This is a genomic window from Streptosporangium pseudovulgare (assembly GCF_014648055.1).
Classification (GTDB): Bacteria; Actinomycetota; Actinomycetes; order Streptosporangiales; family Streptosporangiaceae; genus Streptosporangium; species Streptosporangium pseudovulgare.
In genome coordinates this window covers 1-55,900 of sequence record NZ_BMQJ01000021.1, presented here as the reverse complement: position 1 = coordinate 55,900, position 55,900 = coordinate 1, and the positions used below count along the sequence as shown (strand labels likewise).

Here is a 55,900-nt window from a genome sequence, read left to right as displayed (position 1 = left end):
ATGGCGAGAACGTGTGTCATGCGGACCGCCTCATCACGTGGAACCTTCTGGTGATCTCGTAGCCCGCCTTGGTGTAGAGGTGGCCGGCCGGGCTGGTCTCGCCGGTCCACAGGAACCAGGACGAATGCAGCCCTTCGGCGCGCATCCTGGTCATGGTGAGATGGAGGAGGATCTTGCCGAGGCCGGTGCCGCGCAGGCCGGGGTCGACGCCGAAGGGGCCGAAGCGCTCGGGGATGCCGCGATAGGCCGCGTACAGGGCGAAGCCAACTATGTGATCTTTTTTCGCTATAACGATGCGTTCGGGATCGCGGTGCCGCCGGATGGCTTCGCCCCAGTCGGGGTTGAAGGCGTCGGCCGCGAAACGGATCAGCTCAGGCAGCTCGCCGACGGCGGGGCTGCGGAAGACGTACCCCTCGCGCTCGCGCTCGCCGATCAGCTCGTGCACCTCGGGCAGGGCTTGGTAGCCGACGAGAGTGCGGTCCATGGCGACCGGCGAGTAGAGCGTCTGGAAGCCGAGCTCGCCCAGCAGCCGGTATCCGCCGGGATAGAGTTCGGCGTCCGCGCCCGGCAGCACGTAGTTGGGGGTGTACGACGAGAAGTCCACCTTCGTGCGGCCGAGGCCCTCCAGGAACGCCACCGCCTCGCCCACCAGCCGCCGGCCCAGGCCGCCGCCGCGGTGCTCGGGGACGACGAAGAAAAACGGGATCCAGCCGACGTCCGGCTCCAGGTCGGTGCCGGGCGCCAGGGGGATCAGGCGGCGGACGGCGTACGCGCAGCCCACCACGTCGTCCCCGTCCACGGCCACGCGCAGGCCCTCGGGGTCGAAGTTGGGGTCGAGCAGCACGCAGTCCCTGAACCAGGCTGACGTCGTCGGGTCGGCGGACATGCTGCGGTTCCAGGCGTTGACCAGCGAGGTCTCATCACCGGACCGGAAAGGGCGGACTGTGACCATGGGGGAGCGGTCCTTTCACCTTTCGGCACTTCTCTCCCAGCTTTCCCACCGTCAACCGGTCAGGTCAAGAAGATTCGGAAGAAATTTTCCGATGAACCGGACACCTAGAAAATTGTTTTCTCCTGCGGTATCCATGGATGGTCGCCCTGCCCGAGGTGCGCCCGATCGCCCATCGCACCACGCCGCGGTTTCCCGCGCCGCCCGACGCCGCACCTGTCCCGCCGCCGGACCTGTCGGCTTCTCTGACCCCTCGGGAGCAGCAGGCGCCGGCGGGGATCGGCATGTTCCGGCGCAAGGCCCGCGCTGAGGCCGAGCAGCGTGCACGACAGGCCGCCGAGGCCGACATGCGGAACTGGTGGACGCAGGCCGATGCCGAGCGCGACCGGTACCGGTGGGAGCTCAACCGTCAAGCCGTGGCCCCTGGCCCCGCCGCAGCGCGGGCGGTCGTGCTGCGCACCGATCGCGTCGACGCGTACGGCCGGACCCAGCTCGGCTGCATGCTCGCCGGACGCTTCGAGCGGCGCTCCTTCGACCGCAAAGTGCGTGGAGGCGGCACGAACCATCGACGAACGACACGGCGCGGCACTAAGACGCCGTCTCATCTCGTGGCGGAGAGCGGGTACGTGCTCTTCACCCGCGCCGGGGCGAAGGCCGAGGCCGCCTCCCGCGTGACGTCGCGGATGGCATGTACGACCTGGTCCCGGTCACCTCCTCCGAGGCCGCACGCGCCGCCGAAACCGTAACGAGACAATAACGACTCGATTCTTTGCGGCCCCCATGATGGCCCTGCGGAAAATTAAGCCATTTATCTAAATTTCTACCTTTTGCATTCCCAGAGAAACCCTCCTGTTCCCCCTCGGCGTGCGCTCCGATTGACTCGTCGTCCGGAGGTGTGGGCCGCAAAGACAATCGTTCGACTCGGAGCGTCGGGAACCGCCGGAACCCGCACGTCCCGGCGGGGGACGTGCGGGCCGGATGGGCCTTGACCCCCGCCGGGGCCGGCCCCGGCGGGGTTCAGGCCGTCGTCAGTATTCGACCTTGACGGTGGCTCCGGTGAAGGACTGCGCCGCGTGGAGGCTGATGTAGACGTAGCCGGCGGGCGGGTTGGTGATGGTCAGGGTCTCGGCGTTGCCCGGGTTGGCCGACCGGGCGGTGTGGTTCGTGGTGGTGGCCCAGGAGGCGGGGCTGTAGTAGAGGTCGGCGTTCCCGGTGCCCCCGGAGGTGGTGATGGTCAGCTTCGGGGTGCCCGCGGGGACGTTGAGGTAGAAGTAGGCGTAGTTCCCCGAGGTCGCCGACACGTTGCCGCGCTGGCAGTTCCTGCCCAGTTCGTCGGTCCGGGAGGCGGTGCACTCGGGGGTGCCGGTTCCGCCGGTGGACACCGTGACCTGCTGCGTGCTCGTCCCGGTGGCGCCCGCGTTGTCGGTGACGGTGAGCTTCACCGGGTAGGTGCCGGAGGCGGCGTAGGTGTGCGAGGGGTTGGCCACGGTCGACGTCGCCCCGTCGCCGAACTCCCAGCGGCGGGAGGCGATCGTCCCGTCGGGGTCTGCGGAGGTGTCGGTGAAGGTCGCGGCGAGACCGGTGGCGGTGAAGGTGAAGCTCGCGCTCGGCGTCTGGTTGCCGCTCCCGCCGCCCGCGCAGGCGCCGGACGCGCAGGCCGCCAGCCACGTCTGCCAGTCGCTGTCGTAGCGGCTGCCGATCGTGCCGGTCAGGAAGGTGCGGGCGGCGTTCCAGTTGCCGGTGCGGTAGTGGCCGAGGACGGTGGCGACGTCGGCGGGGTGCCTTTCGAACATGTACCGCACGGCGAGGTAGCCCCAGCGGTAGATGCGGGTGGTGTCGTGGGAGTAGGTGGTGTTCCACAGCGTGCTGAGCGCGTAGGTGCGCCTGGCCGCCTCGGTGATCGCGGCGTCGTAGACGACCCCGCGGTAGGAGTAGGAGACGTACTCGGCGAAGCCCTCGATCCACCAGATGGTCGGCGTGGTGACGCCGGCGTCGAAGTCGCCGTACATGTCGAACCGGCCGTCGAGGTAGTGGGTGTACTCGTGGTTGAGGTTCCAGATCTCGAAGGCCGGCCGTACCCATTCGGCCTCGTAGGCGATGAACCTCGGCTGGTTGCCGGAGGCGGACGGGTCGCCCTCCAGGTACATGCCGCCGTTGTTGGTGTCGATGCCGAACATCGCGCCGGCGTAGGTCTGGTAGTCGGTGCTGGAGTCGAAGACGCAGACCTCGATGGTGGTGTTGTTGTCGCCGGTGACCGGGCGGTTGCCGTCCTTGACGAGGTTGTGGAAGTAGGCGTCCTGACTGGTGAGGCTGCGGCAGCTGTCGGCGAGCTGGGCCGGCGTCATGTCCTGGGCACGGATCTTGATGCTGGGGCTGCAGGTGTGGTTGACGGTCAGGACGTTGGCGGCCAGGGTCTGCTGCAGGTTGCAGGTGCCGTAGGAGGAGCAGTTGGCCTTGTCGTAGGAGTCGGTCATCTCGGCCACGCCGACCCAGAGCGGGGCGGTGGGCCCGGTGATCCGGCTGCGGGAGAGCAGGTCCCTGGCCATCGGCCGGACCTTGGTCTGCAGGGCGGTGTGCTGCAGGAAGCGGCCGAGCTCGCGGCCGGCGTTGGAGGTCAGGTAGCCGCGGCCGGTGCCGAGCAGCGAGAGGTTCTTCGTCGCGAAGGCGTTGAGGGTGTCGATGACGCTCGGGTCGGCCTGGACCGCGGTGACGAACGCCGGGACCTGGTGGCCGCGGAAGAGCACCGTGTAGACGTTGTTGACCGCGTTGAGCATCCACCAGTGGGCGTCGTAGGAGCCGTCGTAGCCGTTGAGCAGGCGCTTGACGACTCCGAGGTAGCGGTCGTTCTGCTGGGCGCTGTCGATCAGGGTGACCGCCTCGGCGAGGACCTCGCCGTTGGCGTCGCCGACCGTGAAGGCCCTGGAGTTGCCGAAGAAGCCGTCGAGGCCGGCGCGGATCGCGGTCTGCAGGGCGGGCCCGTAGGCGCCCACGGTGGCGGAGTCGTACCACTGCACGTAGTAGCCGGCGCGCAGGTACAGCACGAGCTGGGCGGTGCCGGTGCTGTTGTCACCGGGGTAGTTGACGGCGTTGTCGCGCAGCGCGTACGCGACGCCGGCCATCTGCGACTCACGGAAGGCGGAGTAGGCGTCACCGCCGGTCAGGTTGAACAGCGTGTTGACGCAGTCGGTGGTCGAGGACTTGATCTGCTGGACGAGGGCGCTGCCGGACCTGCCGGTGAAGTCGCTCACGTTGCACGCCGCCGCGGCGGCCGTCGTCTTCGCCGACTTCGCCGAGGGGCGGGGATGCTCCGACGTGCGGGCGGGCTTGTCGACGGTGCGCCGCAGCGCGTCGTCCGACGCGGGCAGCGGGGGGCGCGCCTCGACCTTCAGCGGGGACGCGTGCGCGTGCCGGGCGTCGCCGGCCGCGTCCGCGCCGACGGGCGGGGGCTTGTCGGCGGTGCGGGCGGGTGCGGGGGCGGCGGCCACCGGGGCGGGGACGGCGGCGGTCGCGGGGGACGCCGCCAGCGGCTGGAGGACGATTCCCAGGGCGAACACGGGTGTGAGGAGCGACCGCAGACGCTTCCCGAGTTCACCGAGGGGCGGTTTGATCGACAACTGAACCTCCGGGGGGTGTTCACGACGGCGCGCGAGATCGGTCCGGTCAGCCGGGTCAGGGGGGTGGGGGCCGGCGGCCCACGGGGTCAGGGGGGTCGCCGGTCGTTCGGGGTCTCCGCCCCCGAAAGGGCCGGGGGAGCACGTCTCCCGCGGTCTCACGGCCGGGTGCGGGCCGTCGCCGTGGGGCGGCGCAGGCTCCCCGCTATGGGTTTCGCGACCCGGCGCCTTCGCCGGTTCGTGCGCTTACGTCGCAGTTTGCTCGGGAAGTTCATGCGATGGTCATCAGCCGTCACATAATTCTTGGCTATGGAGCTCGACATCAGGCATCTCCGCACGATCTGTGCGATAGCGGAGATGGGGAGCGTCACCCGCGCCGCCGCCAGGCTGGGCCTGTCCCAGCCGGCCATGACCAACCAGCTGCGCCGGGTCGAGGAGATCGTCGGCGGGACGCTGTTCGTGCGCAGCCACTCCGGGGTGCAGCCGACCCCGCTGGGACGGCAGGTCATCGCCCGCGCCCGCATCGTCCTGACGGAGGTGGACGCGCTCTTCGGCGACCTGCGCGTCCCCACCGCGGTGGAGACCCTCCGGCTGGGCTGCGTGCACCTGGCCTGCGTGGGGAGCATCGTCGACCGGGTCGGTGAGAGGCTGCGCGGGCACGAGATCTCGCTGCGCATCGAACCCTCGGCGACGCTGCTGGCCACGGCGCTCACGCAGGGGCAGCTCGACGTGGCCCTGCTGGGCATCGTCGAGGGGTTCGACATCACGCTGACGGCGCCGGTCGCCAGCCGTACCCTCGTCCCCCGGTATCCGATATTCGTCGCCCTGGCGGAGGGCCACCGGCTGGCCGGGCGGGAGGAGGTCCGGCTCGCCGACCTGCGGGACGAGCACTGGATCAGCCCGCCCGGCGCCGACGACGGCTCGCTCGCCGCGCTGCGCGCCGCCTGCCGCGCGGCCGGGTTCGAGCCCGACGTGCGCTACGACGCCCCGAGCGGCGCGGGCCGGCCGCTGGTGGCGGCGGGCCTCGGGGTCCGCCTGGTCGATCCCACCTGGCCCGCCGCGCCCGGTACGGTCGTCCGCCCGCTCGCCGGCCAGCCGCAGACCGCCAAGCTGACCGTGGCCTGGCGCCGGGACCGGCTGGGCACCGAGCAGGCGGCGGAGCTCTACCGCGGCCTCGCCGCCGCGTACACCGACCACCTGGACGACAATCCGCTGTTCCGGCGCTGGTGGGACGCCCATCCCGAGGTGCATCCGCTCATCTGACGGCCGGGGCGGGGCCGCCGGGCCGGGACCCGGGAAACCGCAGGACAGAAGCCGGGAAAGCCACCGGACCGGGACCTGGAAAGCCACCGGACCGGGACCCGGAAAGGCGACGGGCCGGGACCGGGAAAGCCACCGGGCCGGGACCGGGAAAACGGGGGAATGCCGGGCCAGGAGAATTACGGATTGGTAACGTACTATTGCCGGTAATATTTCACATTACTATGTTACGTGTCACTCTCGCTCTCCCCCCCAACCACTGCGGAGTGACACATGTCCGTGAAGACCACGGCGGTCCCCTGCCTCCTCGCGCTGGCGGTGCTGTCCGCCACGGCGGCCTGCGGCGGCGGGACACCCGCCGCCGAGCGGTCCGGAAACCGCTCCCAGGCCCCGGCCGGTGAGGCCGCCAGGGGCGGGACGCTCACGATCCTGTCCAACCAGGACTTCTCCCACCTCGACCCGACCCGCAACTGGACGATGCCGGAGATGGACTTCGGCCTGCGCTACCTCTACCGCTCCCTCGTCACCTACAAGTCGGAGCCGGGGCCGGCCAGCCTGCAGATCGTCCCGGACCTCGCCACCACCGTCGGCGAGATGTCCGACGGCGGCAGGACCTGGACCTTCACCCTCAAGGACGGCCTCAAGTACGAGGACGGCTCGCCCGTCGTGGCCGCCGACGTCAAGTACAACGTGGAGCGGTCCTTCGCCCCCGAACTGCCCGGCGGCCCCAACTACGCCCGCCTGGTCCTGACCGGCGGCGAGAAGTACCGGGGCCCCTACCGGGACGGTTCGCTGAAGTCGATCGAGACGCCCGACGAGAAGACGATCGTCTTCCACCTCGACCGCCCCGTCGCCGAGTTCCCGTACTACGCCACCCTGCCGACCTTCGCGCCGGTGCCCCGGGCCAGGGACACCAAGGCCCAGTACGACAACCGCGTCTTCTCCTCCGGACCGTACAAGATCGACACCTATGACCGGGGCAAGCAGCTCGTGCTCAGCCGGAACGAGCACTGGGACCCCGCCACCGACCCGGTCCGCAAGGCGCTGCCGGACAGGGTCGTCGTCAAGCAGGGCCTGCGGCAGAGCGTGATCGTGGACCGGCTCATCGCCGACCAGGGCGAGGACCGGACCGCGGTCACCTACGCCGACGTCAACGGCGAGAGCTTCGCCAAGATCCTCACCAACCCCAAGGTCAGGGCGCGCTTCCACAACGAGATCCGGGGCTGCACCGACACCCTGGCCATGAACACCGCCAGGGCGCCCTTCGACAACCCGAAGTTCCGCCTGGCCCTGCAGTACGCGATCGACAAGGAGGCGTACCAGACCGTCAAGGGCGGCCCGGCCTCCGGCACGGTCGCCACCGCCTACCTGCCGCCGTCGCTGTCCGGAGGCGTCCCGCAGGACACCCTGAAGATCCCGCCGACCGGCGACGTGGCGAAGGCCAAGGCGCTGATCGCCGAGTCCGGCGTGACGACGCCGGTGAAGGTCACGATGTACGCCTCCACCGGCGACAAGGGAGCCGCCACCGCGATCCAGGAGTCGCTCAGGCGCGTCGGCGTCGAGACCGAGATCAGCACCTTCGACCCGTCGGTCTACTACGACACCATCGGCGACACCGCCAGGTTCGACGGGCTGGCCCTGTACGGCTGGTGCCAGGACTACCCGTCCGGGTCCTCCTTCATCCCGATGCTCTTCGACGGCCGCACCATCACCGACAAGGGCAACAGCGGCAACGTGTCGCTGTTCCGGGACAAGGAGACCATGGACCGGATCGACGGGATCCGCGCCATGACCGACCTGAAGGCGGCCGACCGCGCCTGGGTGGACCTGGACGCCGAGATCATGAAGAAGACCCCGATGGTCCCCCTGCTCTGGCTCCGCAAGCCGCTGCTCACCGGCTCCAAGGTCGGCGGCGCGTTCGGCCACCTGATCTGGTCCGGCCAGTTCGACTACGCCGCCCTCGGGGTCGGGAAGTGACCACCGCCGCACCGCGGGAGGCCGCGGCGGGTATCGCGGCCCCGGCCGTCCGGGGCCGCTCCCCCGGGCGGATCGCCTACGAGCGGCTCCGCCGCGACCCGGCCGCGCTCCTCGGCCTCGCCATCGTGACGGTCTTCGTCGTGACGGCGCTGGCCGCCCCGCTGCTGACCGGGCTCAACGGCTGGCGGCCCGAGACCTTCGACAAGACCGCGATCGACCAGGCGCTCGGCGGGGTGCCGAAGGGCGACTTCGGCGGGATCGGCGCCGAGCACTGGCTCGGCGTCGAGCCGGGCAACGGCCGCGACGTCTTCAGCCGCATCGTGTACGGCGCGCGGGTGTCGCTGCTGATCGCGGTCGCCGCCACGGCCGTCACCGTGCTCGCCGGCACCGCGGTCGGCCTGGTCGCCGGGTACCTCGGCGGCAGAGTCGACACCGTGCTCAGCCGGATCATGGACCTGGTGATGTCGTTCCCGAGCCTGATCTTCATGCTGGCCCTGCTGTCCATCGCGCCGGGCACCGACCGCGTGCTGCTGCTCGTGCTGATCATGAGCATGTTCAGCTGGCCGTACGTCGGGCGCATCGTGCGCGGGCAGACGCTGAGCGTCCGGCACCGGGAGTTCGTGGACGCCGCGCGGGTCAACGGGGCGATGGGGCCGCACATCCTGCTGCGGGAGATCCTGCCCAACATCGCCGCGCCGATCCTCGTCTACACGACGCTGGCGATCCCGGCCAACATCGGCACCGAGGCCGCGCTGTCCTTCCTCGGCGTCGGCGTGCGGCCCCCCACCCCCTCGTGGGGCCAGATGATCGACAACGGGCTGCTCTGGTACCAGGTCGCGCCGGCGTACTTCATGATCCCCTGCGTCTGCCTGTTCCTGACCGTGCTGGCCTTCACCCTGCTGGGCGACGCGCTGCGCGACGCCCTCGACCCGAAGGGAGGCGGCCGATGACCCGCTACCTGCTGCGGCGGCTCGCCGCGGTGGCGGGCGTGCTGCTCGTCATCTGCGCGGTGACCTTCGCCGTCTTCTACGTGCTCCCCTCGGACCCGGCCGCCCACGCCTGCGGCAAGACCTGCACTCCGGAGCAGGTGACGCTGGTGCGCGCGCAGATGGGCCTGGACCGGCCGGTGTACGAGCAGTTCGGCGGCTACGTGACCGGCATCTTCACCGGCCGCGTGCTGGGCGACGGCCCGACCGCGCTGGAGTGCTCGGTCCCCTGCTTCGGCTACTCCTACCAGAACGCGCTGCCCGTCTGGGACCTGCTGACCGACCGCCTGCCGGTGAGCGTCTCGCTGGCCCTCGGCGCGGCCGCGCTCTGGCTGGCCGGCGGCCTGGCCGTCGGGCTGGTCGCGGCCCTGCGCCGGGGGACCGCTCTCGACCGCTCGCTCATGGCGGCCACGCTGGCCTCCGCCTCGGCGCCGGTCTACTTCACCGCGATGATGCTGCTGCTCATCCTGGTCCAGCGGCTCGAATGGCTCCCCTACCCCGACTACCGGCCGATCTCCGAGGGCCCGGCCGCCTGGGCGGGCAACCTGCTGCTGCCCTGGATGACGCTCGCCAGCCTGTACGCCGCCATGTACGCCCGGCTCACCCGGGCCTCGATGATCGAGACGATGGCGGAGCCGTACATCAGGACGGCGCGAGCCAAGGGCCTGTACGAGCGGACCGTCGTCACCAAGCACGGCCTGCGCTCGGCGCTCACCCCCATCGTGACGATCTTCGGCATGGACCTGGGCGGGCTGCTGGCCGGGGCCGTCATCACCGAGCACGTCTTCGGCCTGCCCGGCGTCGGCCAGCTCACCTACGACGCGATCTTCAAGGCCGACCAGCCCGTCGTGCTCGGCGTCACCCTGCTGGCGGCGTTCTTCATCACCCTGGCGAACCTCGGCGTGGACCTCGTCTACGCGGTGATCGACCCCCGTGTGAGGTACGCGTGATCCTGCGAGTGAGAGACCTGCGGGTCGCCTTCCCCGCCGGGACCGCGGTGGACGGGATCGGCTTCGACCTGGACCGGGGCCGCACGCTCGGCGTCGTCGGCGAGTCCGGCTCCGGCAAGTCGGTGTCGTCGCTGGCGATCATGGGCCTGCACCGCGAGGCGGCCGTCTCCGGCTCGATCGTCTTCGACGGCGAGGAGCTGGTGGGCGCGCCCGCCTCCCGCCTCCGCGAGCTGCGCGGCCGCCGGATAGCGATGATCTTCCAGGATCCGCTGTCGTCGCTGCACCCCTTCTACACCGTCGGCGAGCAGATCGCCGAGGCGTACCGGCTGCACCTGCGCGTCTCACGCCGGGTGGCGCGGGAACGCGCGGTGGAGATGCTGGCCGAGGTGGGCATCCCCGAGCCGAGGCGGCGCGCGGGCGAGCACCCCCACCGCTTCTCCGGGGGCATGCGGCAGCGCGTGATGATCGCGATGGCCCTGTCCTGCGAGCCGGACCTGCTCATCGCCGACGAGCCGACGACCGCCCTTGACGTGACCGTGCAGGCGCAGATCCTCGAACTGATCAGGAGGATCCAGCGGGACCGCGGCATCGCCGTCATGATGATCACCCATGATCTGGGCGTCGTGGCGCGGGTCGCCGACGAGGTCCTGGTGATGTACGGCGGCCGTACCGTCGAGCACGCCCCGGTGCGGGAGATCTTCAGGGCTCCCCGTCACCCCTACACGCAGGGCCTGCTCGCCTCCGCCCCTCGCCTGCCGGCCGGGGGCGCGGGGGACTCGCCGGATCCGGCGGCCGGGAGCGTGGCGGCCGGGGGCTCACCGGATCCGGTGGCCGGGGGCGTGGCGGGCCCGGTCGTCAAGGGGCGGCTGCGGGCCATCCCCGGCAGCCCGCCGTCGCTGCTCGCGCCGCCGCCCGGCTGCCGGTTCCATCCCCGCTGCGCCCGCTACGCCGCGGCCCCCGACGACGCCTGCGTCACCGAGGCGCCCGAGCTCCGCGAGCTCCGCGAGCTCTGCGTACTCGGCGAGGTCGGCGAGGTCCATGCGGGCCGCGCGCTCCGCCTGGTCGGCGCGGAAGGCCCCCCGGCCGGGCCGGTCCACCGTACGGCCTGCCACCTGGCCGAGACCCGCGGAGGTTCACGATGACCGGGGCGTCGCCCGCCCGGCCGGCCGGCGAGCCGGGCACCGCACCTGACGCGGCGCCGGACGCCGGGCCCCGGCCCGCGCCGCTGCTGTCCGTTCGGGACCTGCGGATGACCTTCGGGAAGCGGAACGGGGTCAGGGCGGTGGACGGCGTCACCTTCGACGTGTGGCCGGGAGAGACCCTCGGCCTGGTCGGTGAGTCCGGCTGCGGCAAGTCCACCACCGGCCGGATGATCGTCCGGCTGATGGAGCCCACCGGCGGCACCGTCGTCTTCGCCGGCCGCGACATCACCCGGCTCGGCCCGCGCGACATGCGCCCGTTCCGCCGCGACATCCAGATGATCTTCCAGGACCCGTTCGCGTCGCTGAACCCCCGCCAGACCGTCGAGCGGATCGTCTCCGGCCCGACGCGGCTGCTGGACCGGCGCGGCGTGATCGAGCTTCTGGAGACGGTCGGCCTGGGCGCCGAGCACGCCGACCGCTACCCGCACGAGTTCTCCGGCGGCCAGGCCCAGCGCATCGGCATCGCCCGCGCGCTGGCGTCGCGGCCCAGGCTGATCGTCTGCGACGAGCCGGTCTCGGCGCTGGACGTGTCGATCCAGGCACAGATCGTCAACCTGCTCGCCGACCTCCAGCGGGAGCTGGACCTGGCGTACCTGTTCATCGCCCACGACCTGTCGGTGGTGCGGCACGTGTGCGACCGGGTCGCGGTGATGTATCTCGGCCGCGTCGTGGAGATCGGCTCCCGCGACGCCGTCTACAACGCCCCGGCCCACCCCTACACCCGCGCCCTGCTGTCGGCCGTACCGGTTCCCGACCCCGAGGTGGAACTCGTCCGCGAGCGGATCGTCCTGCCGGGCGACCCGCCCAGCCCGGCCGCTCCGCCTCCGGGGTGCTCCTTCAACCCGCGCTGCGCCATGGCCCGGGACGTCTGCCGGACCGAGGCCCCTCCGCTCATGGCCCACGGACCGGGAGAGAGGAAGGTGGCCTGCCACTTCGCCGGCTGACGGCGTCGCTCGCCTCCGTGCGCCCGGCGGGTCCGCCGGACGCACGGAATGCGCGGGAGCGCGCGACCGCGGTCGCGCGCTCCCGCCGGCCCGGCGACCCAGCCGGTCACCCCAGCCCGGTCACCCGGGCAGGTCTCCCGGGCAGGTCAGTAGACGACCGGCACGTCCACGGAGACGGACGTCGGGCCGGGCAGGGGCGTGCCGCCTCCGCCTCCGGGGCCCGCGGGGCCGGGGGTGATCGTCACCGTGGCGCGGACCGTGGACCCGGAGCCCACGGTCGCAGTGACGCCCTCGACGGTGAAGACGTTGTTCCAGATGCTCAGGGCCCGGCGTCCGGAGCCGAGGAGGGGGCCGCCGACGATCGCGCCGGAGACCTCCGCGCCGACGTCACGGGGGTTGACCGGCGGCTCGGAGATGCCAATGGCGCCGACGATCCCGTACACGCGTACCCGGTCGCCGGTGACGTCCGCGCACGCCTTGACGTTCAGGCCCTGGATCGGTCCCGAGGTGCTGCACGTGGTCGTCGTCGTGAGGGTCGCGGCCGACGCGGGGGCGGCCGTGGCGAGCCCCCCGGCCACGACCGTCCCCACCGCCAGGAACGCGAGACCACGCTTGGCGATCTGGTTCATCGAATTCCTCCAATGGAACGGGGCCCGGCCCCGTGCCGAGCGCCCGTAAGGAGAAGATGTCACATGTGAAATTGCACATAAAGATCTTCACGCCGAAGAGCAGGAAAACCGCCTGGAACGGTCCCGCGACGCCGTGATGACGCGTCCTCGCACAACAGAACGGCGGCGCGGCGGAACGGCGGCCGCGACCGCGTGACGGGCGAGACGGACGGGCGAGACGGACGGGCGAGGCGGACGGGCGCGTCACGTCGGCCCGCAGGACACGGCCGGTCGTGGAGGGCACCGCGGGGTTCGCGGTTTGGATCTCGCGCCGGCAGGAAGGGGCCTTTCGACCGGATCCGCGACCGGAGGGAGACACGGGATGTTCGAGGGGTTCGCCGAGGAACGGGTCGACACCGGTGAGGCGGAGCTGTTCGTCCGGCACGGCGGCTCCGGGCCGCCGCTGCTGCTCCTGCACGGCCACCCCCGCACCCACGCGACCTGGCACCGGGTCGCGCCGCTGCTCGCGGACGGCTTCACCGTGGTCTGCCCGGACCTGCGCGGCTACGGCCGCTCGTCGAAACCGCCGACCACCCCCGATCACGAGCCCTACTCCAAGCGGGCGATGGCCCGCGACTGCGTGGCGCTGATGCGCGCGCTCGGCCACGAGCGGTTCGCCGTCGCCGGCCACGACCGGGGCGCCTACGTGGCGCAGCGGGTGGCGATGGACCACCCGGACGCCGCCACCCGCCTCGTCGTGATGGACGCGGTGCCGATCGGCGAGGCGCTCGACCGGGCCGACGCCCGGTTCGCCGCCGCGTGGTGGCACTGGTTCTTCCTCGGGCAGACCGACAAGCCCGCCGAGCGGGTGATCAGCGCCGACCCCGACGCCTGGTACCGGGCGACGCCGGAGCAGATGGGCGCCGAGGCGTACGAGGACTACCGGCGGGCGATCCACGATCCGGCCACCGTCCACGCGATGTGCGAGGACTACCGCGCGGGGCTCGGCGTCGACCGGGCCGCCGACGACGCCGACCGCCGGGCGGGCCGCAGGATCACCTGCCCGGTCCTGTTCCTGTGGTCCGAGCGGGACGACATGGAGGACCTCTACGGCGACCCGTCGGCGATCTGGCGCGGCTGGGCCGATGACGTCCGCGGCGCCTCGATCGACTCGGGCCACCACATGGCCGAGGAGGCCCCGGCCGAGCTGGCCGCCGAGCTGCGCCGCTTCCTCGGCACGCGGCCGGTCTGAGGTCCGCACCGGGCGGGTCATCGGTCCGGAGGTCTCACCGTCCCGGGTCCGGCCACCGGGCGGGGGCGTCCCGCCCGCGTCACCGGCCGGCGGGGACGCTCCGGACGGGTGCCCGCCCCGGGCCGGTGGCGCCCGTGCCCGGAGGGATCGCCGTCAGGCCGCAAGCACCTCGCGCAGCCGGGCGGCGAACGCCTCGGCCTCGGCGCCGAAGCCCCCGTGGTCGCCGGGGAACACCTCGGGCCGCCCGTCCAGCCGCTCGGCCAGGGCGAGGGCCGCCCGGTGCGGCGGCTCGCCCTCCGACGTCTCCCCCACCGCCGTCACCACCCGAACCCCGGACGCCCGGAGCGCGTCGAGGTCGGGGGTGTGGCCGGAGAACGGCGGGACCTCGTAGCCGATGAAGAACTCCATGTTCGCCGCCGTGCGGGCCATGATCTCGGCGGTCTCGGGGTCCGGCTCCCCCTGCGGCGCGGGGGCGGCGTCGCCGTGTCCCGGCCCGGCCGCACCCTCCCCGTCCGCGCCGGGAGCCGCCTGCGCGCCGCCGTCCCCGCGCCCTGCGTCCCCGTGCCCTGCGTCCTCGTGCCCTGCGTCCCCGTGCCCGGCGTCTTCGCCGTGGTCGTCGCCGCCGCCCATGCCCATCCCCGCGGCGAAGACCCCCATCGCCTGCCCGGCGCCTCCCTCGCGGAAGGCGTCCGCCACGTCCCGGGCGACGGCGCGCCAGTGGTCGCGGTCGGGCAGCAGCTCGAAGACGGGCGGCTCGTGGGCGACCATCGCGCGGACCCGCCCGGGGTGGCGGGCGGCCAGCTCCAGGCCGATCACCGCGCCGGAGCTGTTGCCGAAGACGCAGGCCGGCTCGTCCTCGGTGACGCCCACGGCCGTCAGCAGGCGGTGGGCGTCGTCGGCGTGGACGGCGATGCTCTGCGGCTCCGGCGGCCCGTCGAGGGGGCTGCGCGAGTTGCCGCGCCGGTCGTAGGTGACCACCGTGTACCGGTCGGCGAGCCGGTCGGCCAGGCCCGCGTATCCGGCGGCGTCATAGATACCGCCGCAGATCAGCAGCAGGACGGGGCCGGAGCCGCGGACCTCGTAGTAGAGGTTCGCACCCGGCACCGGCAGAATGCCCGTCTTCACGTTCTTCATGTCGTCGCTCCAAGGTCATGTGTCGCGGTCCCGCCCGGTCCGGCCGGTACACCCGTGAGTCGGAGCCGGAGCCGCTCTCTTGACACGCCCGCCGGAGGAAATCCGGAGAATTTTCCGATCCTCCGTACGGGCCCGGGGGGACGGCGGGTCAGTCGCGGCCCTGCCAGGTCGTCACGCACGCCTCGTTGCCCTCGGCGTCGGCCAGGACCCAGAAGGCGGGCGCCCGGGAGTCGGACACCAGCACTCCCCCGGCGGCCAGCGCGGCCCGGATGCGGTGCGGCGCCTCGTCGTGGGGGACGGAGACGTCGAAGTGGATCCGGTTGCGCTGGGGTCGCGGGGCGTCCATCTGCTGGAACCAGATCGCCGGGCCCTGGCCCACCGGATCGACGAGCGGGTCCTCGGGGCCGGTCGCGCCGGCCTCGTCGGTGTAGCCCATGACGGCCTTCCAGAACGGGCGGACCGCGGCGATGTCGAGCGCGTCGATGGCGATCTCGAGGATCTGGTCCGATCGGGCTTCCCTGCCGGCGGCCTCCTGGCCGGTGGCGTCGCCCGGCAGGGACTCCCGGTCGGCGACCTCCGGGCCTGTGCGCAGGCCCAGCTCGCCCACGGCGGCGGAGATCCGGTGGGCGAGCTCGATCTCCCGCGGTGTCACCCCGGCCGTCGCGAGCGACTGGAGCGTGAGGACCACCCTGTCGCCGCGCACGTCCATCCAGAGGCTCCCGTCGGCCCGGTCACCGGCCGCGGCGGCGGCCCGGGCGGCGACGTCGGTCCCGCGCGCCAGCGACGGCACGGGCACCGACGTGCGGAGCGCGCCGAGGATGTAGCGCCAGCCGGCGCCGCCGACGGCGTCGGAGATCTCCCGGCGGCTCGGCTTCCCGGGGCGGCCGGAGGGGTCATCGGCTCCGGAGGGATCACTGAGGGGGTTCTCGGTCATCCCGCCATGATCGCACCTACCCGCGCCCACCGGCCGCCGACAGGCGCAGCGCCTCGGCGGCGACGGCGTGGCGCAGGTCGCGGATGCCCGCGCGGCCCCGCAGCGGGTGGACGTTGTTGGTCAGCAGGACGGCCGTCAGCGCCCGGCCGGGGTCCACCACCACCGACGTGCCGGTGAAGCCGGAGTGGCCGTAGGCGTCGGTGAGCGGGCCGACGATGGCGGGGTCGCCGATGCGCACCCCGAGCCCGTGGCGGAAGGCCGCGCCGCGCACTCCCTGGTCGCGGGTCATCTCGGCGACCGACTCCGGCCGCAGGATCGGGGCGCCGCCGGTGCGCAGGGCCTCGGCGAACCGCAGCACGTCGTCGGCGGTGGCGAAGATCCCGGCGTGCCCGGCGACGCCGCCCAGGTCGTAGGCGGTCTCGTCGTGGACCTCGCCGCGCACGCACCCGGATCCGGGCCGCTCGGGCTGGTCCTCGGTGGCGGCGATCCGGTGGCGCAGTTCCGCCGCGGGCCGGTAGCCGGTGTCGGCCAGGCCGAGCGGACCGGTGACCCGGGCACGCAGCAACTCGTCCAGGGGCGCTCCCCCGGCGATCTCCGCCACCCGGCCCGCGGTGATCATTCCTACGTCGGAGTAGACGTAGCCGCCGCCGAGCGGGCCCGCGGGCGGCGTGGCCAGGACGTGCGCGAGATGCGCAAGGTGCGCAGCGCGGGAGCCGTCGCCGGTGCCGGCGGCCTCGTGGCCGGGGGCGCGGCTGGGCGGCAGTCCTGCGGTGTGGGTGAGCAGGTGGCGCATGGTGACGCCGGCGCGCGCGCCGGGCAGCCGGGCGGCGACCGGCTCGTCCAGGCCGAGCAGGCCGTCCTCGGCGAGCGACAGGATGACGGCCGTGGTGAAGAGCTTGCTGACGGACGCCAGGTCGAAGATCGAGTCGCGGCGGGCGGGCGGCCGGTCGTCGATGAGCTTCCCGGAGACGTCGGCGTAGCGGACCAGTTCCCCGGCCGCCGCGGCGGCGACCACGTCACCGCCGACGGCGATCACGGCGACCGCCGCCGAGCAGGCGTCCGGTACGGCCGCCGCCAGGATGCCGCCGAGCCGGTCAGGCATGCCGCACGTCCTCGGTGGCCCGTTCCCCCACCGCCGCGCCGTCCGCCCGGGCGTCCTCCAGCCGGTCACCGTGCGCGGCGAGCAGGTCCCGGGCCGCGCCGGCGCCGATCCCGTGCTCGACCACCAGCACCGCGACCTTGACGTTCCACTCCGCCTCCTCCAGCGCGGCGCGGGCCGCGGTGAGGTCGGCGCCGGTGAGGCCGGAGACCATGCGGGTGGCCCGGCCCTCCAGCTTGGAGTTCATCGCCGACACCTCGATCATGGTGTTCCCGTAGGTGCGGCCCAGTTTGACCATGGTGATGGTGGACACCATGTTCAGGACCAGCTTCTGCGCGGTCCCGGCCTTGAGACGGGTCGAGCCGGTCACCACCTCCGGGCCGACGACGACCTCGATCGGGTGCGCGGCGGCCGCGGACAGGGGTGTGGCGGAGTTGCACGACAGGCCGACGGTCAGCGCGCCGCGGCGTTCCGCCTCGCCGAGCGCGCCGATGACGAACGGCGCCCGGCCGCTGGCGGAGACGCCCATCACCGAGTCGAGCGGGCCCACCTCCAGGCGGGTGATGGCGGCGACGCCGGCGGCGTCGTCGTCCTCGGCGCCCTCGACCGAACGGGTCAGCGCGGGCTCGCCCCCGGCGATGACGCCCTGCACCACCTCGGGGTCGGTGCCGAAGGTCGGCGGGCACTCGGAGGCGTCCAGCACGGCCAGCCGGCCGGAGGTTCCCGCGCCCACGTAGATCAGACGTCCGCCCCGCCGCATCCGGTCGGCGACGGCGTCGATGGCGGCCGAGATCGCCGGTATGGCGGTGGCCACGGCGGCGGGCACCGTGGCGTCGGCCGCGTTCATCAGCCTGGCCACCTGCTCGGTCGAGAGCCTGTCGATCTGGCCGTAGCGCGGATCGCTCTGCTCGGTGGACAGGTCGGCGAGTGGATCAATCATGACGCCCCATGTCGCTAATTTTCACCAGAGTCTTCTATTCTGCAAATTATCTTCTATGAATGGAGCGATGTCACTCGTGCGGACCGGAATCGAACGAGTTGTTCACGACCCCGGCCTCCTCGGCGGCGGGCGGATCGGCCTCGTCACCAACCCCACCGGGGTGCTGCCCGACCTCACCCCGGGTGTGACCGCCCTGCTGTCGGCGGGCGTGCCGGTGACCGCGCTGTTCAGCCCGGAGCACGGGGTGCGCGGCGCCGCCCAGGACGGTCACGGCGAGGCGGCGGGCACCGACCCGGCCACCGGCCTGCCGGTCCTCGACACCTACGGCGCCGACGGCGCCGCCCTGGACGGGCTGGTGGAGGCGGCGAAGATCGACACCCTCGTCTTCGACATCGCCGACATCGGGACGCGGTTCTACACCTACGTCTGGACGATGTACGACCTCATGGCCTCCGCCGCCCGGCTCGGGGTGCGCTTCGCCGTACTGGACCGGCCCAACCCGCTCGGCGGGACCGTCGCGGAGGGGCCGCTCCTCGACCCCGCCTTCGCCAGCTTCGTGGGGCGCGCGGCGATCCCGCTGCGGCACGGGCTGACCGCGGGCGAGCTGGCACGGCACGTCAACCGTTCCATCGGCGCGGACCTGCTGGTCGTCGCGGCCGAAGGGTGGCGGCGCGACATGCCGCACGCGGCCACCGGCCTGCCCTGGGTGATGCCCTCGGCGAACATGCCGACCCCGGACACCGCGCTGGTCTATCCCGGCACCGGTCTGTTCGAGGGCACGAACCTGTCGGAGGGCCGCGGCACGACCCGCCCCTTCGAACTGGTCGGCGCGCCCTACCTCGACGAGCGGTTCGCCGCCGGGCTGAACGCCCTGGACCTGCCGGGGGTACGGTTCCGCGACGCGTGGTTCACCCCGGCCTTCCGCAAGCACGCGGGTGTGGCGGTGCGGGGCGCGCAGCTCCACGTGCACGACGCCGGAGCGTTCCGGCCGGTGCTGACGGGGGTCGCGATGCTGCACCTGGCGCGCTCGCTGCACCCGGAGGAGTTCGCCTGGCGGCGCGGTGACGCCGGACCGGGCGAGGAGACCGGGCAGGGCGAGGGGAACGCCGGACCGGCCGGGGAGAACGCCCGGCCGTACTTCGCCGACCTGCTGTGGGGGTCGGACTCGCTGCGCCGCGTCCTGGACGCCGGGGACGACCCGCGCGGGCTGTGCCCGCCGCCGTGCCACCCGGAGGCCTGGACGGGCGGCGACCCGCTCCTCTACCGCTGATCCCGCGGGTCCGCGGGTCACCGGCCCGCGGACCGCGGATTCCAGGGGTTCTGCGGATTCGGCGGGCCGGTGGGTCACCGGTCCCGCCGGCCCGTGACCCGCCGACCGGTGGCCCGCCGGCCCGTCGCCCTCCGCGGCCCGGACCGGCGCCCCTCGGCGTGCCGATGTGCGGGCCACCGGTGTCCGGGCAGTTGACATCCGTCCGTCACCGCAGGGAGCGGCGGTAGAGCCAGAAGACCCGCTCGGCGCGCGCGCCCGCCGCCCGGGAGTAGAACCCCAGCGGTCCCACCCAGCCGATCTGCGCGCTCTCCTGACCCGCCGCCCGCTGCTCGGCCAGGCAGCGGCGCAGCAGCACCCGGCCGACGCCCAGCCCACGCGCGGCCGGGGCGGTGCCCATCGGGCCGAACCAGGCGGGCCTGGCGCCCCAGGCGGCGAAGCCGATGATCTCCGAGCCGCGCACGGCGTAGTGGCAGCCGCCGGCGTGCTCGGCCTCCCACGCCCAGTTGTCGTTCCAGTGCTCACGGACGAAGGCGAGCAGCGCGTCGAGCTCCGCGCGGTCGCCGGGGCCGGCCGCGCGGACCTCGCGGAGCTCGACGCCCGACTCCGCCAGCCGGGCGACGTCGGCGTCGGTGGACAGGTCGGCGTCGGCGGCCAGGCCGGCGGTCATGTTCCAGGCGACGTCGTAGCGCTCATAGCCCATCCTCTCGGCGAGGGCCGCCGCCGGGGTGTAGCGCACGTCGATCCCGGGCCAGGCGTAGCAGGGCGGGTTGCCCGCGAAGCGGGCCTCGGTCGCCCCCTGCCCGCGCAGCCACTCCTCGGCCGCGGCGACCAGCGCGCGGCCCCGCCCGGCGCCCCGCGCGCCGGGGTGCACGGCCAGCAGGTCGATGTGCCCGGCCGACGGGTCGCGTCCGGAGACGGAGGCGAAGACGACGCCGGTGAGGTCGCCGGTGACCAGTGCGGTCCAGCGGCGTCCCGGCGGCGGCGCGGACAGGCTCGCCACCAGGTCCGGAGCCTCGGCCGCGTCCAGGGTGAGCGCGACCGCGGCCAGCTCGCCGAGCGCCGCCGCGTCGTCCGGGCCGGCCTCGCGGATCCCTGTTCCGGAGGCGCCGAAGTCCCCGGAGGCCCCGGAGGCCCCGGGGCTTTCGGAGATTCCGGAGACCTCCGTGACACCGCCCGGAGTCGTGGAACCGCCCCGGGCACCCGGAGCACCGGAGACATCCGCCGGGCCCCGGGCGGGCGCGCCGGACGTGCCGGGCACGGCGAATGCGCCGTCACCTCCCACGGGACTCACCATCGCGCTCACCCCCGCCCGATCGGTGTGGCGACGACGTCGCGGCGCCGAGGATGGAAGCAGGCGTGCTCCTGCGGGAACTCCTCGTCCCGGCCCAGCACCGGCGGCTCGCTCTCGCAGCGGTCGGTGCGGAACGGGCAGCGCCGGGCGAACAGGCAGCCCGCGTCGTGGTGGCTCTCGTCCAGCGCCTCGGTCGGCACCACCGGCTGCTCGCCCGGCCGCTCCAGGCCGTGCAGCACCGGGATCGCCGACAGCAGCGACTGGGTGTAGGGGTGGACGGGCGCGGAGATGATCGTGTCCACGTGCCCCCGCTCGACGACCTGCCCGCGGTAGATGACGTAGAGCTCGCCGTCGTCGCCGATGTAGCGGGCGGTCGCCACGTCGTGGGTGATGAACAGCACGCTCACGCCGAGCCGCTCGCGCAGGTCCTTCAGCAGCGCGAGGATGCCCAGCCGGAGCGAGACGTCGATCATGGATACGGCCTCGTCGGCGACGAGCATCTCCGGGTCCACGGTCAGCGCGCGAGCGATGACCACGCGCTGGCGCATGCCGCCGGACAGCTGGTGCGGGTAGCGCGGCAGCACGTAGCCCGGGTCCAGCCCGACCAGCGCCAGCAGTTCCTCGGCGCGCTCGTCGACCCACGAGCGGGGCCGTCCGGTCTGCCCGGCACGCAGCGACAGCGGCGCGTCCAGCGTCTGGTGGATGGTGCGGGTCGGGTTGAGCGCCGAGTACGGGTCCTGGTGGATCATCTGGATCCGCCGGAAGTACGGCTGGCGCTTCCGGGGCCGCAGCGACGACATCGGGGTGCCGTCGATGGTGATCTCGCCGGAGTCGTAGGTCTCCAGCCCGGCGATGATGCGGCCCAGCGTCGTCTTGCCGCAGCCGGACTCGCCGATGAACGACACCGCCCCGCCCTTGGGGATGGTGAAGTCGACGCCGCGCAGCGCCCTCACGTCGCGGCCGGCGAGCACGCCGCCGCGCTGCCTGAAGGTCTTGGTGATGTTCTGCCCGGTGATCACGGCTGTTCCCCCCGCGTTCCCTGTACCCCGGCCGGCTCCCCGGCCCCTGCGGCCCCCACAGCGCCCGCGGACTCCGGCTCGTCCGCGGTCTCCGCCGGATGCGCGGCGTCCGGTACGGCGTCCGCCCCGGCCGTGGCCGTGCCCGCCGTGGTGTCCGCACCCGTGTCCGTGCCCGCGTCCGCGGCGGCGACCGCGTGGCAGGCCGTGATCGACGGGCCCCGGACGACGATCGGCGGCTCCTCGGTCTCGCAGACGTCCATGCGCAGCGCGCAGCGCTCCCGGAAGACGCAGCCCCGCGCCGGGACGGTGCCCAGCGTCGGCGGACGGCCGGGCAGGGCCCGGGCCTCGCCGATGTCGCCCAGCAGGCGCGGGATGGCCCGCAGCAGGCCCTGGGTGTAGGGGTGGCGGGGCGCGCTCAGCACGTCCCTGGTGGGGCCCTGCTCGACGAGCCGCCCGCCGTACATGACGGCCAGCCGGTCGGCGACCTCGGCGACCACGCCGAGGTCGTGGGTGATGACGAGGGTGGTCAGGCCGCGCTCGGCGTGGACCTCGCGGACGATCCGCAGGATGTTCGCCTGCGTGATCATGTCGAGCGCGGTCGTCGGCTCGTCCAGCACCACCAGGTGGGCGTTGAGCACCAGCGCGAGCATGATGCCGACCCGCTGGCGCATGCCGCCCGACAGCTCGTGCTGGTGGGAGTCGAGGACGCGGGCGCCGTCCAGGCCCATCCGGCCCAACAGGTCCTTGGCGTCCCTGACCAGGCCGCGCAGGTCCTCGATCTCGTGCGAGCGGCCGAGGTCGAGGAGTTGCTTGCCGACGGTCTTGAGCGGGTTGAGGGAGTTCTGGGCGGCCTGGAAGACGTAGCCGATGTGCCGGCCGCGCGCCTTGCGCAGGTCCTCGCCGCTCAGCTTCACCACGTCGCCGAGGCCGTCGATCTCCACGCTGCCGGCGCTGATCCTGCCCGGCGGCTGGACCGCGTTGAGCAGCGACAGCGCCAGCGTGGACTTGCCGGAGCCGGACTCGCCGACCACGCCGGTGATGGTGCCGGCGGGCAGCTCCAGGTCGATGCCGCGGACCGCGGGCAGCTCCCCGGCGGGGGTCCGGTAGACGACGGTCAGGCCGTCGACGCGCACCCCAGGGGCCTTGGTCGCATTCGCCACGTTCGCGGTTTTCCCGGCGTTCCCAGCGTTTCCCGCGTTCCTCGCGGCGGTGTTCTCGGTGGTGGGCACCCGGTCACTCCTCACGCAGGCGGGGGTTGAAGATCTCGTCCATCGCGTCGACGACGAGCACGATGCCCAGGGTGAGCAGCAGGATCGCCAGCAGCGGCGCCATGAGGTACGGCAGCGCGGCCGGCGACGACATCGCCCCTCCCCCGAACACCGCGAGGTTGAGCATCACGCCCCAGTTGTTGGCGTCGAACGGCAGCACGCCCAGGAAGAACAGGCCGACCTGGGCGTACACCGCGCCGGTGACGGAGATGAGCATGTTCATCGCGATGAAGGGGGCCATGCTGGGCAGCAGCTCGCGGCCGATGATGTGCGTGGTGGACAGCCCGAGGCCGCGGGCGGCCTCGATGAAGCCGCGCTCGCGCAGCGACAGGGTCTGCGAGCGCACCGCCCGCGCCACGCCGCCCCAGCCGAGCAGGCCGAGCACCAGGCCCATCTCGAGGGCGCTGGTGAACTTCCACACCGTGGACAGCACCAGCAGCAGCGGCAGGCCGGGGATGGTGAGCTTCATGTCGGTGATCCGCATGAGCACGGTGTCCCAGCGGCCGCGCCGGAACCCGGCGAACAGGCCGATCGCCGCGCCGAGCACCACCGTGATGACGGCGGTGACCAGGGCGGTCAGCAGGACGTAGCGCGACCCGGTGATGAGCAGCGCGAGCACGTCGGTGCCCTCGAAGTCGGTGCCGAAGGGGTGCTCCCAGCTCGGCGGCGCGTACAGCGCGGCGGTGTCGCGGGGCAGGTGGTCGGGGTAGAACATCGGCCCGAACACGCCCATGAGTGCGAACCCGGCCACGATGACCGCGCCGAGCATGCGGCTGGGCTTGCGCCGTAGCACCCGCCAGACTCCGCGCCAGAAGTTGCGGCGCAGGGCCGCGCGTCCGGTGCCCGGACCGGCGCCGCCCGCGGCGCCGCTGGCCGCCGTGATGGTCTGCGCTGTCATGGGGCCCCCTCGCCGCTGCGCACCCGCGGGTCGATGACGGTGTAGAACAGGTCGGCCACGATGTTCGCGACGATGATCGCCCCGGTGATCAGCAGGAACGCCCCGCCCATCAGGGCGTAGTCACGGTTGGTGATGCTGTCGATGAGCATCAGCCCCAGGCCGGGGTAGTTGAAGATCCGCTCGATGAAGATCGCGCCGCCGAACAGCATGCCCAGCGACAGGGCCAGGATCGTGAACAGCGGCAGGATCGCGTTGCGGGCGATGTAGCGGAAGACGATGCCGCGCTTCATGCCGCGCAGTTCGGCGGCGAGGATGAAGTCGTCGCCGAGCACGGTGACCACGCTCGACTTCATCGCCAGGATCCAGCCGCCGTAGGAGGCCAGCGCGTAGGTCAGCACCGGCAGCGTGGCGTACTGGATCAGCGAGCCGATGTAGCCGGCGTTGAGGCCCGGCTCGTACATGATGTCGGCGGTGCCGCCCGCCGGCAGGATCGGGATCAGGGTGGTGAAGACCGCCATCAGCAGCAGCGCGAGCACGTACTGCGGGACGCCGTGCAGCAGCGACCCGGAGATCGCCAGGGCGTCGCCGAGCTTGCCGGAGCGGCGGATCGCGGCGTAGACGCCGAGGACGACGCCGACCAGGAAGCTCAGCAGCGTGCCGGCCAGCACGGGCAGGATCGTCCACTTCGCCGCGGAGAACAGCACGGTGGACACGCCCACGCCGGGGACGGTGAGCGACTGGCCGAGGTCGAGGCGGAGCAGGCCGGTCATGTAGTCCACGTACTGCTGCCACAGGCCGCCCGACGGGGCGAAGCCGTAGAGGACCTCGACGGCCCGCTGCGCGGCCTCGGGGGACATGCCCTGCTCGACCAGCTTCTCGTACTTGGCGGCCATGGGGTCGCCGGGGACGCTGCGGATGACGAAGAAGCTGACCGTGGTGACGACCAGGATCATGACGAGCCCGCGGGCCAGGTGACCCGCGAGCCGTCGGATGAGCACCGTCATGCGTTACTGCTTCTTCTTGACCATGCCGAGCTGGATCCACACGCCGGCGGGCTGGCGGAGCAGGTCACTCTCGTTCTCCGGGAAGCCGGTGAAACGGTTGGTGTTGACGAACTGGGTGTTGACGTAGTCCCAGAGCTGGACCACCGGCAGGTCCTGGTTGGCCGCCTTGGCGAGCTTGCCGACGATGGCCTTCTGCTCGTCACCGGAGACCGAGTTCAGCTTGGCGGTCAGCTCACCGGGATTGATCTTCTCGCCGTCGACCTCGATGGTCTCCGGGCCGCCCATCCAGTTGCCGTTCTTGCCGGGCTCGGCGTGCTTGACCTTGCCGCCGAGGACCGACCAGCCGTTGGAGGCACCGTAGAGGCGCTGGAAGATGTTGTACGGCGCGGGCCCGAGGGCGATCAGCCAGAACCCGACGTCGTACTTGCCGGCCGCGAGCTCCTCCAGGTAGATCGGGTAGTCGGCGACGCTCAGGACCTCGGCGTCGATGCCGGCCGCGTTGAGCTGGCTGGTGATCGCCTTGGCGCCGGAGACCCAGTCGGAGAACGGCGCCGGGACGTTGATGGTGAACTTCCACGGCTTGCCGTCGGGCAGCGTCCACTTGCCGCCCTCCTTCTTGAGGCCGGCCTCCTTGAACTCCTCCTCCGCCTTGGCCACGTCCAGCTTGTAGGGCTCCAGCTTGCCGAGCTCGTCGCCGAGCCAGTCGGCGGCGGGCTTCTGGTGGATGCCGGTGGTGGTGACGGCCGGGGTGCCGCCCTCGGGAGAGGCGATCTTGGTGATCTCGTCGCGGTTGATCAGGTAGGCCAGGCCGCGCCGCACGTGGACGTTGTCGTAGGGCTTCTTGGACTGGTTGAACGCCAGGCCCAGCGCCACCGGGGAGAAGCCCTTGACGACGCCGTTGCCGGGCGTGGCGGAGATGCGCTTCATCACGTCGGTGGGCACCGCGGTGAACGGCGCGCTGTCGAGCTTGCCGGCGATGAGGTAGTTCCAGATCTGCTCGTTGCCGGTGTAGTTGAGCAGCTTGACCTGGTCGGGGCCGACGTTCGCGGCGTTGTAGAAGTTCTTGTTCTTGACCAGCAGCGCCTCGCCGGGGTTCATCCGCTCCAGCGTGTAGGGGCCGGCGGAGACGTCCTTGGGCGGGGCGAAGGCGAGGACCTTCTCCGCCAGCGCGGTGATCTCCTCGCGGGCCTTGTCGGCGTCGGCGCCCTCGCCGCGGGCGGCCTTGAGCTTGTCCCAGAAGTCGGCGGGCAGCACGCTCTCCCAGACGTGCTTGGGCACGACCGCACTGTCCATGACGCCGCGCACGAACGTGACGCTGGGGTTCTCCATGTCCTGGGTGATCTTGACGGTCTTGTCGTCGACCACCTCGACCTCGGAGGCCGCGCCGGCCGCGCCCGGGGTGATGGCGAAGGCGGTGCTGCCCTGGGTGTAGGCGAGGGCGATGGAGAACTTGACGTCCTCGGCGGTGACCGGCTTGCCGTCGGACCACTTGTTGTTCGGCTGCAGGTGCAGGGTGATCGAGGAGTTGTCCGGCGCGATCTCCCAGCTCGCCGCGATGCCCGGGTAGAACTGGTTCGGGTCGGTCAGGTGGTTCTTCGTCCAGGCGAGCTTCATGACGTTGTAGCCGGCGAACGCGTTGCCCTTGGGGCTCCACGGGTTGAACGGGCCGTTGACGTCGAGGCCGGGCTTGTTGCCGTCGATCGTGGTGTAGAGGCCACCACCCCCGCCGGCGCCGCCCGCGGCGGACTTGTCTCCGGTGTTGCCGCTGCACGCCGTGACGGCGGCGAGGCCGAGCAGTGCCGCTACGGCCGCTAGTCGCTTCATGAACCACTCCGTTGGGGCTTACGTGGCCGGGATAGCCGGGGTTGACCGGACCCTATGGTCGCCCCGCGAGGGACGTCAATAATCTCCAGACGTTGTGAGAATCCTGTAACTTTCCTTCATCGCCGTCCGGGAGCCCCAGAGAGCCGCCCCTCTGGTACGGCACGCCCGCTCCGGCCGTACGGGACGTCCAGGGAGGCTACCCGCCAACGGGTCAGGGAGCGGCAAAGAGCCCGTCAAGTGCGTGAACGGCCCCGCGGGGCGCGGCATGATGCCCGCTCGTGACCGAGACGGAACGCAGCTCACCGGAAAGGGGCCGGCCGTGGCGCAGAAGGTGATCCTGGTCGACGACCTCGACCACTCCGAGGGCACCGACGTGGCGAGGCGGGAGTTCTCCCTGCTGAACCGGACCTTCGCCATCGACCTGTCCGACGACAACCAGCGGCGGCTGCGCGAGGCCCTCGGCCTGATCGAGAAGGTCCTGGAGAGCTCCCGGGAGGTCAGGCAGGCGTCGCGGGCGCGGCGGCCCGCCGACTCCCCCGTCCGCCTGCGCGGGCACACCACCACCGACGTCCGCGAGTGGGCCCGCGAGCAGGGCCTGGAGGTGCCGGTCCGGGGCCGCGTCCCGGAGGAGGTGCTCGACCGGTTCCTCGCCGCCCACCCCGGCGCCGTACCGGACCGGGAGGAAGCGCCGGACCGGCCGGAGCCGGAGTAGGCGGCCGGGGCGTCGGGACGGCGGGCCGGGACGGCGCGGGGCGAGGCTCCGGAGACGGCGTAGGGACCGGCGCCGGGAACCCGCGCTACGCTCCCTTGAGGGAGGTGAGCGCGCTGGTCACGGGGGTCGGCACGGGTGATGGGGGCGGCCTCGACGTGCGCGAGCTGCGCGACGTCGGGGAGTTCGAGGACGCCGTACGGCTGTTCGACGCGATCTGGCGCCCCGATCCGGGCAACCGGCCGATCACGGTGGAGCTGATGCGGGCGCTGTCGCACGCGGGCAACTACGTCGCGGGCGCCTACCAGGGCGGGCGGCTGGCAGGGGCGTCGGTGGCGTTCCTGGCCGCCCCGATCGGCCGGGCCCTGCACTCCCACGTCACCGGCGCCCTCCCCGGCCGCGGCGCCGGCCTCGCGCTGAAGCTGCACCAGCGCGCCTGGGCGCTGGAGCGGGGCCTGGACCGCGTCACCTGGACCTACGACCCGCTGGTGCGCCGCAACGCCCACTTCAACCTGGCCAAACTCGGCGCCCACGCCGAGGAGTACCTGCCGTCGTTCTACGGGGCCATGGACGACGCGATCAACGCCGGGGACGAGTCGGACCGGCTGCTCGCCGTGTGGCACCTTTCGGAGCCGCGCGTGCTGGCCGCCGCGCGGGGCGAGCCGTACGTCCCGGAGGTGCCCGCGGACGCGGTGACCGGCCTGGCCGTCCTGGAGGGCCTGCCGTCGCCGGTCCCGGCCGGGGCCTGGGCCGGGGCCCGTACCGTCCTGGTGGCGGTGCCCGAGGACGTCGAGGCGCTGCGCCGGGCCGACCCGGACGCGGCCCGGGCGTGGCGGCACGCCGTACGGGAGGTGCTGGGCGGGCTGCTGGCGGAGGGCGCCCTGGTCACCGGCTTCGACCGCCGGGCCGGATACGTCGTGGAACGGCCCGGGCCGCTGGAACGGCTCGGATCATGAGTGAGAGGAGAGGCGGCGCGGGCCGCACACCATGAAGATCACCGGAATCGAGCTGCGGCGGATCGCGATGCCGCTGGTGGCGCCGTTCCGCACCTCGTTCGGCACGGAGACCGAGCGCGACGTGCTGCTCGTGCGAGTCGTCACCCCCGACGCCGAGGGCTGGGGCGAGTGCGTGGCCATGTCGGAGCCGCTGTACTCCTCCGAGTACGTGGACGGCGCCGCCGACGCGCTGCGCCGCTTCCTGATCCCCGCCCTGCCCGCGCACGCCGACGCCGAGGCCGTCAACCGGGCGATGGAGCCGTTCAAGGGCCACCGCATGGCCAAGGCCGCCCTGGAGACCGCCGTGCTGGACGCGTCGCTCCGCGCCTCGGGGCGATCCCTCGGCTCGTTCCTCGGCGCCTCCCGCGACCGGGTGCCCTGCGGCGTGTCGGTCGGCATCATGGACTCGGTCCCGGAGCTGCTCGACACCGTGGCGGGCTACCTCGACGAGGGGTACGTCCGGGTCAAGCTGAAGATCCAGCCGGGCTGGGACGTGGAGCCGGTGCGGGCCGTGCGCGAGCGGTTCGGCCCCGACCTGCTCCTGCAGGTCGACGCCAACGCCGCCTACAGCCTCGGCGACGCCCCCCGGCTGGCCGCGCTCGACGCCTTCGGCCTGCTGCTCGTCGAGCAGCCGCTGGCCGACGACGACATGGTGCAGCACGCCCGGCTCGCCCGGCGGATCGCCACCCCGATCTGCCTGGACGAGTCGATCGAGTCGGCCCGGCACGCCGCCGCCGCCATCTCCCTGGGCGCGTGCTCGATCATCAACGTCAAGCCCGGCCGGGTGGGCGGCTATCTCGAGGCCCGCCGCATCCACGACCTGGCCCGCGCCCACGGGGTGACGCTGTGGTGCGGCGGGATGCTGGAGACCGGCGTCGGCCGCGCCGCCAACCTCGCCCTGGCCGCGCTGCCCGGCTTCACCCTGCCGGGCGACACCTCCGCCTCGCGCCGCTACTTCGCCACCGACGTCACCGCCCCGTTCGAGTTGCGCGACGGTCACCTCGACGTCCCCACCGGTCCGGGCATCGGCGTCGACCCGCTGCCCGGCGTCCTGGACGAGGTCACCGTCTCCACGGAGTGGATCCCGCTCTGACCCGGCGGGCGCCCCGGTGCCCTCCCCGGAAGCCCGGCGGACTCACCGGAGCCCGCCGGGCCCTCACTGCTTCGGCGTTCCGGTGCCCAGTTCGGGGACGAACTGGGTCATGCACCCCATGGAGTCGTCCGCCGTGCCGCAGAGGACCGGCCAGGTGAGGAACGGCCCGTACTTGAGCCGCCGGTTGACCTTGCCGGTGGGGTTGAAGGTGTTGTCCGGGCCGTACTTGCCGTGCGGGCCGAACCTGTCGGCGAAGGGCACCGCCGGGCGGGCCTCGGCCCGGTCCGGCCCGGCCGCGCTCCCCCCCTGTCCGGAGGAGGGGGCCGCCTGCGCCTGGCTCTGCCTGGACGGAGCCTGCCCGCCGCGATTCCTCGACGCCGCCATCCTCCCCGCACGGCTGCGGCCCACGGCCTCCCGCCCGGTGAACCGCCCCCGCCCGTTGCCGGCCGCATCCTCGGAGGTGGACGCGTCCTCGCCCCGCTGCGGCGCGGCGGCCTGACGCCTCGGTACGGCGTGCCGTCGCGACGCGTCCTGCCGCTCGGCCGAGGCCCTGCCCCGCCGCTCGGAATGCGTCCCGCCCTGCCGTCCGGAGGCCGCCCCGTCCTGCCGGAACGCGGCGTCGTCCCGCCGGGTGCCGGAGCCGTGCGCGCCGGGGCCCCGGGCGCTCGACCCGTGGACGCCGGGACCGTGGACGCCGGGACCGTGGACGCCGGGACCGTGGACGCCGGGGGCCCGGACGCCGGCGACCGGTTCCCCTGTCGTGGACCCGGTGGTGTCCGCCCGGCAGACGCCCCCCGGCACGGCGAGGAGGGCGGTGCCCAGGGCGGCGAGCGACAGCTTCGCCATTGTGCCCACCGAAGAACTCATGATTAGTCCTTTCTGGACATTTCATCCTATTAATGCGCCACACATCTTCTAAACCGCCGGTCACCAGATACCCGGCCACTTTCTGCGATAACGAGAAATAGTTAATCGTGGCGTTTGATTTATGGATGGAGCCGGAAATTTACCGGTGGAATCAACGGCGATACCGCGTTGTGGTCGTCGTCCTTCGACACCCAAGGCCACGCAACGCGCCGGAAGCGGCCCTCCCAAGCTCGCGACGCGCCGGAAGCGGCCCGCCCGAAACGGCGTGGGACACGGGAGGGGCGGCCCCGGCGGGCGATGCCGGGCAGCGGGAAGCGGGCCGGGGACGTCCGTGACGTCCCCGACCCGCGCGGCGGCGCGCCTCGGTCCCCGGGCGCGGCGCCGTACTCTCGGCTTTTCAGCCCCCTCGCGGGGCGCGGCTCAGTTCCCGAGCGCGGCGGGAAGCCTCTCCAGCAGGCCCTTGAGGTCGTCGGCGTGCTCCTCCTCCTGGGCGAGGAGGTCCTCGAAGACGCGCCGGGTGGTCACGTCCCGGTCGCCGAGCCACTGGACGATCTCGGTGTAGGAGGCGATGGCGACCCGCTCGGCCACCAGGTCCTCCTTGATCATTTCGACGAGGTCGAGGCTGTCGTCGTACTCGGCGTGCGAGCGCAGGGTCAGCGTCTCGGGGTTGAAGTCCGGTTCGCCGCCGAGCTGCACGATGCGCTGGGCGAGGCGGTCGGCGTGCTCCTGCTCCTCCCCCGCGTGCTCCAGGAACTCCGCGGCCACCGGCTCCGCGTAGATCCCGGTGGCGGTGTAGTAGTGCCGCTTGTATCGGAGCACGCAGACCAGCTCCGTGGCCAGCGCCTCGTTGCACACCTGGATCACCCGCGGAAGGTCGGCGCCGTAGGCGGACGTGATCGGCCCCTTGTCGATCTCCTGGCGGGCCCTGGCGCGGATCTCCTTGATGTCGGTGAGAAATTCAGCCATGTACTTCCTCTACCCATCTCGTCCCTTTCATGCCGTTTTTTGCCATTCTCCCGGCGGTCGCCGGCTCTCCCCGCGGAGCCCTCCACGCTCTCCGGACGGTGTCAGGACCGTTACCGGCGGGCCGGTTCGCCGTCCGGCTCCCCGGGTAGTCGCACCCGACCATGGGAACCGCGACGGAAGTGCCGCAGACACGGAGCATGAGCGGCGAGGAGCTGTCGGCCGACCACGCCTGGGTCACCCTGCGCAGGTACGGCCGCTGGCACCTCGTACGCGACTCCTTCGCCAGGTTCAGGTACGGCGAGGGCATGACCAACTCCCGGGCGCTGGCCTTCCAGATCTGCCTGTCGATCATCCCCGGCGCCATCGCGCTGGTGGGGCTGAGCTCGGTGGTCAACCAGGAGCACCTGGGCGAGGTGCTCGAACTCACGCTGAGCCGGATCGCGCCCGGGGCCGGGGCGGAAGCGGTCCGGGACGTGCTCTCCGAAAGCCACCGGCAGGCGGGCCACACCGGGGGCACCCTGGCACTGTGGCTCGGCCTGTGCACCGCGCTGGTCTCGCTGACCAGCGCCATGGCCCAGGTGGAGCGGGGCGCCAACCGCATCTACGGCGTGGAGCGCGACCGCCCGTTCCACCGCAAGTACGGCAGGGCCCTGCTGATGGCGCTGACCGCGGGCGCGTTCATGACCGCGGGCTTCGTGGTGATGGTGGGCGGCGGCGCGATCGGCCGGGCGCTCGCCCAGGTCTACGACTGGGGCGGGGCCGAGCTGCGGGCGTTCACGCTGGTGCGCTGGCCGGTCGGGTTCCTGCTGGCAGTGCTGTCGGCGTCGGTGCTGTTCCGCGCCGCGCCGCGGCGCAGGCAGCCGGGCCACACCTGGCTCGCGTTCGGCGCCCTGGTCGCGATCGCCCTGTGGACGGTGTTCACGCTGCTGCTGGCGCTCTACATCGAGGGCAGCGGCACCTTCGGCTCCACCTACGGCCCGCTCACCGCCGTCATGGCGCTGATGCTGTGGTCGTTCCTCAGCTCGATGGCGCTCTTCCTCGGGCTGGCCTTCGCCGCGCAGCTGGAGGCGTGCCGGGCCGGGAACGCCCGGCCGACCGAGCCGGACCCCGGACCAACGGCCGAGGAGGAGCGCGAGCCGCTGGTGGGCGCCGCCGGGACCGCCGTGGCGGACACCGTACGGCGGGTCACCGGGCTTCTGCGGGAGACCCCCGAGAGCGGGACTTCCGAGAGCGGGACTCCGGAGAACCCCGGACGGCGCGCGTCCTGAGGACGGGCCCCGGAGAGCGGGGCCCCGGGTACCCCGGACGGCGCGCGTCCCGGAGGCGGGGCCCCGGCTGAGCGGGACCTCCGGCGCCGCTCAGCCGGGCTCCGCCGGGTCGTCCCCGCGCAGGAGCGACCACACCGCCTGGGAGGTGAGCGGGGTGGTGGCGACCCCGGCGGCGATCTCGGGCACGGCCGCCGCCACCGCGTTGCCGATCGCCGCGGGCGGGCCGATCGTGCCCGCCTCCCCCACCCCCTTCATGCCGCCCGGAGTGATCGGCGAGGGTGTCTGGGTCAGGACGACCTCGATGTCCGGCACCTCCCGCGCCGTCGGCGGGAAGTAGTCGGCGGCCGGTTGCCCGTCGGCGGAGTAGGCGACCTCCTCGGTCAGCGCCATGCCGATCCCCTGGGCGATCGCGCCGCGCAGCTGGCCCTCGACGATCGCCGGGTTGACCAGCGTCCCGGAGTCGCCGACCACCCAGTACCCCTCGACCTCGACCGCGCCGGTCTCCACGTCGACGGCCACCGCCGCCGCGTGCGCCCCGTAGGCGTAGGTGTAGTCGGCGGGGTCGTGGGTGACGCGCTCCTCCAGCCCCGGCGGCACCCCCTCGGGCAGATCCCAGCCGCGCCAGGCCGACAGGGCGATCTCCCGCAGGGTCAGGCACGAGGCCGGGTCGCCCTTCACCCGGACGGCCCCGTCGGCGATTTCCAGGTCGTCGCCGGAGACCTCCAGCCGGTGGGCGGCGATGGCGACGATCCGGTCACGCAGCAGCCGGGCGGCGCGGTTCAGGGCGCCGCCGCCGACCACGAGGGAGCGGCTGGCGATGGAGCCGATCGAGGAGTACGGCGTGGCCGCGGTGTCGCCGAGCATCACCTGGACCCGGTCCAGCGGCACGCCCACGCCGTCCGCGGCGAGCTGGGCGAGCGTCGTCTCGATGCCCTGTCCCATCCCGGCCACCCCGGCGTGCACGACGAGCGAGGCGTCGGGCTCCATCCGCACGATCGCGGTCTCGAACCCGCCCGCGGCCTGGCCCGCGGCCTTGAGGCCCATGGACGGCCCCATGCCGGTGGCCTCCACGTGGCAGGAGAACCCGACGCCGCGCCTGCGCCCGTCACGCGGCGGCCCGACCCGGGCCAGCTCCCGCACCCGGCGCAGGGCGGCGGGGTAGTCGCCGCTGTCGTAGGACTGCCAGGTGCGGGTGGCGGCGGGCAGATCGTCAGGACCGATCATGTTGCGCAGCCGCAGTTCGACGGGGTCGGCCCCCAGCAGCCGCGCCGCCTCGTCCACCAGCCGCTCCCTGGTCCAGGTCGCCTCCGGCTGGCCGAAGCCCCGGTAGGAGCCGGTCGGGGTGGTGGTGGTGACGGCGGCGCGCACCCTCGCGCCGGCCCGCTCGAACCGGTAGGGGCCGGGCAGCATGATGGCCGACACGGCGAGCGGGCTGATCCCGACGTTCGACGGATGGGCGCCCAGGTCGCCGAGGATGTCGCAGTGCAGGGCGACGAACCCGCCGTCGGCGGTGAACGCCAGGCGGCCCCGGTGGACGGCGTCGCGGGCCGCCAGGGTGGCGGACAGGTGCTCGGCGCGCGTCTCCGACCACCGCACCGGGCGGCCGAGCCGCAGGGCGGCCAGGCAGACGAGCGCCTCGTCGGGGTAGAGGTGCTCCTTCGCGCCGAACCCTCCCCCGATGTCGCAGCCGATCACCCGTACCGCGTTGAGGGGCAGGCCCAGGGCCTCGGCCGCGTGGTCGCGCACGTGGTGCGGGGCCTGGGTGGCGGCCCAGATCGTGAGCGTGCCGTCGGAGAGGCCGGCCGCGATCCCGCGCGGCTCGATCGGGCTCGGCGCGGCCCGGCCCAGGCGGAATGTCATCTCCACGACGTGGTCGGCGGCGGCGATCGCCGCCTCGCAGTCGGTGTCGCCGACCTCGAAGTCGGTCACCAGGTTGGTGCCCCAGGCGGGGTACAGCAGCGGGGCGCCGTCGCGGACGGCGTTCTCCACGCCGACCACGGCGGGCAGCTCCTCGATGGCGAGGCCGATCAGGTCGGCGGCGTCCCGGGCGGCCTCCGGGGTCCGCGCCACGACGACGGCGAGCGGCTGCCCGGCGTAGCGGATCTCCTCGTCCAGCACCGGGTAGGAGGACTCGCGCTGCCCCGGCGCGACCGCCACGCACGGCAGCCGCGCGCCCGCCGCGTCGGCGGGGGTGATGACGCCGAGGACCCCCGCGGCGGAGCGGGCGGCCGCGGTGTCGCATCCGGTGAGCCGCCCGTGGGCGACGGGACTGCGCACGATCACCGCGTGCGCGGCGTCCGGCGGCCCGACGCCGCCGACGTATCTCCCGCGCCCGGTGAGCAGCCGCCCGTCCTCGCGGCGGGGGGCCCGCGCGCCGACGTAGGGGTGATGATCAGCCATGGACCCGATTCTGAGCGCCGCCCGCCCCCTCGCCAAGACCGCCGTACCGTACGGCGGCGCGGCGGCCCGCACCGTCGGCCGTCAGCCGTCCGTCAGCCGTCCGTCAGCCGGCCGGGCTGTCGGTCTGCCGGCCCACCTGCGTGGCCAGCTTCTCCAGGCTCTCGTCGAGGGAGCGGTGGACCTCCTCGGCGGACGGGGCGTGCTCCTCGTCGAAGAACGACAGGTGGATGGTCACCTCGCTCCCTCCGGCGCCGCTGTCGGCGACCTGGAGCCAGCCGCTGTAGCTGGCGTCGTCGCGGGTGCCCCACTCCAGCCGGAGCTGCTCCGGGACGGCCCGGAACAGGGCGCGGGAGTCCTGCCCGGTGTCGTCCTCGTGCACGGTCACCGCCGGCGGCTCCTCGGCGTGCACGTGCAGTTCGCGGGGCAGCCAGTCGTCGAGCCGGTCCAGGTCGCTCACCTCGTCGAACACGATCTCCGCGGTCGCGGGCATGGTGCGGGAACGCTCGTACTCACTCATCGCAATCGTCACTCCCTGTCACGGAAACGTCGAACGGCCCCTTACCCGCCCCCGGCCCGTCCATCCCTGGCCCGTTCATCCCTGGCCCGTCCATCCCGGCCCGTCCGCCCCCGGGGTCTCCGGACCCACGCCGTCCGTCCGGGACATGGCGCGCCGCGGGCGCCGGATCCCCGGGGTGGCGATCCGGGACGGATGCCGCGATCATGGTCCTTCCTGACAGCGCAGACGGCGAGGTTGACGATGACGGCGGAGCAGGCACCCCCCGGAGTGAATCCGCAGATCCCGAACGCGGCCCGGATGTACGACTACTTCCTCGGCGGGAAGGACAACTTCCAGGCCGACCGGGACCTCGCCGAGCTGGTCCTCTCGGTGCTGCCCGAGACCAGGCAGGGCGCCCGGGAGAACCGGCTGCTGATCGGCCGGGTCGTCGAGTATCTCGCCGAACGGGGGATCGACCAGTTCCTCGACCTCGGCTCGGGACTGCCGGCCCGGCAGAACGTGCACGAGGTGGCCCTGCGGTTCGCCCCGGACGCCCGGGTGGCCTACGTCGACAGCGACCCGGTGGTCTGCGCGCACGGCAACGCCCTGCTGGCCAGGAACGAAAACGTGATCATGGTGCAGGCGGACGTGACCGACCCGCGGAGCGTCCTGGAGGACCCGCGGTTACGGAAGTTCCTCGACTTCGACCGGCCGGTCGCGGTCCTGATGATGTTCTTCCTGCACCTGATCCCCGAGGACGCCGACCCGCAGGGGTTCGTCGCGGCCTACCGCGACGCCCTGCCGTCCGGCAGCCACCTGGCGATCTCGCACGTCGCCGGGGACGCCGACCCCGAGCGCACCGCCAGGGTCGCCGAGCTGTACCGGCGGTCGAACGCGGCGTTCACCCCCCGGTCGCGCGAGGAGGTCGCCGGGTTCTTCGGGGACTTCGAGCTCATCCCGCCCGGGCTGGCCGACGGCACCGGCACGGAGAGCGTGTGGCCGTTCGCCGACCCGGAGGTGCCGCCGTCCGCCTACGCCGACATGGCGGGCATGGCGTACGTGGGCGTGGGCCGCAAGCCCTGACCCGTCCCCCGGCGGACGCCGTCAGGTGTCGGTTCCGCCGGGTACGGGAATCCTCCTGTCCGGGTCGTTCGCTCTCCGGAAGAACGCCTCGGACGCCGGAGCGGGAGGAGAGGGTCGTGGAGTCCTTCGCGGACGGCGGGCTGCCTCCCGACGACGTGGTGGTGGCGGCGCTGCGGGCCGGGGACGAGGCGATGTTCGCGACGCTGCTGGACACCTGGTCACGCGGGATGCTGTGGCTGGCCCGCTCCCACGTGTCCACCAACGACTCGGCGCAGGAGGTCGTCCAGGACACCTGGCTGGCGGTCATCCGGGGCATCGACGCCTTCGAGGGCCGCTCGTCGGTCAAGACGTGGGTCTACCGGATCCTGGTCAACACGGCCAGGAAGCGCGGCGTCCGGGAGAACCGCGTGGTCCCGTGGAGCAGCGCGTTCGAGCATGAGAGCCCGACCGTCGAGCCCGCGCGTTTCCAGGACGCCGACGACCTCCTCCCGGGCTTCTGGAAGGACGCCCCGGCGGCCTGGCCCACCCCCGAGGGCGAGGTCCTGGCCACAGAGATGCGCGGCCTGATCACCAAGGCCCTGGCGGAGCTGCCTCACCGGCAGCGGGTCGTGATCACCCTTCGTGACGTCGAGGGGTGCACCTCCGAGGAGGTGTGCGAGATCCTGGAGATCTCCCCCGCCAACCAGCGGGTCCTGCTGCACCGCGCCCGGGCGGCCGTGCGCGGGCGGCTGGAGGAGTATTTCGAGACGGCGGGACGGTCGGCGTAGTGAAAACGGTTCAGGTTCGAGACGGTGAGGCGGTCGGCGCTGTGAAGCGGTTCAGCTGCGACGAGGTGGTGGAACTCGTCACCGCCTACCTGGAAGGCGAGCTCGACGAGACCACCCGGTGCCTGTTCGCCGAGCACCTGTCCGGGTGCGAGGGCTGCGCGCGCTACCTCGGCCAGATCCGCGCCACCGCGGACGCCCTGGGCGCCCTCGGCGCCTCCGGTCCCGGCGCAGGCGGGGAGCCGTCCCGCCCGCCGTCCGACGGGCTTCCGCAGAGCGCGCGGGAGCGGCTGCTCGCGGCCTTCCGCGAGCACCGGCGCTCCTGAGGGCCACTGCTCGCGGCTTTCGCGAGCACCGGCGCTCCTGAGAGCCGCCGCGCCCCCTCCCCGCCCGGGAAATTCGCCGCGCCTCCGGTGTAACGCCCGCGCCCCTGCCGGGTCTGTAGTCCCGTACCCGTCAGGCGGGAGGGGCGGCCGATGAACGGTCTGGTGACCGGGGAGACTCCGATCCGGGACGCCGCGGAGGTGGAGGACTTCGCGCGCCGCTGCTTCGGCGGCGGCCCCGGCGACCGGCTGGGGATAGAGCTGGAGTTCCTGGTCTTCGACCTCGGGAGCCCCACGCGTCAGGTCCCCCTGGACAGGGTCGCCGCCGCGCTGCCGCCGCTGCCCGGCGGGAGCCGGGTGACGTTCGAGCCGGGCGGGCAGCTGGAGCTCTCCGGGCCGGCGGGCCCGCTGCCGGAGGCCGTCGCCCGGGTGGCCGCGGACGTCGACGCGGCACGCGGGGCGCTGCGGGAGGCCGGCCTGGCGCTGGCCGGGGCGGGCCTCGACCCGGTACGGCCCGCCCGGCGGCAGCTCCGCCTGCCCCGCTACGACGCGATGGCGGCGTTCTTCGGCTCGCCGTACGGGCCGCTGATGATGTGCTCGACCGCGTCCGTCCAGGTGAACGTGGACCTGGGCGAACATCCCGGGACGCGCTGGGAGCGGGCGCACCTGCTGGGGCCGGTCCTGACGGCGGCCTTCGCCAACTCGCCGCTGCTGGAGGGCGGGCCGTGCGGGTGGATGTCGGGCCGCCAGGTGGTGTGGGAGCGTCTCGACCCGACGCGGACGGCTCCCGTCCCCCTCCGGGGGGATCCGGTGGCGGCGTGGCGGGACTACCTCCTCGACGCCCGGGTGATGCTCGTGCGCGAGGAGGACGGGGACGGCGAGCGGTGCCGCCCGGTCGGCGACGGGTCGTCCCTGCGGGACTGGCTGGCCGCGTCCCAGGCCGTCCCCGCCCGCCCGGTACCGGTCGTCCCGCCCCGCCCCGCGCCCGGGGCGCCGGGCCCGTCGTACGGCTCGCCGCCGCGCCCGCCCGCCTCCGCCGCCTCCCCGGCGCCCTCGTACGCCGGACGCGGCCTGCCAGCGCGCCCGCCCACCCCGGCGGACCTGGCCTACCACGCCACCACGGTCTTCCCCCCGGTACGGCCGCGCGGCTGGCTGGAGATCCGCTACCTCGACGCGCAGCACCCGGCGTGGTGGCCGGTGTGCGCGGCGGTGACCCACGCCCTCGTGACGGACGACCTGGCGGCCGGCGCGGCGCTGGCCGCGGCGGAGCCGTACGCGGGGAGCTGGGCGCGGGCGGCACGGCACGGGCTGGCGGACCCCGGGCTGCGCGCGGCGGCCGACGCCTGCTTCCGGGCCGCCCTCGCCGCGCTGCCCCGGCTGGGCGCGCCGCCCGCGCTGGTCCGCCGGGCGGAGGCGTTCGCCGACCGGTACGTGACGCCCGGCAGGTCCCCGGCCGCGGACCTGCTCGACCTGTTCGGCGCGACCGCCCCGGCGGCGGAGCCGGAGCGGAGCCTGGCGGCCTGGCTGGCCGGCGAGGAGGGGTGGACGTACGCGGCATGACGGCCGGCACCACGGGCGCACACGGGCGGCGCGGGCCACCGTACGGGCGGCGCGCGCGGCACGGACGGTGAGGAGGACGCGGGGTGACGAAGGGGATGAGCGGGTTGGGCAGGATGATCGTTGACGGGACCGACGCGGACCGCCTCAAGGAGCGGATCGCCGCCGAGCTGATCGCGGTGCGCGGCAGGTCGCTGGCCTACACCGACGCCGAGGACGACCTGCTGGTGCGGCAGCACTCGCCGCTGATGTCGCCGCTGGTGTGGGACCTGGCGCACGTCGGCAACTACGAGGAGCTGTGGGTGCTGCGCGAGGCCGGCGGGATCACCCCGCTGCGGCCGGAGATCGACGACCTGTACGACGCGTTCAGGCATCCGCGCCGGGACAGGCCCTCCCTGCCGATCCTGGGACCGGCCGAGGCGCGCCGCTACATCGAGGGCGTGCGCGGCCGGGTGCTGGACGTCCTGGACGGCTTCGACCCGAACGACCCCGACCCGCTGCGCCGTGGCGGCTTCGTCTTCGGCCTGGTCATCCAGCACGAGCACCAGCACGACGAGACGATGCTCGCCACCCTCCAGCTCTCCGGCGAGCCGGGCCTGGTGCGCGACGCCGAGCTGCCGCCCGGCCGCCCCGGCGGGCCGGAGGAGGTGTTCGTGCCCGCGGGCCCCTTCCTCATGGGCACCTCCACGCTGCCGTGGGCCTACGACAACGAGCGGCCCGCTCACCCGGTGGACCTGCCCGCCTACTGGATCGACCGGTTCCCCGTCGGCAACGCCGCCTACGCCGCGTTCGTCGAGGACGGCGGCTACGACGACCCGCGGTGGTGGAGCGAGGAGGGCGGGCGCTGGCTGCGCGAGAGCCGGGCCCGCGCGCCGCTGTTCTGGATCAGGGACGGCGGTGACTGGTGGCGCACCCGCTTCGGCCGGACCGAGCCGGTCCTCATGGACGAGCCGGTGCAGCACGTGTGCTGGTACGAGGCCGAGGCGTACGCCCGCTGGGCCGGCAGGAGGCTGCCCACCGAGGCCGAGTGGGAGAAGGCGTGCGGGTGGGACCCGGTGGCCGGGCGGGCGCGGGCCTACCCGTGGGGCGACGACGACCCCGGGCCCGGCAGGGCGAACCTGGGGCACCGGGCCGCGCGGCCGGCGCCGCTGGGGGCCTACCCCGCCGGGGCGAGCGCCTACGGCGCCGAGCAGATGGTCGGGGACGTGTGGGAGTGGACCGCCTCGCACTTCCTGCCCTACCCGGGTTTCCGCAGCTTCCCCTACCGGGAGTACAGCGAGGTCTTCTTCGGCTCCGGCCACCGGGTGCTGCGCGGCGGCTCCTGGGCGGCCGACCCGGCGGCGGTCCGCACCACGTTCCGCAACTGGGACCTGCCGATCCGGCGGCAGATCTTCTCCGGGTTCCGCTGCGCCCGGTCGGCGTCCGCCGAGGAGTCCTGACATGCCGGCGCATGTTCGCTGGGGAGACCCGGCCCACCGGCCCGCGGCCCGGGAGGACGCCTGATGTGCCGGCACGCCGCCTGGCTGGGCGCCCCCCGGTCCCTGGCCTCGCTGATCCACGAGCCCGAGCACGGGCTGTTGCGGCAGTCCTACGCGCCCCGCATGCAGCGCCACGGCCGGGTCAACGCCGACGGTTTCGGCATGGGCTGGTACGACGGGTCCCTTCCCGAACCGGTCCGCTACCGCCGCGCCGTCCCGATGTGGACCGACGCCAACCTGCCCGCCCTGGCCCGGGCCGCCCGCTCGGGGTGCCTGCTGGCGGCGGTGCGCACGGCCACCGTGGGCATGCCGATCGAGGAGACCGCGACCGCGCCCTTCACCGACGGCCCGTGGCTGCTCAGCCACAACGGCCGCGTCGCCCGGGACGCGCTGCGGGACCTGGCCGACGACGCGCCGAGCGCCTGCGACTCCGCGTGGGTGGCCGCGGCGGTGTTCGCCCGGCGGCGTGAGGGCCGGCCGCTCGGCGAGTCCCTCGCCGAGGTCGTCGTCCACGCCGGGGCCAAGGACCCCGGTGCCCGCCTGAACCTGCTGGCCTGTGACGGCGCCGCGCTCGCCGCGACCACCTGGGGCGACACGCTCTTCCTGCGCGCGGACCGCCCCGGCCCGGACCTTCCGTACCCGGGCTCGTCGCTCCCGGGCCCACGGCCCCAGGGCTCCCCGCACGCCGGCGGGGGCGTGCTCGTGGCGAGCGAACCGCTGGACGACCGGCCGGGCTGGCGGGCCGTACCGGACCGGCACCTCCTCCTCGTCTCCGCCGGCGGCGTGGAGCTCCAGCCGCTGTGACCGGCGCCCGGTACGGGGCCGGCCCCGTACCGGACCGGCGTACCACCACCCCGTCCACCGATCCAGGGAGGTTCCCGTGACAGTCACCCGGCAGGCCGTGGAGCTGATCGACCATCTCGACCGCGGCTACCTGCGCCAGTCCCTCGAACACGACGTCCGCGCCGGGTTGACGGCCGCGGCCAAGTGGCTGCCGCCCAAGTGGTTCTACGACGCGGCGGGCAGCGAGCTGTTCTCGCGCATCACCCGGCTGCCGGAGTACTACCCCACGCGCCGCGAGCTGGTCGTCCTGCGCGGGCACGCCGACGAGATCGCCCGGCTGAGCGGTGCCGACACCCTGGTCGAGCTGGGCTCGGGCACCAGCGAGAAGACCGTCCTGCTGCTGGACGCCATGGAGCGGGCGGGCGCGCTGCGCGCCTACACGCCGGTGGACGTCGACGCCGTCACGCTGGGCGACGCCGCGCACCGGCTCGCCGCCCGCTACCCGGGGGTGACCGTGCGGGCGGTGCGCGCCGACTTCGAGCGGCACCTGGCGCTGCTGCCCAGGGCCGGGCGGCGGATGGTGGCCTTCCTCGGCGGCACCGTCGGCAACCTCGACCCGGCGGCGCGCGAGGTATTCCTCACCGGGCTGCGCGCCACGCTGACGCCGGGCGACACCCTGCTGCTCGGGGCCGACCTGGTCAAGGACACCGGGAGGCTGGTGCGCGCCTACGACGACGCGGCCGGGGTGACGGCCGCCTTCAACCGCAACGTGCTGCACGTGCTCAACCGGGAGCTGGGGGCGGACTTCGACCCGGAGGCGTTCGCCCACGTCGCCCTCTACGACGTGCGCAACGACTGGATCGAGATGCGGCTGCGCGCGACCCGGGACATGCGGGTGCGGATCGGCGACCTGGGCCTGTCGATCCCGTTCACCGCCGGTGAGGAGACCCGCACCGAGATCAGCGCCAAGTTCCGCCCGGACGGCCTGCGCCGGGAGCTGTCCCGGGCCGGGTTCACGGTGATCCGCTTCCTGACCGACCCGGACGGGGACTTCGCCCTGGTGCTGGCCGGGACCTGAGCGGGTCTCGGCGGTCCCTCCGGAGCGGGGAGGCGACTGGACACATCACCGCCCCGGCGTCCCCCGCCGGGCGAAACGTCCAGGGTCGGTTGCGTGAGCCCGGCGGAGCGGCACGATGCTGAGACGTGAACGACAGCGATCTCCTCAATCTCGACGGCCGCAGGTTCGTCATGGTCAGCTCGACGGCCAGCGAGGTGGACCCGGCCGGGCCCACCGAGTTCTCCTACCGGGAGTCCGGTGGGGTCATCTGGGGCGACTACACCGGTGACACGGTGGTCCACGGGCGGTTCATCGGCACCCGGGACGGCGACCGGATCGAAATCTCCTACGTCCACCTGCTCAAGAACGGGGAACGCGCCGGCGGGCGCAGCGGCAGCCGCATCGAGCCCCGCGACGGAGGCCGCCTCCGCCTGGTGGAGGAGTTCACGTTCACCGGGGACGACACGGTGCACGTGAGCGTGTGCGACGAGGTCGTCTGACCGGTCAGCCGTCGCGCTGGAGCCGGCCGCGGCCCTCGGCCGCGCCCACGAAGCGCATCTTGCCCAGCGGAACCTCGCCTCCCGGGCCCGCGGTGCTCCCGGAGCCCGCGGGCCCGGTGGGTTCCGGGGCCGTACGGCGGGCGGCCCGCCCGCCCGCCCGGTCCCCCGGCAGCACGTAGGGCCGCCTGATCACCTCGTCCAGGATGAAGACCGTCTCGGTCGCCTTGACCGCCGGGATGCCCGCCAGCCGTTCGGTCACCATGGCGTGCACGGCGGCGACGTCGGCCATCCGCACCTGGATCATGGCGTCGTGCTGGCCGGTGGTGATCGCGCAGTACTCCACCTCGGGCATCGCCGCGAGCTCGGCGCGGAACTGGCGCCACATCTGCTGCCGGACGGTCACGAAGATCAGCGCGGTGATGCCCAGCCCCGCGCGGACGTGGTCGATCTCGGCGGTGAACCGCCTGATCGCGCCGTCGGCGCGCAGCGCCTCGAACCGGGTGTAGGCGTTCGCCCGTGAGATGCCGACGCGCTCGGCGAGGGCCGCGACGGAGATCCTGCCGTTCTCCCGCAGCACTTCGAGGATCTTCAGGTGCGTGGTGTCGAGTTCGAGGCCGATGCCGATCCGTCCAGGCTGGGTGCCTCCGTGAGCCGGATTGCTTGATGTTTCGGTCATGACCATACCTCTCGACCGAGATTCGTCTCGGCTTTCCGCCCCGTGCTGGACTTTCTGCCGGACAATACAGGACGATCGGCGACCAAACGTCCATATGGACCAATTTCGGAGGACACAAAATGGCGACCCGTTCTCGGCGCCCGGGGGCGAAGGCGGCCCTGCTGCCGGTGCTGCTCACCGGCGCCCTCGCCCTCGCCGCCTGCTCAGGCGGCGGCTCGTCTTCGGCCCCCGCGTCCGGAGGCGGCGGAGGCGCCGGTTCCAAGACGCTGGTGATCGACACCTCCTTCGACCTGAAGACGGCCGACCCCGGGCGCACCTACGAGCCCACCGGCCTGATCGTCGGCAAGGCGGCCTACGAGACCCTGCTCACCTTCGAGGGCTCCGACGTCACCAAGCCGGTGCCGGCCCTCGCGGAGTCGTTCGAGCTGTCCAAGGACGGTAAGACGCTCACCCTGAAGCTCCGCAAGGACGCCACGTTCGCCGACGGGTCCCCGGTGACCGCCGACGACGTCGTCTTCTCCCTGAACCGGGTGCGCGACATGAAGGGCACGCCGTCCTTCCTGCTCGACGGCGTCGAGGTCGCCAAGACCGACGACACGACGATCACCCTGACCTCGGCGAAGGCCAACGCGGCGCTGCCGTACATCCTGCCCAACCCCGCGCTGGGCATCCTCAACTCCAAGGTCGCCAAGGAGCACGGCGCCACCGCCGACCCGAACGACAAGGCCGAGCAGTACCTCAACTCCGCGTCGGCGGGCTCCGGGCCCTACACCATCGAGTCGTTCAACGTCAGCAGCCAGGTGGTGCTGCGGGCCAACGCGAAGTACTGGGGTCAGGCCAAGCCGGCCTACGACAAGGTCGTGATCCGCAACGTCGAGGCGGCGACCCAGAAGCTCAACATCTCCCGCGGCGACAGCCAGGTCGCGCTGAACCTCTCCGGCGACCAGGTCGCCGGGATCACCGGTGACCTGCAGGTCACGAGGACGGCGTCGGCCAACGTCATCTTCCTGCTGGCCAACCGGGACCCCTCGGTCAGCAAGGTCACCTCCGATCCCAAGTTCGCCGAGGCCGTCCGCAAGGGCGTCGACTACGCGGGCCTGCTGGAGCTGGCCGGCGAGGGCTCGGTGCAGGCGCCCGGCGTCATCCCGTCGATGCTGCTCGGCGCGCTCCCGCCGGAGGCGGCCGCCGGGCGCGACGTCGAGGGCGCCAAGGCCGCCCTGAAGGAGAGCGGCCTGGTGAACCCGACGGTCAAGCTGGAGTACCCCAGCGAGCTGACCGTCAACGGCCTGTCCTTCCAGCCCCTCGCCGAGCGGATCCAGGCCAACCTCAAGGAGGTCGGCATCACGGTGGACCTGGTCCCCGCGCCGGTCACCACCGCCCTGGACAACTACCGCAACGGCAAGGAGGAGCTGGGCCTGTGGTACTGGGGCCCCGACTACCCCGACCCCAGCGACTACCTGTCGTTCCTGCCCGGCAAGCTGGTGGGCCTGCGGGCCGGGTGGAAGGCCGGCGCCGACAAGGAGCTGGAGGCGGCGGGCGACAAGGCCGCCGCCGAGACCGGCGAGGACGCGCGCAAGCAGGCGTACACCGACATCCAGACGAAGCTGAACGCCTCCGGCCCGTTCATCCCGCTCATCCAGCCCGGCCAGAACATCGTGACGGCCTCCTCCGTCACCGGCCTGAAGTTCAACCCGGTGTGGACCGTCGACGTCGCCGGCCTCGGCGTCAAGTAAGGACCGTCAGTGTCGATCAAGCGCCCACCGGCGCCGGGTGACGACCCGAAGGCGGCCCGGCGGGAGCCGGGCCGCCGCGGCGCCCGGAGCCCGCTGGCCCGCTTCCTGGTCCGCAGGGTGCTCACCGCGCTGCTGCTGGCGGTGGGCATCACGCTGGTCACCTTTGTGCTGACCAACCTGGTCCCCGGCGACCCCGTCGCGGCCAACCTCGGCCAGCGCGCCCTGGGCGACCCGGCGATCGTCGCCCAGTGGCGGACCGAGCACGGGCTGGACAAGCCGCTCCCCGAGCAGTACCTGCTGCACCTGCGGGGAGTCGTCCAGGGCGACCTCGGGACGAGCCAGCAGAGCCACCGCCCGGTCCTGGACGACCTGGCCGACTCGGTGCCGGCCACGCTGGAGCTGGCCGGCGCCGCGATTCTGATCTCCATCGTCGTGGGCGTGGCGTTCGGCGTCGTCGCGGCGCTGCGCCGCGACCGGTTCTCCGACCACCTGCTGCGCGTTCTCAGCCTGTTCGGCATCTCCGTGCCCACGTTCTGGCTGGCGCTGACGGCGTTCTACGTCCTCTTCTACCGGCTGCGGATCGCTCCGGGCAGCGGCCGCATCGACCCGGGCCTGACCCCGCCGCCGCACGTCACCGGCCTCTACACCCTCGACGCCGCCCTCGCGGGCCAGTGGGACGTGTTCTCCTCGGCCGTGGGCCACCTGGTCACCCCGGCGCTGGTGCTCGCCCTGTACACGATCGGCCTGCTGACCCGGTTCACCCGGTCGGCGGTGCTGGAGGTGCTGGGCCAGGACCACGTGCGCGCCGGGCGGGCCAAGGGGCTGCCGCCGCGGGTGATCCTGTTCCGCTACGTGCTGCGCCCGGCACTGGTGCCGGTCATCACCGTCGCGGGCCTGGCCTTCGGCAGCCTGCTGTCCGGCACCGTCCTGGTCGAGGCGATCTTCGCCTGGCCGGGTGTGGGGCAGTACGCCTACAAGAGCGCGACCACCCTGGACCTGCCCGCCGTCATGGGCGTCGGCCTGGTCGTGGGCGGGGTCTACCTCGTCATCAACCTGATCGTCGACGTCCTGTACGGCGTCATCGACCCCCGAGTGAGACTGTCGTGACCCCTTCCCTCCCCGACGCCCTCCCCGGCGCCGTCCCCGACGGTGCCCCCGACGGTGTCCTCGCCGGCCGGGACGCCCCGCGGAGGCCGCGGTGAAGCTCCCCCGCGCGTGGCGGCAGCCGCTGGCGATCACCGGTGGGGTCATCGCGCTCGCCTGGTTCGTGATCGCGCTCTCCGCCCCGCTGCTGGCCCCGCACGACCCGCTCGCCCAGGAGCTGCCGCGGCTGGCGCCACCGGGCCCCGGCCACTGGTTCGGCACCGACCAGCTCGGCCGCGACATCCTCAGCAGGGTCATGTACGGCGCGCGTCTGTCGATCCCCCTGACGCTGCTGCTGGTCGCGATGTCGGTGCTGGTGGGCGGTCTTCTAGGCGCCATTTCCGGATATTTCGGTAAATGGGTAGATGAGACGATCATGCGGTTCGCCGACCTCGTCTTCGCCTTCCCCACCGTCATCCTGGCCATGGTCGTCGCCGCCGCGCTCGGCGCGAGCCTCGCCAACGCCGTACTGGCCGTCCTCGTCGTCGCCTGGCCCGCCTACGCCCGCGTCACCCGCGGCCTGGTGCTGGGCGTGCGGCAACGCGAGTTCGTGCTGAGCGGGCGGCTGCTGGGATTCTCCGCCTGGCGCTCCCTGCGCGTGGACGTGCTGCCGAACGTCACCGGGCCGATCCTGGTGCTGGCGACCCTGGACATCGGCACCGCGCTGCTCCTGCTGTCCGGCCTGTCCTTTCTCGGGCTCGGCGCGAAGCCGCCGTCCCCCGAGTGGGGCGCCATGGTCGCCTCCGGCGTGGAGGTCTTCGACAGCTGGTGGGTGGCGGCCTTCCCCGGTCTCGCCATCCTGACCGTGGTGCTCGCCTTCAACTTCCTGGGCGACACGCTGCGCGACGCCCTCGATCCGCGGACCGCCCGGGCCATCAAGGAGCGTGCGCTGTGACTCTCGCGATCTCCGATCTGAAGGTCACCCTCGGCGGCAGGGAGATCCTGCGTGGCGTCGACCTCGAACTGCGCGCCGGCCAGGTGCACGGGCTGGCCGGCGAGAGCGGCTCGGGCAAGACGATGACGGGACTGGCCGTCCTCGGCCTGCTCCCGCACGGGGCGCGGGTGAGCGGCCGGATCACCCTGGGAGAGCGCGACCTGCTCGCCATGACCCCCCGGCAGCTCAACGCGGTACGCGGCGGCGAGGTCGCCATGGTCTTCCAGGACCCGGCGACCAGCCTGCACCCGATGCTCACGATCGGCCGCCAGCTCACCGAGCACATGCGCCACCACATGCGCCTGGACCGGCGGCAGGCGCGGGCCAGGGCCGCCGACCTGCTGCGCCAGGTGCGCATCCCGGGCGCGGAGGAGGCCCTCGGCCGCTACCCGCACCAGTTCTCCGGGGGCATGCGCCAGCGCATCGCGATCGCGGTCGCGCTGGCCTGCTCGCCGAAGGTGCTCATCGCCGACGAGCCGACGACCGCGCTCGACGTGACCGTCCAGGCCGGGATCCTGCGGCTGCTGCGCGGCCTGTGCGACGACCTGGACCTGGCCGTGCTGCTCGTCACCCACGACCTCGGCGTGATGTCCGCGGTCGCCGACGAGGTGAGCGTGATGCGGGACGGCGTGGTCGTGGAGACCGGCCCGCGCGCACAGGTGCTGCGCGACCCGGCCCACCCCTACACCCGCGCCCTGCTGGACTCGCTACCCGGGGAGACCTCATGACGCTGCTGAGCGTGAACGACCTCGTCGTCGAGCACCGCACCCCCGGCCGCCCCGTGGTGCGCGCCGTGGCCGGGGCCGGCCTGACCGTCGAGGCGGGCGAGGTCGTCGGCCTCGTCGGGGAGTCGGGATGCGGCAAGTCGACGCTGGCCCGCGCGGTGTGCGGGCTGGCCCCGGTGACCGAGGGGACGATCTCCTTCGGCGACCGTACGGTGACCCCGCTGGGCCTGCGCCGCAGGGACCGGTCGCTGGCCGGGATCCAGATGGTCTTCCAGGACCCCTACTCCTCGCTGAACCCGCGGCGGCGGGTGGGCGCGCAGATCGCCGACGGACTGCGCGCGGCGGGCGACACCACGACCACGCCCACCGAGATGCTGGAGCGGGTGGGGCTGCCCGGTGACGTCGCCGGCCGCCACCCGCACGAGTTCTCCGGCGGGCAGCGGCAGCGGATCGCGATCGCCCGGGCGCTCGCCGCCCGGCCGTCGCTGCTGATCGGCGACGAGCCCATCTCGGCGCTCGACGCCTCCGCCCAGGCCCAGGTGGCCACGCTCATGCGGGACCTCGCGGTCTCCGCGGGCGCGGGGCTGCTGTTCATCAGCCACGACCTGTCGGTGGTGCGGCTGATCGCCGACCGGATCGCGGTGATGTACCTCGGGAAGATCGTGGAGGTGGGCCGGACCGCGGAGGTCTGGCGCGACCCCCGCCACCCCTACACCCGGGCGCTGCTGGGCGCGATCCCGGCGCCCGACGGCGCGGGGGTGCTGCCGGCGGAGCTGGCCGGGGACGTGCCGGACCCGGCCGACCCGCCGTCCGGCTGCCGGTTCCACCCGCGCTGCCCGGTGGCGATGGACGTCTGCCGGGAACGCGAACCGGCGTTCGGCCCGGTCGCCTGCTGGCTGCACGAACCCCGATGATCGATGAGGTGCGCCGCAGGATGGCCGAGGAGGGGGTCGACGCCCTGGTGCTGCGCCCCTCCCCGGACTTCCGCTACCTGAGCGGCCTGGACGGCCTGGACGACGGGTACGACGGGTATCTCGTCCTGACCGGCGAGGGACCGCCCACCGCCGCGGCCGGCCCGCGGGAGGCGGCGGCGCTCGTCCCGGGCGCCGCCCGCCGCGTCGGGGTGGACCCCGAGATGCGGGCCCGGGAGCTGTTCTCGCTGCCGGTGGACGCCGAACTGGTGCTGGCGTCGTCCGTGCTCGCCCCGCTGCGGCTCCGCCGGGAGCCGGCGGAGGTCGCGGCGACCGGGCGGGCCGCCGCGGCGGCGGACGCGGTGCTGCTCGCGGCCCGCGGGCTGGTGTGGTTCGGCGCCACCGAACGCGCGATGGCGCGGCGGCTGCGGGCCGCGCTGGCCGAGGCCGGGTGCGAGGAGACGCTGTCGGTGCTCGTCGCCGCGGGCGAGCACACCGCGCTGCCCCGGCACGCGGCGTGCGACCGCGTGATCAATCCCGGTGACGCGCTGCTGGTGTCGGTGTGCGGCAGATGGGACGGCCACTGCGCGGAGGTGGCCCGCATGTTCGCGGTGGCCGAGCCGCCGGAGGACTTCGAGGCGATGTACTCGGTCGTCCTGGCCGCGCAGCGGGCCGCCCTGGACGCGGTACGGCCCGGCGTGACGGCCGCGGAGGTCGGCCGGGCCGCCCGTGAGGTGATCGACGGCAGCGGCTACGGCGAGTACGCCGGGCGGCGGCCGGGGCGCGGTGTGGGCCGCAGCCACGAGGAGGGCCCGTGGCTGGTCCCCGGCGACGGGACGGTGTTCGAACCCGGCACGACGGTCTGCCTGGAACCGGCGATCTACCTGCCGGAGCTGTTCGGCGCGCGGGTGGCCGACGTCGTCGTCTGCGCCCCGGAGGGCGGCCGGCGGCTCAGCTCGCTCCCCTGGGAACTGTGCGTCGTCGACCGCTGAAGGGGCGCCGGGGCTGACGGCCGGCGGCTCCGCCGTACGCCGGGGTCCGAACGCCCCGGCCCGGACGCCCCGGAGGCGAGGTCCGCGCGGTCCCCGTCAGGCGTCGCCGAGGGAGCGGACGGCCGCGACCAGCGGCGCCAGACCGGGCCGCCGCTCCGCGTCGTCGAGGGCCTCGCGCAGCGCGGCGTCCCTGGTCCGCCGGGCCTTCGGAAGGAGGGCGAAGCCGGCCTCGGTGACGTCGGTGTAGATGCCGCGCCGGTCCGTCGCGCAGATGTAGCGGGTGAGCAGGCCCCGTTCCTCCAGCCGGGCGACCAGGCGGGTGGTGGCGCTCTGGCTGAGCACGACCGCCTCGGCGAGCTGGTGCATCTGCAGGTGCCCGCCCTCGCCCGGATGCTGGCCGCTGAGCAGGTCCAGCACGGACAGCTCCCGCGCGCTCAGCTCGTGCGCCGCCTGCAGGGCGCGCTCCAGGTGCGCCTCGACGCGGCCGTGCAGCACGGACAGGACGGACCAGCCCCGGGCCGGCCCGTCGGCCGGGCGCTGGGGAGGACCGGCGATCGGGCCGGTGGACGGCGACGGTGACATGGGACCCCTCCTCGGTGTGCCATCCCCAGGGTATCCCTCATGCGCAACATATCGCGCTTGCATTTACCAGCGTGTGCAATTATTGTCTCCGCTTGTAAATCCCAAACGCAACCTTCGGGGGCTCTGCCATGCCACTCGCACTCCTGGCGCTGGCCATCGGCGCCTTCGGGATCGGCACCACCGAGTTCGTGATCATGGGGCTGCTGCCCCAGGTCGCCGCGACCTTCGACGTGTCCGTCCCCACCGCCGGAAACCTCGCCACCGGATACGCGCTGGGCGTGGTCGCAGGCGCGCCGCTGATGACCGTCATCGGCACCCGCTTCTCCCGCAAGCGGATGCTGATGGCCCTGATGGGGCTGTTCATCGCCGGCAACCTGCTCTCGGCGGCCGCCCCCGGCTTCGGCGTGATGCTCGCCGGGCGGGTGGTCGCCTCGCTCGCCCACGGTGCCTTCTTCGGGATCGGCTCGGTCGTCGCCGCCGGGCTCGTCCCCCCGGGGAGGCGGGCGGGCGCCATCGCCCTGATGTTCACCGGCCTGACCGTCGCCAATGTGGTGGGCGTCCCGCTCGGCACGGCGCTCGGCCAGCACGCCGGCTGGCGGGTCACCTTCGCCGCGGTCGCCGCCCTCGGCGTCCTCGGCCTGGCCGGGGTGGCGGCGCTCGTGCCCGCCGGCCCGCGCCCGGAGCCCGGCGGCGGGCGGATCCGCGGCGAGTTCGCCGCGTTCCGCAACGCCCAGGTCCTGCTGGCGATGGGCATGACGGTCCTCGGCTTCAGCGGCGTCTTCGCCGCGATCACCTACATCGTGCCGATGATGACGCAGGCGGCCGGGTACGGCGAGGGCGACGTGAGCTGGCTGCTGGTGCTGTTCGGGATCGGCATGGTCGCGGGCAACCTCGTCGGCGGCCGCTACGCCGACCGCGCCCTGATGCCGCTGCTGTACCTGTCGCTGGGCGGGCTGGCGCTGGTGCTGGCGCTGTTCACCGTCACCGCCCACGACAAGGTGGCCGCCGCCGTCACCCTCACACTGATCGGGGCCCTCGGCTTCGCGACCGTCCCGCCGCTGCAGAAGCGGATCCTGGACCAGACGGCGGGCGCGCCGACGCTGGCCTCGGCGGTCAACATCGGCGCCTTCAACCTCGGCAACGCGCTGGCGGCCCTGCTCGGCGGGCTCGTCCTGTCGGCCGGCCTCGGCGTCACGGCGCCCAACTGGGTCGGCGCGCTGCTCACCGGTTCGGCCCTCGGCCTGGCCGTGCTCTCCGGCGCGCTGGAGCGCCGGGCCGCCCGCCCGGCCGCCGCCGCCTCGGACCCGGTCCCGATCCCGGCCCCGGCGCGCCGCTGAGCGCGCCCGCACCGCCTGAGCCGCCCGCGCGCACCCGCTGTACTCCCCCGCACTCCCCCGCCGGCCTCCGCCGGGACCGCCGGTGACCGGCCCGGAAAGGACACCCCGGGCCGGTCACCGGCCCGGGGGCGGCGCGCAGGCCGCGGACCGGACCCCACCGCCCGCCCCGCCCCGCAGCTCCCGCCGGAGCGCGCGGGCGTGGTGCAGGTAGTCGCGGGCCAGCCCGGTACGGCCGGCCGACCGGTGTAGCTCCCCGAGCCGCTGGACCGCGGCGGCCTCCCCGCTGCGGTCGCCGAGCTGCTGGAAGATCTCCAGGGACCGCTGGAGCTGCGCCGAGGCGTGCGACCGGTCACCGCGGGTCACCTGCAGGCCGCCCAGGTTCTGCAGGGCGTAGGCGCCGCAGTGCCGGTCGCCGAGCTCCTCGAAGATGTCCAGGGCGTACCCCTGGAAGCGCATCGCCTCCTCGGCGTCGGCCGCCAGGTCGTGCAGCCGCCCGAGCTGCATCGACACGCACGCCTCCCGGTGCGGGTCGCCGATCTCCCTGGCCAGCCGCAGCGCCCCGCCCAGCCAGGCCGAGGCCCGGCCCAGGTCGCGCAGGACCAGGCAGACCCGGCCGACGGCCTGCCGGACGTAGGCCTCGCCGCCACGGTCCTCCAGGGCGGCGAAGATCGCGAGAGCCATCCGGAAGTGGCCGAGCGCCTCGACGTGGCGGCCGCGGAAGTGGTTCACCGCCCCCAGCCCGCAGATCGAGACCGCCTCCCCGCGCGCGTCGCCCAGCTCGTGGAAGATCACCCGGGACCGCGCGAACATCTCCCCCGCCTCGGCGTAGCGGTCCTGGTAGAGGCCGACCTGGGCCAGGCCGCGGAGCATGGCGGCCTCCCCGCCGCGGTCGCCGGCCCGGCGGGCCGCCTCCAGCGCGGCCCGGTGCGTGCTCCGCCACTCGTCGAAGTGGCACCGCAGGTCGAAGTAGGGCACCAGGGCGGCGGCGAGCCCCCAGGCGGCACCGGCGAGCCCGGCGTCGGCGGCCAGCCGTACGGCCTCCGCCAGGGTCTCCCGCTCGGCGTCGAACCACGGCAGCGGGTCGGCCGGCAGGCTCGCGGCGGTCTCGCCGTCCGGCCGCCAGCGGGGCTCGTCCGCCGGGGCCAGGCTGAACAGGGTGGTCGGCAGCCGTGTCATGGCGCTCCCGGCGAGGGCGGTCCACCCGTCGAGCACCCGGGCGAGGGCGTCCGCACCACCGGCGCCGCCGGGGCCGCCGGCCAGCTCCCGGGCGCTGCACCGGGCGAGGCCGGGCAGCAGGTAGCGGGGCCGGCCGAGCGCGTCGGTCCCGGCGAGCCGCAGCAGGTTGGCGTCGACGAGGGCGTCGGTGACGTCGTCGGCCCGGTCCCGGCCGAGCACGGCCCCGACCACCCAGCCGGGCAGCGGCCTCGTCCCGAGGAGGCCGAGCGCCCCGAAGGCCCGGGCGGCGTCGCCGGGCAGCGTCCGGTAGCTGCGGTCGAAGCTGCCACGCACCTCCAGGTCCCCGGCCCGCAGCTCGCCCAGGCGGTTCGCCTCGTCCGCGAGCCGCCGCCGCAGCACGGCCAGCGGCCAGCCGGGCCGCGCGGCCAGCCGGGCCCCGGCGATCCTGACGGCGAGCGGAAGGTGGTCGCAGGCCCGCAGGATCTCCGCGGCGGCCTCCCGCTCCCGGCGCACCCGGTCGGCGCCCGCGATCCTGCCCAGCAGCTCCTCGGCCTCCGCGGGGGTGAGGACGTCGAGGTCGATCTGCAGCGCCCCGGGCAGCTCGGTGATGCGCCGGCGGCTCGTCACGACGACCGCGCAGCCGCTGCCCGGCAGCAGGGGCCGTACCTGCGCGGCGTCGGCGGCGTCGTCGAGCACCACGAGCGCCGGCCGTCCGGCCAGCAGCGACCGGTACAGCGCGGAGCGCTCGCGGGTGGTGGGCGGCAGGCCGGCTCCGCCGGTCCCCAGCGCGCGCAGCGCCTCGGCCAGCAGCTCGCCGGGGTCGGCGGGGGCGGGCGTGGTGCCGCCGAGGTCGAGGTAGAGCTGCCCTCCGGGGTAGGCGCGGCGTACGGCGTGCGCGCAGTGGACGGCCAGCGCCGTCTTGCCGACTCCCGGCGGACCGGCCACTACCGCGACGGCCGGCGGCCCGTCCGGCGGCCTCCTCTCGCGGGACAGCGCCCGGGTGAGGGCCGAGACGGTCCCGGTCCGGCCGGTGAAGTCCGGGATGTCCGGGGGGAGCTGGCGCGGGACGGTGACCGGCGGGGCCGGCGGGGCCGGCGGGGATGGTGCGGCCTCCGCCGCGGGCCGCCCGGCCAGGATGTCCGCGTGCACCCGGCGCAGCCCGGCGCCCGGCTCGACGCCCAGTTCGGTGACGAGCTGCCGCCGGGCCGCGGCGTAGGCGTCCAGGGCCTCGGCCTGCCGCCCGGCGGCGTCCAGGGCGAGCATCAGCCGCCCCCAGAGGTCCTCCCGGAAGGGGTGTTCCCTCAGCAGCCCGCGCAGCCCGGCGACCGCCTCGGCGTGCCGCCCGCGCTCCATCCGCAGGGCGGCCAGCTCCTCGGCGGCGGAGAGCCGCAGCCCGGCCAGCGACTCCAGCCGGGCGTCCCACAGGGGGCTGCCGGACAGGTCGGCCAGCGGGGCGCCGCGCCACAGCGCGAGCGCCCGGTCAAGCAGCCCGGCCGCGTCCTCCGCCCGGCCCGCCGCCTCCGGCCCGCCCTCCGTCCCCGACGCCGCGTCCCCGCGGGTCCCCGCGTCTCCCCCGGCCCGGGCCGCCGCCCGCGCCCCGGCCACGAGGTCCTCGAAGAGGAGGGCGTCGAGCTGCCCGGCGGGCACCTCGAACAGGTAGCCGGACGGCCGGGCCAGGATGCGGGCGCCGCCCGTCGCGCCGAGGACCGCGCGCAGGGAGCTGACGTAGGTGCGGAGGTTGGCCAGGGCCGACCTCGGCCGGCTCAGCGGCCACAGGATCTCGGCCAGGTGGTCCGCGGCGACCACCCGGTTGGCGTCGAGCAGCAGCGACGCCAGCAGGATCCGGGACTTCGTGCCCGCGACGCGCAGGGGCCGCCCCGGGGGGCCGACCTCCAGCGGGCCGAGCACCCTGAACGCGGGCCGATCAACCACCATGACCGCACCTACCTCTCACGGGAGGCGTCGCAACCATTTCACCGGGCCGCATCACCCGGGGCTGACAGGGCTTTATAGGGATTCTGGATGTTTCATATGCGCCGCAGGCCGACGCTGGTCCGCAGCGGGAGCCTTCCGGAAGATCCAACAGACAGTGCATGGCGCCGGTCAAGGCTCTTCACCCCCCGCATCTCGCGGAAAGGATCGATATGAGACTCACAGGAGTGCTCACCACGGGATTCGCCCTGCTGGTCGGGCTCGCGGGCGCGACCGCGGCCGCGCCGGGCGCCGTCGCCGCGACGGGACTCACGGCCGTCACGGCCACCGCGGCCGTCACGGACTACGATCCGGAACTCGAGGGAGCCGACCCGCCGAACGACCCGTCCGTCGAGCTGCCGCCGACGACGCTGGCGACACCGAGCTTCCAGATGCCCTTCCCCTGCGGGCAGTCCTGGACCGGCAACTCCAGCGCGAGCAGCGCCCACCAGTCGTGGGAGATCGACTTCAACCGGGGCGGCACCGCCGACGCGGACAAGGGCGACACCGTCGTCGCCGCCGCGGCGGGCACCGTGGTGATCTCCGCCCACCAGGGTTCGACCAACGGCTACGGCAACCTGGTCAAGATCGACCACGGCGGCGGCTGGAGCAGCTACTACGCGCACCTGGACACCCGGTCGGTCAGCGCGGGCGCCACCGTCAGCCAGGGCCAGAAGATCGGCACGGTCGGCAACACCAGCAAGCCGGGCAACAACATCTCGCCCCACCTGCACTACGAGGTGCGTCTCGGCACCAGCTACCCGTCCAACATCCAGAAGGCCGTCTTCAACGGCACCACGTTCGGCTACCCGGCCCAGACGCTGACGTCCAAGAACGGCTGCGGCTCCAGCGGCACCAACCCGTACACCGCGCAGGAGGTCTGCGGCAGCGGCTACAGCGTGATCGACAGCGCCGCCCTCGGCACCGCCGGCACGGTCTACCTGCTCTACAACTCCTCCAA

50 protein-coding genes (1 of these 50 cut by a window edge) are annotated in these 55,900 nt (G+C 73.6%); 29 read left to right on the top strand and 21 right to left on the bottom strand.

All coding sequences use genetic code 11. The annotated features are described in order from the left end of the window. Both IEZ10_RS31985 and IEZ10_RS31980 read right to left on the bottom strand, forming a co-directional pair. A protein-coding gene (locus tag IEZ10_RS31985) for a PIG-L deacetylase family protein (RefSeq protein WP_189250249.1) crosses the window boundary here: on the bottom strand, positions 1–20 show its 5' end (the start). It extends 691 nt beyond the left edge of the window; 20 of the gene's 711 nt are visible here — the first part of the coding sequence; it begins with the start codon at positions 18–20; its stop codon lies off the left edge, out of view. Beyond that, positions 17–952 (bottom strand): GNAT family N-acetyltransferase, encoded by a 936-nt coding sequence (locus tag IEZ10_RS31980; protein ID WP_189250248.1) that lies wholly within the window; start codon positions 950–952, stop codon positions 17–19. Before IEZ10_RS31980 ends, IEZ10_RS31985 begins: the two co-directional genes overlap by 4 nt. Positions 953–1,089: 137 nt before the next feature. Between IEZ10_RS31980 and IEZ10_RS31975 the strand changes: the two genes are divergently transcribed. Continuing rightward, the gene (locus IEZ10_RS31975) at positions 1,090–1,695 is read left to right on the top strand and encodes a hypothetical protein (RefSeq protein ID WP_189250247.1); all 606 of its coding nucleotides are present in this window, start codon (positions 1,090–1,092) and stop codon (positions 1,693–1,695) included. Positions 1,696–1,977: 282 nt separating this feature from the next. Here IEZ10_RS31975 and IEZ10_RS31970 read toward each other — a convergent pair whose 3' ends face one another. Beyond that, positions 1,978–4,503, bottom strand: coding sequence for a collagenase (locus tag IEZ10_RS31970; protein ID WP_229811859.1), 2,526 nt, complete (start codon positions 4,501–4,503; stop codon positions 1,978–1,980). 366 nt (positions 4,504–4,869) lie between these two features. Here IEZ10_RS31970 and IEZ10_RS31965 point away from each other — a divergent pair, with 366 nt between their 5' ends. The 6 genes from IEZ10_RS31965 to IEZ10_RS31940 all read left to right on the top strand — a co-directional run bounded on the left by IEZ10_RS31965 (position 4,870) and on the right by IEZ10_RS31940 (position 11,879). After that, the gene (locus tag IEZ10_RS31965; RefSeq protein WP_189250246.1) at positions 4,870–5,823 is read left to right on the top strand and encodes a LysR family transcriptional regulator; all 954 of its coding nucleotides are present in this window, start codon (positions 4,870–4,872) and stop codon (positions 5,821–5,823) included. Positions 5,824–6,093: 270 nt separating this feature from the next. Beyond that, the gene (locus IEZ10_RS31960; protein ID WP_189250245.1) at positions 6,094–7,797 is read left to right on the top strand and encodes an ABC transporter substrate-binding protein; all 1,704 of its coding nucleotides are present in this window, start codon (positions 6,094–6,096) and stop codon (positions 7,795–7,797) included. Continuing rightward, complete coding sequence (locus tag IEZ10_RS31955; RefSeq protein WP_189250244.1) at positions 7,794–8,747, top strand: ABC transporter permease; 954 nt, start codon at positions 7,794–7,796, stop codon at positions 8,745–8,747. The genes IEZ10_RS31960 and IEZ10_RS31955 overlap by 4 nt, the downstream gene beginning before the upstream one ends. Next, positions 8,744–9,733, top strand: a complete 990-nt coding sequence (locus IEZ10_RS31950; protein WP_189250243.1) for an ABC transporter permease — start codon at positions 8,744–8,746, stop codon at positions 9,731–9,733. Before IEZ10_RS31955 ends, IEZ10_RS31950 begins: the two co-directional genes overlap by 4 nt. Continuing rightward, positions 9,730–10,875 (top strand): ABC transporter ATP-binding protein, encoded by a 1,146-nt coding sequence (locus IEZ10_RS31945; protein ID WP_189250242.1) that lies wholly within the window; start codon positions 9,730–9,732, stop codon positions 10,873–10,875. The genes IEZ10_RS31950 and IEZ10_RS31945 overlap by 4 nt, the downstream gene beginning before the upstream one ends. Continuing rightward, positions 10,872–11,879, top strand: coding sequence for an ABC transporter ATP-binding protein (locus IEZ10_RS31940; protein WP_308426327.1), 1,008 nt, complete (start codon positions 10,872–10,874; stop codon positions 11,877–11,879). Before IEZ10_RS31945 ends, IEZ10_RS31940 begins: the two co-directional genes overlap by 4 nt. Before the next feature lie 146 nt (positions 11,880–12,025). Here IEZ10_RS31940 and IEZ10_RS31935 read toward each other — a convergent pair whose 3' ends face one another. After that, positions 12,026–12,508 (bottom strand): hypothetical protein, encoded by a 483-nt coding sequence (locus IEZ10_RS31935; RefSeq protein WP_189250241.1) that lies wholly within the window; start codon positions 12,506–12,508, stop codon positions 12,026–12,028. A gap of 361 nt (positions 12,509–12,869) precedes the next feature. Here IEZ10_RS31935 and IEZ10_RS31930 point away from each other — a divergent pair, with 361 nt between their 5' ends. Beyond that, positions 12,870–13,739: an alpha/beta hydrolase gene (locus tag IEZ10_RS31930; RefSeq protein ID WP_189250240.1), complete on the top strand. Its 870-nt coding sequence runs from the start codon at positions 12,870–12,872 to the stop codon at positions 13,737–13,739. A gap of 153 nt (positions 13,740–13,892) precedes the next feature. On the opposite strand, the gene IEZ10_RS31925 is transcribed toward IEZ10_RS31930, so the two are convergent. From IEZ10_RS31925 to murQ, 4 genes are all read right to left on the bottom strand, one after another. Next, the gene (locus IEZ10_RS31925) at positions 13,893–14,873 is read right to left on the bottom strand and encodes an alpha/beta fold hydrolase (protein WP_189250239.1); all 981 of its coding nucleotides are present in this window, start codon (positions 14,871–14,873) and stop codon (positions 13,893–13,895) included. 148 nt (positions 14,874–15,021) lie between these two features. Beyond that, a complete protein-coding gene (locus IEZ10_RS31920) occupies positions 15,022–15,807 on the bottom strand; it encodes a VOC family protein (protein ID WP_189250238.1) in 786 nt (261 codons plus the stop codon). 16 nt (positions 15,808–15,823) lie between these two features. Beyond that, the gene (locus IEZ10_RS31915; RefSeq protein WP_189250237.1) at positions 15,824–16,909 is read right to left on the bottom strand and encodes a serine hydrolase domain-containing protein; all 1,086 of its coding nucleotides are present in this window, start codon (positions 16,907–16,909) and stop codon (positions 15,824–15,826) included. Continuing rightward, a complete protein-coding gene (gene murQ, locus IEZ10_RS31910; RefSeq protein ID WP_189250236.1) occupies positions 16,902–17,846 on the bottom strand; it encodes an N-acetylmuramic acid 6-phosphate etherase in 945 nt (314 codons plus the stop codon). The genes IEZ10_RS31915 and murQ overlap by 8 nt, the downstream gene beginning before the upstream one ends. Positions 17,847–17,913: 67 nt before the next feature. Between murQ and IEZ10_RS31905 the strand changes: the two genes are divergently transcribed. Continuing rightward, on the top strand, positions 17,914–19,116 hold the full coding sequence (locus IEZ10_RS31905; protein ID WP_189250235.1) for an exo-beta-N-acetylmuramidase NamZ family protein: 1,203 nt from the start codon (positions 17,914–17,916) through the stop codon (positions 19,114–19,116). A 205-nt stretch (positions 19,117–19,321) separates the two neighbouring features. Here IEZ10_RS31905 and IEZ10_RS31900 read toward each other — a convergent pair whose 3' ends face one another. The 6 genes from IEZ10_RS31900 to IEZ10_RS31875 form a co-directional block, all read right to left on the bottom strand. After that, positions 19,322–20,398 carry a GNAT family N-acetyltransferase gene (locus tag IEZ10_RS31900; protein ID WP_229811858.1) on the bottom strand — a complete coding sequence of 359 codons (1,077 nt, stop codon included), beginning with the start codon at positions 20,396–20,398 and terminating at the stop codon, positions 19,322–19,324. A gap of 17 nt (positions 20,399–20,415) precedes the next feature. Beyond that, on the bottom strand, positions 20,416–21,426 hold the full coding sequence (locus tag IEZ10_RS31895) for an ABC transporter ATP-binding protein (RefSeq protein WP_189250233.1): 1,011 nt from the start codon (positions 21,424–21,426) through the stop codon (positions 20,416–20,418). Then, on the bottom strand, positions 21,423–22,586 hold the full coding sequence (locus tag IEZ10_RS31890; RefSeq protein WP_229811857.1) for an ABC transporter ATP-binding protein: 1,164 nt from the start codon (positions 22,584–22,586) through the stop codon (positions 21,423–21,425). Before IEZ10_RS31890 ends, IEZ10_RS31895 begins: the two co-directional genes overlap by 4 nt. Before the next feature lie 73 nt (positions 22,587–22,659). Then, positions 22,660–23,592 (bottom strand): ABC transporter permease, encoded by a 933-nt coding sequence (locus IEZ10_RS31885; protein ID WP_189250232.1) that lies wholly within the window; start codon positions 23,590–23,592, stop codon positions 22,660–22,662. Then, on the bottom strand, positions 23,589–24,596 hold the full coding sequence (locus IEZ10_RS31880) for an ABC transporter permease (protein ID WP_189250231.1): 1,008 nt from the start codon (positions 24,594–24,596) through the stop codon (positions 23,589–23,591). Before IEZ10_RS31880 ends, IEZ10_RS31885 begins: the two co-directional genes overlap by 4 nt. A gap of 3 nt (positions 24,597–24,599) precedes the next feature. Then, positions 24,600–26,420 (bottom strand): ABC transporter substrate-binding protein, encoded by a 1,821-nt coding sequence (locus IEZ10_RS31875; RefSeq protein WP_189250230.1) that lies wholly within the window; start codon positions 26,418–26,420, stop codon positions 24,600–24,602. Positions 26,421–26,739: 319 nt separating this feature from the next. On the opposite strand from IEZ10_RS31875, the gene IEZ10_RS31870 reads away from it, so the two are divergent. The 3 genes from IEZ10_RS31870 to menC all read left to right on the top strand — a co-directional run bounded on the left by IEZ10_RS31870 (position 26,740) and on the right by menC (position 29,217). Next, positions 26,740–27,132: a histone-like nucleoid-structuring protein Lsr2 gene (locus tag IEZ10_RS31870; protein ID WP_189250229.1), complete on the top strand. Its 393-nt coding sequence runs from the start codon at positions 26,740–26,742 to the stop codon at positions 27,130–27,132. A 104-nt stretch (positions 27,133–27,236) separates the two neighbouring features. Next, positions 27,237–28,085, top strand: coding sequence for a GNAT family N-acetyltransferase (locus IEZ10_RS31865; protein WP_229811856.1), 849 nt, complete (start codon positions 27,237–27,239; stop codon positions 28,083–28,085). A 31-nt stretch (positions 28,086–28,116) separates the two neighbouring features. Further along, complete coding sequence (menC, locus tag IEZ10_RS31860) at positions 28,117–29,217, top strand: o-succinylbenzoate synthase (RefSeq protein ID WP_189250228.1); 1,101 nt, start codon at positions 28,117–28,119, stop codon at positions 29,215–29,217. A gap of 63 nt (positions 29,218–29,280) precedes the next feature. Here menC and IEZ10_RS31855 read toward each other — a convergent pair whose 3' ends face one another. After that, positions 29,281–30,084 carry a hypothetical protein gene (locus IEZ10_RS31855; RefSeq protein ID WP_189250227.1) on the bottom strand — a complete coding sequence of 268 codons (804 nt, stop codon included), beginning with the start codon at positions 30,082–30,084 and terminating at the stop codon, positions 29,281–29,283. 420 nt (positions 30,085–30,504) lie between these two features. Further along, positions 30,505–31,050 (bottom strand): ferritin-like domain-containing protein, encoded by a 546-nt coding sequence (locus IEZ10_RS31850; RefSeq protein WP_189250226.1) that lies wholly within the window; start codon positions 31,048–31,050, stop codon positions 30,505–30,507. 197 nt (positions 31,051–31,247) lie between these two features. On the opposite strand from IEZ10_RS31850, the gene IEZ10_RS31845 reads away from it, so the two are divergent. Then, positions 31,248–32,318: a YihY/virulence factor BrkB family protein gene (locus tag IEZ10_RS31845; RefSeq protein ID WP_229811855.1), complete on the top strand. Its 1,071-nt coding sequence runs from the start codon at positions 31,248–31,250 to the stop codon at positions 32,316–32,318. Between the two features lie 90 nt (positions 32,319–32,408). Here the strand turns inward: IEZ10_RS31845 and IEZ10_RS31840 are convergent, their stop codons facing one another. Together IEZ10_RS31840 and IEZ10_RS31835 are read right to left on the bottom strand one after the other, a co-directional pair. After that, complete coding sequence (locus IEZ10_RS31840; RefSeq protein ID WP_189250224.1) at positions 32,409–34,718, bottom strand: xanthine dehydrogenase family protein molybdopterin-binding subunit; 2,310 nt, start codon at positions 34,716–34,718, stop codon at positions 32,409–32,411. Between the two features lie 103 nt (positions 34,719–34,821). Next, a complete protein-coding gene (locus IEZ10_RS31835) occupies positions 34,822–35,235 on the bottom strand; it encodes an SRPBCC family protein (RefSeq protein ID WP_189250223.1) in 414 nt (137 codons plus the stop codon). A 240-nt stretch (positions 35,236–35,475) separates the two neighbouring features. Here IEZ10_RS31835 and IEZ10_RS31830 point away from each other — a divergent pair, with 240 nt between their 5' ends. The 8 genes from IEZ10_RS31830 (at position 35,476) to IEZ10_RS31795 (ending at position 42,759) form a co-directional block, all read left to right on the top strand. Next, positions 35,476–36,297 (top strand): SAM-dependent methyltransferase, encoded by an 822-nt coding sequence (locus IEZ10_RS31830; protein ID WP_189250222.1) that lies wholly within the window; start codon positions 35,476–35,478, stop codon positions 36,295–36,297. A gap of 116 nt (positions 36,298–36,413) precedes the next feature. Then, positions 36,414–37,064, top strand: coding sequence for an RNA polymerase sigma factor (locus IEZ10_RS31825; RefSeq protein ID WP_229811854.1), 651 nt, complete (start codon positions 36,414–36,416; stop codon positions 37,062–37,064). Positions 37,065–37,105: 41 nt separating this feature from the next. Then, on the top strand, positions 37,106–37,387 hold the full coding sequence (locus IEZ10_RS31820) for an anti-sigma factor family protein (protein WP_189250221.1): 282 nt from the start codon (positions 37,106–37,108) through the stop codon (positions 37,385–37,387). A gap of 150 nt (positions 37,388–37,537) precedes the next feature. Then, positions 37,538–38,944, top strand: coding sequence for a glutamate-cysteine ligase family protein (locus IEZ10_RS31815; RefSeq protein WP_189250220.1), 1,407 nt, complete (start codon positions 37,538–37,540; stop codon positions 38,942–38,944). A 113-nt stretch (positions 38,945–39,057) separates the two neighbouring features. After that, positions 39,058–40,380 (top strand): ergothioneine biosynthesis protein EgtB, encoded by a 1,323-nt coding sequence (egtB, locus tag IEZ10_RS31810; protein WP_189250291.1) that lies wholly within the window; start codon positions 39,058–39,060, stop codon positions 40,378–40,380. Between the two features lie 63 nt (positions 40,381–40,443). Next, positions 40,444–41,223 carry an ergothioneine biosynthesis protein EgtC gene (egtC, locus tag IEZ10_RS31805; RefSeq protein ID WP_189250219.1) on the top strand — a complete coding sequence of 260 codons (780 nt, stop codon included), beginning with the start codon at positions 40,444–40,446 and terminating at the stop codon, positions 41,221–41,223. A gap of 76 nt (positions 41,224–41,299) precedes the next feature. Beyond that, positions 41,300–42,280, top strand: a complete 981-nt coding sequence (egtD, locus tag IEZ10_RS31800) for an L-histidine N(alpha)-methyltransferase (RefSeq protein WP_189250218.1) — start codon at positions 41,300–41,302, stop codon at positions 42,278–42,280. 125 nt (positions 42,281–42,405) lie between these two features. Next, positions 42,406–42,759 (top strand): avidin-fold protein, encoded by a 354-nt coding sequence (locus IEZ10_RS31795; RefSeq protein ID WP_229811853.1) that lies wholly within the window; start codon positions 42,406–42,408, stop codon positions 42,757–42,759. 4 nt (positions 42,760–42,763) lie between these two features. Here IEZ10_RS31795 and IEZ10_RS31790 read toward each other — a convergent pair whose 3' ends face one another. Beyond that, positions 42,764–43,435 carry an Lrp/AsnC family transcriptional regulator gene (locus IEZ10_RS31790; RefSeq protein ID WP_189250217.1) on the bottom strand — a complete coding sequence of 224 codons (672 nt, stop codon included), beginning with the start codon at positions 43,433–43,435 and terminating at the stop codon, positions 42,764–42,766. Between the two features lie 119 nt (positions 43,436–43,554). Between IEZ10_RS31790 and IEZ10_RS31785 the strand changes: the two genes are divergently transcribed. The 6 genes from IEZ10_RS31785 (at position 43,555) to IEZ10_RS31760 (ending at position 49,873) form a co-directional block, all read left to right on the top strand. Continuing rightward, positions 43,555–45,168, top strand: coding sequence for an ABC transporter substrate-binding protein (locus IEZ10_RS31785; RefSeq protein WP_189250216.1), 1,614 nt, complete (start codon positions 43,555–43,557; stop codon positions 45,166–45,168). Between the two features lie 9 nt (positions 45,169–45,177). Then, positions 45,178–46,275, top strand: coding sequence for an ABC transporter permease (locus tag IEZ10_RS31780; protein WP_229811852.1), 1,098 nt, complete (start codon positions 45,178–45,180; stop codon positions 46,273–46,275). 91 nt (positions 46,276–46,366) lie between these two features. Next, complete coding sequence (locus tag IEZ10_RS31775; RefSeq protein WP_189250215.1) at positions 46,367–47,206, top strand: ABC transporter permease; 840 nt, start codon at positions 46,367–46,369, stop codon at positions 47,204–47,206. Then, positions 47,203–47,973: an ABC transporter ATP-binding protein gene (locus IEZ10_RS31770; protein WP_189250214.1), complete on the top strand. Its 771-nt coding sequence runs from the start codon at positions 47,203–47,205 to the stop codon at positions 47,971–47,973. The genes IEZ10_RS31775 and IEZ10_RS31770 overlap by 4 nt, the downstream gene beginning before the upstream one ends. Further along, positions 47,970–48,884 carry an ABC transporter ATP-binding protein gene (locus tag IEZ10_RS31765; RefSeq protein WP_189250213.1) on the top strand — a complete coding sequence of 305 codons (915 nt, stop codon included), beginning with the start codon at positions 47,970–47,972 and terminating at the stop codon, positions 48,882–48,884. The genes IEZ10_RS31770 and IEZ10_RS31765 overlap by 4 nt, the downstream gene beginning before the upstream one ends. Beyond that, on the top strand, positions 48,881–49,873 hold the full coding sequence (locus IEZ10_RS31760) for a M24 family metallopeptidase (RefSeq protein WP_189250212.1): 993 nt from the start codon (positions 48,881–48,883) through the stop codon (positions 49,871–49,873). The genes IEZ10_RS31765 and IEZ10_RS31760 overlap by 4 nt, the downstream gene beginning before the upstream one ends. 96 nt (positions 49,874–49,969) lie before the next feature. On the opposite strand, the gene IEZ10_RS31755 is transcribed toward IEZ10_RS31760, so the two are convergent. After that, positions 49,970–50,455 (bottom strand): MarR family winged helix-turn-helix transcriptional regulator, encoded by a 486-nt coding sequence (locus tag IEZ10_RS31755; RefSeq protein ID WP_189250211.1) that lies wholly within the window; start codon positions 50,453–50,455, stop codon positions 49,970–49,972. Positions 50,456–50,583: 128 nt separating this feature from the next. Between IEZ10_RS31755 and IEZ10_RS31750 the strand changes: the two genes are divergently transcribed. Further along, positions 50,584–51,792, top strand: a complete 1,209-nt coding sequence (locus IEZ10_RS31750; RefSeq protein ID WP_189250210.1) for an MFS transporter — start codon at positions 50,584–50,586, stop codon at positions 51,790–51,792. Positions 51,793–51,906: 114 nt separating this feature from the next. Here the strand turns inward: IEZ10_RS31750 and IEZ10_RS31745 are convergent, their stop codons facing one another. Further along, positions 51,907–54,903, bottom strand: coding sequence for an AfsR/SARP family transcriptional regulator (locus IEZ10_RS31745; protein ID WP_189250209.1), 2,997 nt, complete (start codon positions 54,901–54,903; stop codon positions 51,907–51,909). A 209-nt stretch (positions 54,904–55,112) separates the two neighbouring features. Here IEZ10_RS31745 and IEZ10_RS31740 point away from each other — a divergent pair. After that, positions 55,113–55,900 (top strand): M23 family metallopeptidase (locus tag IEZ10_RS31740; protein ID WP_189250208.1); only part of this gene is annotated, 788 nt, incomplete at its 3' end.

What these genes read in the sequence shown, in the direction of transcription:
- IEZ10_RS31980 (WP_189250248.1), bottom strand. Translation starts at nt 952, where the DNA reads ATGGTCACAGTCCGCCCTTTCCGGTCCGGTGATGAGACCTCGCTGGTC.
- IEZ10_RS31975 (WP_189250247.1), top strand. Translation starts at nt 1,090, where the DNA reads ATGGTCGCCCTGCCCGAGGTGCGCCCGATCGCCCATCGCACCACGCCG.
- IEZ10_RS31965 (WP_189250246.1), top strand. Translation starts at nt 4,870, where the DNA reads ATGGAGCTCGACATCAGGCATCTCCGCACGATCTGTGCGATAGCGGAG.
- IEZ10_RS31960 (WP_189250245.1), top strand. Translation starts at nt 6,094, where the DNA reads ATGTCCGTGAAGACCACGGCGGTCCCCTGCCTCCTCGCGCTGGCGGTG.
- IEZ10_RS31950 (WP_189250243.1), top strand. Translation starts at nt 8,744, where the DNA reads ATGACCCGCTACCTGCTGCGGCGGCTCGCCGCGGTGGCGGGCGTGCTG.
- IEZ10_RS31940 (WP_308426327.1), top strand. Translation starts at nt 10,872, where the DNA reads ATGACCGGGGCGTCGCCCGCCCGGCCGGCCGGCGAGCCGGGCACCGCA.
- IEZ10_RS31935 (WP_189250241.1), bottom strand. Translation starts at nt 12,508, where the DNA reads ATGAACCAGATCGCCAAGCGTGGTCTCGCGTTCCTGGCGGTGGGGACG.
- IEZ10_RS31930 (WP_189250240.1), top strand. Translation starts at nt 12,870, where the DNA reads ATGTTCGAGGGGTTCGCCGAGGAACGGGTCGACACCGGTGAGGCGGAG.
- IEZ10_RS31925 (WP_189250239.1), bottom strand. Translation starts at nt 14,873, where the DNA reads ATGAAGAACGTGAAGACGGGCATTCTGCCGGTGCCGGGTGCGAACCTC.
- IEZ10_RS31920 (WP_189250238.1), bottom strand. Translation starts at nt 15,807, where the DNA reads ATGACCGAGAACCCCCTCAGTGATCCCTCCGGAGCCGATGACCCCTCC.
- IEZ10_RS31915 (WP_189250237.1), bottom strand. Translation starts at nt 16,909, where the DNA reads ATGCCTGACCGGCTCGGCGGCATCCTGGCGGCGGCCGTACCGGACGCC.
- murQ (WP_189250236.1), bottom strand. Translation starts at nt 17,846, where the DNA reads ATGATTGATCCACTCGCCGACCTGTCCACCGAGCAGAGCGATCCGCGC.
- IEZ10_RS31905 (WP_189250235.1), top strand. Translation starts at nt 17,914, where the DNA reads ATGTCACTCGTGCGGACCGGAATCGAACGAGTTGTTCACGACCCCGGC.
- IEZ10_RS31885 (WP_189250232.1), bottom strand. Translation starts at nt 23,592, where the DNA reads ATGACAGCGCAGACCATCACGGCGGCCAGCGGCGCCGCGGGCGGCGCC.
- IEZ10_RS31880 (WP_189250231.1), bottom strand. Translation starts at nt 24,596, where the DNA reads ATGACGGTGCTCATCCGACGGCTCGCGGGTCACCTGGCCCGCGGGCTC.
- IEZ10_RS31875 (WP_189250230.1), bottom strand. Translation starts at nt 26,420, where the DNA reads ATGAAGCGACTAGCGGCCGTAGCGGCACTGCTCGGCCTCGCCGCCGTC.
- menC (WP_189250228.1), top strand. Translation starts at nt 28,117, where the DNA reads ATGAAGATCACCGGAATCGAGCTGCGGCGGATCGCGATGCCGCTGGTG.
- IEZ10_RS31855 (WP_189250227.1), bottom strand. Translation starts at nt 30,084, where the DNA reads ATGAGTTCTTCGGTGGGCACAATGGCGAAGCTGTCGCTCGCCGCCCTG.
- IEZ10_RS31850 (WP_189250226.1), bottom strand. Translation starts at nt 31,050, where the DNA reads ATGGCTGAATTTCTCACCGACATCAAGGAGATCCGCGCCAGGGCCCGC.
- IEZ10_RS31845 (WP_229811855.1), top strand. Translation starts at nt 31,248, where the DNA reads ATGAGCGGCGAGGAGCTGTCGGCCGACCACGCCTGGGTCACCCTGCGC.
- IEZ10_RS31840 (WP_189250224.1), bottom strand. Translation starts at nt 34,718, where the DNA reads ATGGCTGATCATCACCCCTACGTCGGCGCGCGGGCCCCCCGCCGCGAG.
- IEZ10_RS31835 (WP_189250223.1), bottom strand. Translation starts at nt 35,235, where the DNA reads ATGAGTGAGTACGAGCGTTCCCGCACCATGCCCGCGACCGCGGAGATC.
- IEZ10_RS31830 (WP_189250222.1), top strand. Translation starts at nt 35,476, where the DNA reads ATGACGGCGGAGCAGGCACCCCCCGGAGTGAATCCGCAGATCCCGAAC.
- IEZ10_RS31815 (WP_189250220.1), top strand. Translation starts at nt 37,538, where the DNA reads ATGAACGGTCTGGTGACCGGGGAGACTCCGATCCGGGACGCCGCGGAG.
- egtB (WP_189250291.1), top strand. Translation starts at nt 39,058, where the DNA reads ATGATCGTTGACGGGACCGACGCGGACCGCCTCAAGGAGCGGATCGCC.
- egtC (WP_189250219.1), top strand. Translation starts at nt 40,444, where the DNA reads ATGTGCCGGCACGCCGCCTGGCTGGGCGCCCCCCGGTCCCTGGCCTCG.
- IEZ10_RS31790 (WP_189250217.1), bottom strand. Translation starts at nt 43,435, where the DNA reads ATGACCGAAACATCAAGCAATCCGGCTCACGGAGGCACCCAGCCTGGA.
- IEZ10_RS31785 (WP_189250216.1), top strand. Translation starts at nt 43,555, where the DNA reads ATGGCGACCCGTTCTCGGCGCCCGGGGGCGAAGGCGGCCCTGCTGCCG.
- IEZ10_RS31765 (WP_189250213.1), top strand. Translation starts at nt 47,970, where the DNA reads ATGACGCTGCTGAGCGTGAACGACCTCGTCGTCGAGCACCGCACCCCC.
- IEZ10_RS31760 (WP_189250212.1), top strand. Translation starts at nt 48,881, where the DNA reads ATGATCGATGAGGTGCGCCGCAGGATGGCCGAGGAGGGGGTCGACGCC.
- IEZ10_RS31755 (WP_189250211.1), bottom strand. Translation starts at nt 50,455, where the DNA reads ATGTCACCGTCGCCGTCCACCGGCCCGATCGCCGGTCCTCCCCAGCGC.
- IEZ10_RS31750 (WP_189250210.1), top strand. Translation starts at nt 50,584, where the DNA reads ATGCCACTCGCACTCCTGGCGCTGGCCATCGGCGCCTTCGGGATCGGC.
- IEZ10_RS31745 (WP_189250209.1), bottom strand. Translation starts at nt 54,903, where the DNA reads ATGGTGGTTGATCGGCCCGCGTTCAGGGTGCTCGGCCCGCTGGAGGTC.